This is a genomic window from Streptomyces litchfieldiae (genome assembly GCF_031845365.1).
GTDB lineage: Bacteria > Actinomycetota > Actinomycetes > Streptomycetales > Streptomycetaceae > Streptomyces > Streptomyces litchfieldiae.
Map to the genome: position 1 here is coordinate 55,458 of NZ_JAVREL010000010.1, position 57,503 is coordinate 112,960.

The 57,503-nt window shown below is 73.8% G+C and carries 44 protein-coding genes and 2 pseudogenes (2 of these 46 cut by a window edge); 22 read left to right on the top strand and 24 right to left on the bottom strand.

Annotated features, from left to right (window positions below):
* The 3 genes from RM590_RS18060 to RM590_RS18070 all read right to left on the bottom strand — a co-directional run.
* Positions 1–328: the 5' portion of a response regulator gene (locus tag RM590_RS18060; protein ID WP_311705634.1), read on the bottom strand. Its footprint begins 365 nt before the window's first position; only the first 328 of its 693 coding nucleotides appear in the window; the start codon lies at positions 326–328; its stop codon lies beyond the left edge, outside the window.
* On the bottom strand, positions 325–1,971 hold the full coding sequence (locus RM590_RS18065; protein WP_311705635.1) for a sensor histidine kinase: 1,647 nt from the start codon (positions 1,969–1,971) through the stop codon (positions 325–327). The genes RM590_RS18060 and RM590_RS18065 overlap by 4 nt, the downstream gene beginning before the upstream one ends.
* A gap of 103 nt (positions 1,972–2,074) precedes the next feature.
* Positions 2,075–2,731: a TetR/AcrR family transcriptional regulator gene (locus RM590_RS18070; protein WP_311705636.1), complete on the bottom strand. Its 657-nt coding sequence runs from the start codon at positions 2,729–2,731 to the stop codon at positions 2,075–2,077.
* Positions 2,732–2,907: 176 nt separating this feature from the next.
* Between RM590_RS18070 and RM590_RS18075 the strand changes: the two genes are divergently transcribed.
* Positions 2,908–4,395 carry an MFS transporter gene (locus tag RM590_RS18075; RefSeq protein ID WP_311705637.1) on the top strand — a complete coding sequence of 496 codons (1,488 nt, stop codon included), beginning with the start codon at positions 2,908–2,910 and terminating at the stop codon, positions 4,393–4,395.
* A 255-nt stretch (positions 4,396–4,650) separates the two neighbouring features.
* Here the strand turns inward: RM590_RS18075 and RM590_RS18080 are convergent, their stop codons facing one another.
* From RM590_RS18080 to RM590_RS18090, 3 genes are all read right to left on the bottom strand, one after another.
* Positions 4,651–5,568, bottom strand: a complete 918-nt coding sequence (locus RM590_RS18080; protein ID WP_311705638.1) for a cation diffusion facilitator family transporter — start codon at positions 5,566–5,568, stop codon at positions 4,651–4,653.
* Entirely contained in the window at positions 5,568–5,978 is a 411-nt protein-coding gene (locus tag RM590_RS18085; RefSeq protein ID WP_311705639.1) for an ArsR/SmtB family transcription factor, read from the bottom strand. Before RM590_RS18085 ends, RM590_RS18080 begins: the two co-directional genes overlap by 1 nt.
* Before the next feature lie 110 nt (positions 5,979–6,088).
* The gene (locus RM590_RS18090) at positions 6,089–7,024 is read right to left on the bottom strand and encodes a hypothetical protein (protein WP_311705640.1); all 936 of its coding nucleotides are present in this window, start codon (positions 7,022–7,024) and stop codon (positions 6,089–6,091) included.
* 142 nt (positions 7,025–7,166) lie between these two features.
* Between RM590_RS18090 and RM590_RS18095 the strand changes: the two genes are divergently transcribed.
* Positions 7,167–7,517, top strand: coding sequence for a hypothetical protein (locus RM590_RS18095; protein WP_311705641.1), 351 nt, complete (start codon positions 7,167–7,169; stop codon positions 7,515–7,517).
* Between the two features lie 4 nt (positions 7,518–7,521).
* On the opposite strand, the gene RM590_RS18100 is transcribed toward RM590_RS18095, so the two are convergent.
* Entirely contained in the window at positions 7,522–11,649 is a 4,128-nt protein-coding gene (locus RM590_RS18100; protein WP_311705642.1) for an Ig-like domain-containing protein, read from the bottom strand.
* 363 nt (positions 11,650–12,012) lie between these two features.
* Between RM590_RS18100 and RM590_RS18105 the strand changes: the two genes are divergently transcribed.
* On the top strand, positions 12,013–13,044 hold the full coding sequence (locus RM590_RS18105) for a LacI family DNA-binding transcriptional regulator (RefSeq protein WP_311705643.1): 1,032 nt from the start codon (positions 12,013–12,015) through the stop codon (positions 13,042–13,044).
* A 211-nt stretch (positions 13,045–13,255) separates the two neighbouring features.
* Positions 13,256–15,406: a beta-L-arabinofuranosidase domain-containing protein gene (locus RM590_RS18110; protein WP_311705644.1), complete on the top strand. Its 2,151-nt coding sequence runs from the start codon at positions 13,256–13,258 to the stop codon at positions 15,404–15,406.
* Positions 15,407–15,464: 58 nt separating this feature from the next.
* On the opposite strand, the gene RM590_RS18115 is transcribed toward RM590_RS18110, so the two are convergent.
* Entirely contained in the window at positions 15,465–17,177 is a 1,713-nt protein-coding gene (locus tag RM590_RS18115) for an acyltransferase (RefSeq protein ID WP_311705645.1), read from the bottom strand.
* A 145-nt stretch (positions 17,178–17,322) separates the two neighbouring features.
* Between RM590_RS18115 and RM590_RS18120 the strand changes: the two genes are divergently transcribed.
* The 3 genes from RM590_RS18120 (at position 17,323) to RM590_RS18130 (ending at position 19,572) form a co-directional block, all read left to right on the top strand.
* Positions 17,323–17,538 carry a hypothetical protein gene (locus RM590_RS18120; RefSeq protein ID WP_311705646.1) on the top strand — a complete coding sequence of 72 codons (216 nt, stop codon included), beginning with the start codon at positions 17,323–17,325 and terminating at the stop codon, positions 17,536–17,538.
* Between the two features lie 10 nt (positions 17,539–17,548).
* A complete protein-coding gene (locus RM590_RS18125; RefSeq protein WP_311705647.1) occupies positions 17,549–18,583 on the top strand; it encodes a cyanobactin maturation protease PatG family protein in 1,035 nt (344 codons plus the stop codon).
* A gap of 125 nt (positions 18,584–18,708) precedes the next feature.
* The gene (locus tag RM590_RS18130; protein ID WP_311705648.1) at positions 18,709–19,572 is read left to right on the top strand and encodes a S8 family serine peptidase; all 864 of its coding nucleotides are present in this window, start codon (positions 18,709–18,711) and stop codon (positions 19,570–19,572) included.
* 4 nt (positions 19,573–19,576) lie between these two features.
* Here the strand turns inward: RM590_RS18130 and RM590_RS18135 are convergent, their stop codons facing one another.
* Both RM590_RS18135 and RM590_RS18140 read right to left on the bottom strand, forming a co-directional pair.
* Positions 19,577–23,437, bottom strand: coding sequence for a hypothetical protein (locus RM590_RS18135; RefSeq protein ID WP_311705649.1), 3,861 nt, complete (start codon positions 23,435–23,437; stop codon positions 19,577–19,579).
* Complete coding sequence (locus tag RM590_RS18140) at positions 23,434–26,190, bottom strand: hypothetical protein (RefSeq protein WP_311705650.1); 2,757 nt, start codon at positions 26,188–26,190, stop codon at positions 23,434–23,436. The genes RM590_RS18135 and RM590_RS18140 overlap by 4 nt, the downstream gene beginning before the upstream one ends.
* A gap of 209 nt (positions 26,191–26,399) precedes the next feature.
* Between RM590_RS18140 and RM590_RS18145 the strand changes: the two are divergent.
* Positions 26,400–27,548, top strand: a pseudogene (locus RM590_RS18145) (alkene reductase).
* Here RM590_RS18145 and RM590_RS18150 read toward each other — a convergent pair.
* Positions 27,479–28,414: a YihY/virulence factor BrkB family protein gene (locus tag RM590_RS18150; RefSeq protein ID WP_311705651.1), complete on the bottom strand. Its 936-nt coding sequence runs from the start codon at positions 28,412–28,414 to the stop codon at positions 27,479–27,481. The pseudogene RM590_RS18145 and the gene RM590_RS18150 sit on opposite strands and share 70 nt — an antisense overlap.
* Positions 28,415–28,577: 163 nt before the next feature.
* On the opposite strand from RM590_RS18150, the gene RM590_RS18155 reads away from it, so the two are divergent.
* Positions 28,578–28,847 (top strand): DUF1876 domain-containing protein, encoded by a 270-nt coding sequence (locus RM590_RS18155; protein WP_311705652.1) that lies wholly within the window; start codon positions 28,578–28,580, stop codon positions 28,845–28,847.
* A gap of 28 nt (positions 28,848–28,875) precedes the next feature.
* Here the strand turns inward: RM590_RS18155 and RM590_RS18160 are convergent, their stop codons facing one another.
* Positions 28,876–29,724 (bottom strand): PhzF family phenazine biosynthesis protein, encoded by an 849-nt coding sequence (locus tag RM590_RS18160; RefSeq protein ID WP_311705653.1) that lies wholly within the window; start codon positions 29,722–29,724, stop codon positions 28,876–28,878.
* A gap of 344 nt (positions 29,725–30,068) precedes the next feature.
* Here RM590_RS18160 and RM590_RS18165 point away from each other — a divergent pair.
* The 4 genes and pseudogenes from RM590_RS18165 to RM590_RS18180 form a co-directional block, all read left to right on the top strand.
* Positions 30,069–30,679, top strand: a pseudogene (locus tag RM590_RS18165) (alkaline phosphatase D family protein); the annotation flags it as partial.
* A 35-nt stretch (positions 30,680–30,714) separates the two neighbouring features.
* Entirely contained in the window at positions 30,715–32,064 is a 1,350-nt protein-coding gene (locus RM590_RS18170; RefSeq protein ID WP_311705654.1) for a multidrug effflux MFS transporter, read from the top strand.
* Positions 32,061–33,137, top strand: coding sequence for a small ribosomal subunit Rsm22 family protein (locus RM590_RS18175; protein ID WP_311705655.1), 1,077 nt, complete (start codon positions 32,061–32,063; stop codon positions 33,135–33,137). The genes RM590_RS18170 and RM590_RS18175 overlap by 4 nt, the downstream gene beginning before the upstream one ends.
* Before the next feature lie 58 nt (positions 33,138–33,195).
* The gene (locus RM590_RS18180; RefSeq protein WP_311705656.1) at positions 33,196–33,885 is read left to right on the top strand and encodes a bifunctional DNA primase/polymerase; all 690 of its coding nucleotides are present in this window, start codon (positions 33,196–33,198) and stop codon (positions 33,883–33,885) included.
* Between the two features lie 107 nt (positions 33,886–33,992).
* Here the strand turns inward: RM590_RS18180 and RM590_RS18185 are convergent, their stop codons facing one another.
* Positions 33,993–34,970, bottom strand: a complete 978-nt coding sequence (locus RM590_RS18185; RefSeq protein ID WP_311705657.1) for a hypothetical protein — start codon at positions 34,968–34,970, stop codon at positions 33,993–33,995.
* Positions 34,971–35,057: 87 nt separating this feature from the next.
* Between RM590_RS18185 and RM590_RS18190 the strand changes: the two genes are divergently transcribed.
* Positions 35,058–35,792, top strand: a complete 735-nt coding sequence (locus tag RM590_RS18190; protein WP_311705658.1) for a CDP-alcohol phosphatidyltransferase family protein — start codon at positions 35,058–35,060, stop codon at positions 35,790–35,792.
* On the opposite strand, the gene RM590_RS18195 is transcribed toward RM590_RS18190, so the two are convergent.
* Complete coding sequence (locus tag RM590_RS18195) at positions 35,699–36,178, bottom strand: adenylyltransferase/cytidyltransferase family protein (protein ID WP_311705659.1); 480 nt, start codon at positions 36,176–36,178, stop codon at positions 35,699–35,701. The two genes, RM590_RS18190 and RM590_RS18195, sit on opposite strands and share 94 nt — an antisense overlap.
* Positions 36,179–36,333: 155 nt before the next feature.
* Here RM590_RS18195 and RM590_RS18200 point away from each other — a divergent pair, with 155 nt between their 5' ends.
* From RM590_RS18200 to RM590_RS18210, 3 genes are read left to right on the top strand one after another with little or no spacing between them, the layout of a single operon-like run.
* Positions 36,334–37,587: a glycosyltransferase gene (locus RM590_RS18200; protein ID WP_311705660.1), complete on the top strand. Its 1,254-nt coding sequence runs from the start codon at positions 36,334–36,336 to the stop codon at positions 37,585–37,587.
* A 13-nt stretch (positions 37,588–37,600) separates the two neighbouring features.
* Positions 37,601–39,352: a lipopolysaccharide biosynthesis protein gene (locus RM590_RS18205; RefSeq protein WP_311705661.1), complete on the top strand. Its 1,752-nt coding sequence runs from the start codon at positions 37,601–37,603 to the stop codon at positions 39,350–39,352.
* Positions 39,349–40,596, top strand: coding sequence for an MATE family efflux transporter (locus tag RM590_RS18210; protein ID WP_311705662.1), 1,248 nt, complete (start codon positions 39,349–39,351; stop codon positions 40,594–40,596). The genes RM590_RS18205 and RM590_RS18210 overlap by 4 nt, the downstream gene beginning before the upstream one ends.
* Before the next feature lie 9 nt (positions 40,597–40,605).
* Here RM590_RS18210 and RM590_RS18215 read toward each other — a convergent pair whose 3' ends face one another.
* Positions 40,606–41,280 carry a M23 family metallopeptidase gene (locus RM590_RS18215; RefSeq protein ID WP_311705663.1) on the bottom strand — a complete coding sequence of 225 codons (675 nt, stop codon included), beginning with the start codon at positions 41,278–41,280 and terminating at the stop codon, positions 40,606–40,608.
* A gap of 302 nt (positions 41,281–41,582) precedes the next feature.
* Here RM590_RS18215 and RM590_RS18220 point away from each other — a divergent pair, with 302 nt between their 5' ends.
* Together RM590_RS18220 and RM590_RS18225 are read left to right on the top strand one after the other, a co-directional pair.
* Positions 41,583–42,875 (top strand): hypothetical protein, encoded by a 1,293-nt coding sequence (locus RM590_RS18220; protein ID WP_311705664.1) that lies wholly within the window; start codon positions 41,583–41,585, stop codon positions 42,873–42,875.
* Between the two features lie 8 nt (positions 42,876–42,883).
* The gene (locus tag RM590_RS18225) at positions 42,884–43,453 is read left to right on the top strand and encodes a HEAT repeat domain-containing protein (RefSeq protein WP_311705665.1); all 570 of its coding nucleotides are present in this window, start codon (positions 42,884–42,886) and stop codon (positions 43,451–43,453) included.
* 163 nt (positions 43,454–43,616) lie between these two features.
* Here the strand turns inward: RM590_RS18225 and RM590_RS18230 are convergent, their stop codons facing one another.
* From RM590_RS18230 to RM590_RS18250, 5 genes are all read right to left on the bottom strand, one after another.
* Positions 43,617–45,650, bottom strand: a complete 2,034-nt coding sequence (locus tag RM590_RS18230; RefSeq protein ID WP_311705666.1) for a serine protease — start codon at positions 45,648–45,650, stop codon at positions 43,617–43,619.
* 121 nt (positions 45,651–45,771) lie between these two features.
* The gene (locus tag RM590_RS18235; RefSeq protein ID WP_311705667.1) at positions 45,772–47,214 is read right to left on the bottom strand and encodes a hypothetical protein; all 1,443 of its coding nucleotides are present in this window, start codon (positions 47,212–47,214) and stop codon (positions 45,772–45,774) included.
* Positions 47,215–47,268: 54 nt separating this feature from the next.
* A complete protein-coding gene (locus RM590_RS18240; RefSeq protein ID WP_311705668.1) occupies positions 47,269–48,273 on the bottom strand; it encodes a DUF1259 domain-containing protein in 1,005 nt (334 codons plus the stop codon).
* Between the two features lie 99 nt (positions 48,274–48,372).
* Complete coding sequence (locus tag RM590_RS18245) at positions 48,373–49,629, bottom strand: MFS transporter (protein WP_311705669.1); 1,257 nt, start codon at positions 49,627–49,629, stop codon at positions 48,373–48,375.
* On the bottom strand, positions 49,626–50,726 hold the full coding sequence (locus RM590_RS18250; protein ID WP_311705670.1) for a MerR family transcriptional regulator: 1,101 nt from the start codon (positions 50,724–50,726) through the stop codon (positions 49,626–49,628). Before RM590_RS18250 ends, RM590_RS18245 begins: the two co-directional genes overlap by 4 nt.
* 384 nt (positions 50,727–51,110) lie before the next feature.
* On the opposite strand from RM590_RS18250, the gene RM590_RS18255 reads away from it, so the two are divergent.
* Entirely contained in the window at positions 51,111–51,935 is an 825-nt protein-coding gene (locus RM590_RS18255) for an MOSC domain-containing protein (protein WP_311705671.1), read from the top strand.
* A 25-nt stretch (positions 51,936–51,960) separates the two neighbouring features.
* Here the strand turns inward: RM590_RS18255 and RM590_RS18260 are convergent, their stop codons facing one another.
* From RM590_RS18260 to RM590_RS18270, 3 genes are read right to left on the bottom strand one after another with little or no spacing between them, the layout of a single operon-like run.
* On the bottom strand, positions 51,961–52,713 hold the full coding sequence (locus RM590_RS18260) for an ABC transporter permease (protein WP_311705672.1): 753 nt from the start codon (positions 52,711–52,713) through the stop codon (positions 51,961–51,963).
* A 14-nt stretch (positions 52,714–52,727) separates the two neighbouring features.
* Positions 52,728–54,254 (bottom strand): DUF1349 domain-containing protein, encoded by a 1,527-nt coding sequence (locus RM590_RS18265; protein WP_311705673.1) that lies wholly within the window; start codon positions 54,252–54,254, stop codon positions 52,728–52,730.
* The gene (locus RM590_RS18270) at positions 54,251–55,180 is read right to left on the bottom strand and encodes an ABC transporter ATP-binding protein (protein WP_311705674.1); all 930 of its coding nucleotides are present in this window, start codon (positions 55,178–55,180) and stop codon (positions 54,251–54,253) included. The genes RM590_RS18265 and RM590_RS18270 overlap by 4 nt, the downstream gene beginning before the upstream one ends.
* Positions 55,181–55,281: 101 nt before the next feature.
* On the opposite strand from RM590_RS18270, the gene RM590_RS18275 reads away from it, so the two are divergent.
* Both RM590_RS18275 and RM590_RS18280 read left to right on the top strand, forming a co-directional pair.
* Entirely contained in the window at positions 55,282–56,430 is a 1,149-nt protein-coding gene (locus RM590_RS18275; protein WP_394813894.1) for a sensor histidine kinase, read from the top strand.
* Positions 56,427–57,098, top strand: coding sequence for a response regulator transcription factor (locus tag RM590_RS18280; RefSeq protein WP_311705676.1), 672 nt, complete (start codon positions 56,427–56,429; stop codon positions 57,096–57,098). The genes RM590_RS18275 and RM590_RS18280 overlap by 4 nt, the downstream gene beginning before the upstream one ends.
* Before the next feature lie 40 nt (positions 57,099–57,138).
* Here the strand turns inward: RM590_RS18280 and RM590_RS18285 are convergent, their stop codons facing one another.
* Positions 57,139–57,503, bottom strand: partial view of a golvesin C-terminal-like domain-containing protein gene (locus tag RM590_RS18285; RefSeq protein WP_311705677.1) — the final stretch only. Its footprint extends 3,910 nt past the window's final position; the window shows 365 of its 4,275 coding nt (coding positions 3,911–4,275); the start codon falls outside the window, past its right edge; it ends in the stop codon at positions 57,139–57,141.

Below are 57,503 nucleotides of genomic sequence, written 5' to 3' on the forward strand. Positions count from 1 at the left end.
CGGAGAACTTGAACGGCTTGACCAGGTATTGCAGCACGCCGTACCGCATGGCCGCCCGGACGGTCTCCACGTCGCGGGCCGCGGTCACCATGATCACATCGGCCTGGTGGCCGAGCTGCCGGATCTGCCGCACCAGGCCCAGGCCCGTGCCGTCCGGCAGGTAGTGGTCGAGCAGCACGAGATCGACGCCGCCGCCCGCCAGTTCGGCCAGCGCCTCGTCGGAGCTGTGGGCCAGGGCGGCGACCCGGAAGCCCGGCACCTTGGCCACATAGGCCGCGTTGATCGCGGCGACGCGGGGGTCGTCCTCCACCACCAGTACGTCGATCACCGTGCCTCCCCGGCGGGGGTGAACCGGACCTCGCCGGCCCTGTCCTCGTTGTCCGGCGCCTCGTTCAGCGCCTCGGGCAGCACGACCGTGAACACCGCGCCGCCGCCCGCCCGTTCGGTCACCTCGACGGTGCCGCCGTGGCGCGTGGCGAGCCGCCGGACGAGGGCCAGACCGAGGCCCCGGCTGCGGTGGGCCGGCCGTTGCTTGGTCGACCAGCCCTCGGCGAAGACCTGGTCGCGCAGGCCGGGCGGCAGGCCCGGCCCGGTGTCGGAGACCCGCAGGACGGCGGTGGTCCCCTCGGCCCGCAGCTCCACCTCGGCGAAGGGGTCGGGGCGGCGGTGCGCGGCGGCGGCCTCCAGCGCGTTGTCGATCAGATTGCCCAGAACGGTCACCAGGTCGCGCGGGTCGGCCACCCGGTCGGGCAGCAGCGTCGCGGGGGAGACGCGCAGGGACACGCCGCGCTCCGCCGCGACGGCCGACTTGCCGACGAGCAGTGCCGAGAGCAGCGGGTCGCCCACCCGCTCACCGACCTGCTCGGCCGAGGCGCGCCGCGCGTCGGCCAGCTCGGCGACGTAGGCGACGGCCTCGTCGTGCATGTCCAGTTCGAGCAGCCCGAGCAGGGTGTGCAGGCGGTTGGCGTGCTCGTGGTCCTGGGCGCGCAGCGCGTCGAGCAGCCCCTGGGTGGAGTCCAGCTCGCGGCCGAGCAGCTCCAGTTCGGTGCGGTCGCGCAGCGTGGCCACGGCCCCGCCGTCGCCGGTCGGCATCCGGTTGGCTATCAGCACCCGGCCGCCGCTGACGGTCAGCAGGTCGGTCCCGGCGACCCGACCGGCCAGCAGGTCGGCCGTCCGGCCGGGCGGCAGCACCTCGCCCAGCGGGCGCCCGGTCACGTCGCCGTCCAGGCCCAGCAGCCGCCGCGCCTCGTCGTTGACCAGCCGGATCCGGCCCTGGGCGTCGATCGCCACGACGCCCTCGCGGATGCCGTGCAGCATCGCCTCGCGCTCGTCCAGCAGCGCGGAGATGTCGGCGAACGCGAGCCCGTGCGTGCCGCGCCGCAGCCTGCGCGAGGCGCCGATCGCGGCGAGGGCGCCCACGGCGAGGGCGGCGCCCGCGTACAGCAGCAGGCTCGGGACCACGCCGAGCAGCCGGTCGCGCACGCCGTCGTACGCGATGCCGACCGACACCGCGCCGACGATGTGCCCGTCGTCGCGCAGCGGCACCTTGGCCCGGGCGGAACGGCCCAGCGTGCCGTTGTCGATCTGCATGACCTCTTCGCCGGCGAGGACGCGGCCGGGGTCGGTGGAGACCCGCCCGCCGATCCGTTCGGGGTCGGTGTGCGACCAGCGGGTGCCGTGCGTGTCCATGATCACGATGTACAGCGCCCCGGTGCCCCGCCGGATCCGCTCGGCGGCGGCCTGCACGGGCCCGTCCGCCGCCGGCTCGGTGGCGAGCAGATCCCGGGTGGTGTCCGGGTCGGCGGCGGTGGTCTGGGCGATGGACAGCGCCCGCCGCATGGCCTGGTCGTCGAGCTGGTCACTGAGCGGCGCGAGGAAGAGGCCGGTGGCGAACACGGTGACCCCGGCGGTGATGGCGAGCTGCACCAGCAGCACCTGGGTGGAGACGCTGCGAGGCCACCGGATCCGCATGAATGGCCTCCTTCCGCCAAGTCCCCGTGTTGTTGAACGGCAACAAGCTAAACGGAATAATCCGCCCGCGAAAGGTGCCGGAGCTGTGCACTCCGGAGGCCGTTCATGAGCCCGGGGGGCGGCCGGAAGCGCTCCGGGGCCGTTGGGGGAGGCGAGGAAAAGAGTCCTGGCGTCCGCTGCCCGCCGGGACGCGCGCGGCGCGGATCACGTCCTCGGCGAAGGCGCGGGCGACGCCGGCGGCGCCCCGGGTGCCCAGGACCGCGCCGTTGGTGTTGAGGCCGTCGAGGATCAGCTCGACGCGGTCGGCCAGCTCGTCGGGGTCGGTGACGTCCGCCCGGCGGGCGATCGCGCGCAGATCGGCCTGCCGGGCCGCGTAGTGCTCGACGATGAACTGGTGCGCGGGGTGGTCCTCGTCCGGGAACTCGGCGAACGCGTTGCGCAGGGCGCACCCCCGGAAGGCGGGGTCGGCGGCCTCCTCCGCCAACGCGTCGACCAGCGCGAGCAGTTGGCCCGCCGGGTCGCCGTCGGCCGCCCGGGCGGCCCGGTCCAGGGCCTCCTGCCAGGACCGCGCGCAGCGCTCCAGGAAGGCCATGACCAGCTCGTCCTTGCTGCCGAACTCCCGGTAGAGCAGGTTCTTCCCGCAGTGGCAGTCGTCGATGATCTGCTGAAGGCCCACGGCGTGCACGCCGTGCTGGGCGAACAGCCGGGTCGCGGTCCGGAGCATGCGCTCCCGCGCCTCGGGATCGGGCTTCCGCGCCATCGCACACCTCCGTACCGGTTCTTCGCGACCCAAGGGTAGCGGACTGATCGGTCCGGCTGACGAGAACGCGGTTGACAGGGCGTCCCGCGCCTGCACAAGATACGGACTGATCGGTCCCGGACTGATCGGTCCGTTATTCATCTTCCATTCCGCTGCCTGTAGACGGGAGCCCCCCGGTGGCCACACCCCTGACCGAACAGCTTGCGGACGCGAGCCATTCCCCCGATCCCCATGCCCCGGCGGCCCCGGCCGCCGCGCCCGCGCCCCGCCAAACCCTGAGCGGACGCGCCTGGGGCATGCTCTTCGTCCTGTGCGGCGCGCTGTTCCTCGACGCGCTGGACGCCTCCATGAAGGGCGTGGCCCTCCCGTCCATCGGCGCCGACCTGGCCATGTCCACCAGCTCGCTCCAGTGGGTGGTCAGCGGCTATGTGCTGGGCTTCGGCGGCTTCCTGCTGCTGGGCGGCCGGGCGGCCGATCTGCTCGGGCGGCGGCGCGTCTTCCTCCTGGCACTGGCGACGTTCCTGGTCACCTCCGTGCTGGGCGGGCTGGCGCCCAATGGCGAACTCCTCGTCGCCGCCCGCTTCCTGACCGGCGTCAGCGCCGCGTTCACCGCCCCGGCGGGCCTGTCGATCATCACCACCAGCTTCGCCGAGGGGCCCGCGCGCAACAAGGCGCTGACCATCTACACGGCCACCGGCGCCTCCGGCTTCTCGCTCGGCCTGGTCGCCGGCGGCCTGCTCACCGAGGTGTCCTGGCGGTGGGTGTTCTTCGCCCCGGCGCTGGTCGCCGGCCTCACGCTGCTGGGCGGCCTGTGGCTGATCCCGCGCTCGAGCCGGCCGACCGGTCCCCGGCAGGGCTTCGACCTCGCCGGCGCGGTGAGCGTGACCGCCGCGATGCTGCTGCTGGTGTTCACCCTCATCCAGGCCCCCGAGGTCGGCTGGGGCTCGGCCCGCACCCTCGGCTCGCTGGTCGGGGTCGCCGCGCTGCTGGCGGCGTTCGTCGCGATCGAACGGCGCGCCGCCGCCCCGCTGGTGCGGCTGAGCCTGCTGCGCTCCGGCGCCGTGGTGCAGGCCAACGTCGGCGCGATGGCCCTGCTCGGCGCCTGGCTGGGCGCCCTGTTCATCCTCACCCTCTACATGCAGGACGTGCGCGGCTGGTCCGCGCTGACCACCGGCCTGGCGGTCGCCCCCAGCGGCGCGGTCGTCGTGCTGCTCGCGCCCCGGATCGTGGCACCGCTGGTGGCCCGGTTCGGCGCGCCGCGCGTCATCCTGGCCGGGCTCGTCGCCGCTTCGCTGGCCTATCTGGCGCTGCTGCCGCTGGACGGCGACTCGGCCTACGCGACCGGGATGCTGCCCGCGTTCCTGCTGGCCGGCCTCGCGTTCACCTTCGCCTACGGGCCGTTGAACATCCTGGCGACCAACGGCATCGCGGCGGAGGAGCAGGGCGTGGCCAGCGGCCTGGTGAACACCTCGTTCCAGTTCGGTGCCGCGCTGTCGCTGGCCGTCGTCACGGCCGTCCAGCGGGCCGGGGCCGGCGAGGGCCACTCGCCGGACGCGCTGCTGGAGGGGCTGAGCTCGGCCCTGTGGGTGCCGCTGGTGGTGTCGCTGCTCGGCGTCGCGGTGGTGGCCCCGGGCGTTCTGCGGCGCCGGAGCTCCGTTCGGTGAGTCTCCGGCGCAGACGAGGAACGGCCCCCGCTCCGGCGGGGGCCTGCTCGTTACCGCACGGCGGGGCGCCCCGCCCCGTGCGGGGAACGCGGGCCGCACGGTGCTTCCGTCGGGTTGCCCGCGCCGTGAGCCGGGCGAACGCCCCGGCGGCGGGTTGTTCGGACTGGCTCGGGGAGCGCGCGGCCTCGGTGCACGGCACCCGCCGGCCGCCCGCGCCGCCCGTTGTGGCCCCCGCGCCGCGCCGTCGGCGCCAGCTCACCAGCCGAGTTCGTCGCAGCCGTGGTGGTCGGTCGGCTCCACCTGGAGCGTCGCGTGGGCCACGCCGTGGCGCCGGCGCAGCACCTCCTGGGCGCGGTCCAGAACGGCGTGGTTGTCGGCCCGGTCGCGGGTGACCAGGTGGGCGGTGGCCACGGGCATGCCCGAGGTGAGCGTCCACAGGTGGAGGTCGTGAACGCCGGCGACGCCGTCGATGGCGGCCAGGTCCTCGGCCACGGCGTCCACGTTCATGCCCTCGGGGGCGTGCTGGCCCAGCACCGCGAGGACCTGGCGGCCCAGCGGCACGGCGCGGACGACGACGAAGGCGCCGATCGCCAGCGCGACGGCCGTGTCCCATCCCGGCCGCCCGGTGGCGGCGACCAGCCAGCCGGCCGCGATGACCCCGGCCGAACCGGCCGTGTCCGCGACCACCTCCAGATAGGCGCCCCGGACGTTGAGGCTGTCCTCGGCGCCGGCGCGCAGGAGCAGCAGCGCGACGACGTTGACCAGCAGGCCGAGCACGCCGACGATCAGCATCGGGCCGGTCGCCACCTCGGCGGTGGTGCCTATGCGCCCGATGGCCTGGACGACGATGTAGCCGGCGACGCCCAGCATCAGCAGGACGGCCAGGCCGGAGGCGAAGACCTCGGCGCGGTAGGAGCCGTAGGTGCGGCGGCCGGTCGCGTCGGGGCGGCCCGCGATGCGGGTGGCCACCAGGGCGGCGGCCAGCGTGACGACGTCGGCGGCCATGTGCCCGGCGTCGGAGAGCAGTGCCAGGGAGCCGGAGATCAGGCCGAAGGCCAGCTCGACGACGAAGTACGAGGCGATCAGGACGAACGAGACGGTGAGCCGCCACCGGTGCCGGCCGGTCGCGGAGGCCGTTCCGTGGGTGTGGCCGTGGGCGTGTCCGTGGCCCATCAGTGACCGCCTCCCCGCTCGGGGTGGATGGCCTCGGTGTGCTCGGAGTGGGCGACGGCCAGGTCCAGCAGCATCCGCACATGGGCGTCGGCCAGCCGGTAGTACGCCATCCGCCCGGCGCGACGCGCGGCGACCACGCGGTGGGCCCGCAGCAGCCGCAGGGCGTGCGAGGTCGCCGACTCGCTGAGCCCGGTCACCGCGGCGAGGTCGCACACGCACATCTCGCCCTCCAGCAGGGCGACCAGCAGCCGCAGCCGTCCGGGGTCCGACATCAGCCCGAAGACATCGGCGGTGTCGGCGAGTTCGGTGTCGGCGGGCATGCGGGCGCGCACCGCGTGCACGCGGTCGGCGTCCACGACGCGGACCGCGCAGCCGTCGGCCGACACCAGCCCGTCTGAAGGACTGTTCATACGTGCATGGTGGGGGCGGCCGGGCGCCGCTGTCAAAGGCTGCGGTGATGACCGTTGTCATCTCCATCCGCACCGCGTTGACCTGCGCCGATGCCGGTCGCCCCGGCCGCTCAGGCCGGCGGCTCGGGGGGCCGGCCCACGCGCAACCGGAACCGCTGCTCGCGGAACGCCTCGACGCGCCAGTGGTCCCGGCCCGCCTCCGGCGGGAAGCCGTGCTCATGGGGGTGCAGGAAGGTGTTCCCCTCGCCCTCCGGCTTGTCGGTCTCCGGGGCGCGAGGGCCCTCCGACAGGGAGTACGGGTCCTGGCGGACGCCGGTCACCTGCCAGCACACGGTGACCCCGGGCCGGTCGGTGGCGACGGTGAAACGGTTGTCCCGCACCTCCTCGGCCACCACCGCCTGGGCGAAGCCCCCGATGACGGTGAGCTGATAACGGATGTCCTTGTTCAACGCCTCGAAGTACCCCGGCAGTTCGACCACGGCCGAGCCCTCGGCGTCCGTCACCACCCGGCCGCTGTACACGTTGAGCCACTCCGGGGAGTGGACGAAGGAGTGCCGCAGATAGCGTTGCTGCGGGTCCAGCGGATGATCGATGCGGAACCCGCCGGCCGCCACGGTGAGGTTCTCGGTGACGTTCACCCGCCCGCTGAAGTAGCCGGCGTAGCCCGACTCGCTCTTGCCCCAGACGGCGAACGCGTTCGGCCCGTCGTCGGCCTCCCCGACGACGCCGTTCGCGTTCCCCTTGAGCGCCGCCCCGTACACGGCCGCCGCCGCCTGGTCGTCGTGCTCGGTGAGCCCGCCCACCCCGCAGAACCCCTCCCCGGCCACCCCCAGCTTGGGGGAGGACCCCGTCACTCCGGCCTCGACCCCATGCCCCCGGATGGCGATCCCCCGGCCCCGGGCGGCGACGGCGTACGCGGGCGTCTCCAGGCCCGGGTCACCGGAATTCTCCGCGTACAGCGTCGTCCTGGAATTGCCGGACACGAGCCCGGTCCCGTCCGCACCGGCGTCGTTGCCCGTGCCGAACCGCATCTGCCCCACGGTCATGGTCGCTCCTCACCGGGATATCGGAATAAGGGGTATAGCTCATATCGCCGACATTACGAACGACCTGCCCGAACGGGCCGCGTGTCGCACGAGCGCAGACGGCGCGTGGCCGCGTCCCGCCCCAGCGCCGTCAGGCACCGTCATGCTGCGCGACAGCCTCGACACCGAGCGTGTCCGGGCCGAGTACGACGCGGGGGCGCTGACCCTGCGGATCCCCATCGCGGAACGCGCCAGGCGGTGCTCGCGGTGCTCGCGGTGCTCGGCGAGCACGTCGCCGGCGAGGAACGCCGTGAGCTGGCGCGTCTCCTGCCCGTCGAGGCGGGGGAGATCCTCGCCGCGCGGCGCCCCGGCCGAAGCCCGCTGGGCGGCGGGCACCGTGCTCATCGCGGTGGGCGACCGCGCGGGCGGCGAGGTCAACGGCCGGATCCTCGCCGCCCTGCCGCGCGGTTACGCCCTGCTCTTCGGTCGCGCCGAGCTGACGCCCGCGGCCTGAGCCGTCAGGCCGGTGCGCGCACCGTCACCGTCGCGGTGGGCCGGATGCCGGTGCCCTCCGCCGTGCCGGTGACCGTGAACGTGCCCGGTTCCGCGTACCGGCCGGGGTCGATGTCCGGCCAGGTGACGGCGACGCGGCTGTCCCGGGAGCCGTCGTTGTAGGTCGCGACGACGGTGCCCGGCAGGTCCGGCGGGACGCCCGCCGGGGTGGTCACGCTCTCCTCGGCGATGCTCGTGATCTCCACGGCGTCGGTGACGCGGACCCAGACGGTGGCGGCGACGGGCAGTTGGGGCGACTCCGTGACGCCGGACACCCGCACGCTCGTGCCGCCCTGCCCGACCTGGTCCTCGGTGAGCGGCTCCCACTGAACGGCCGTGGCGGCCGTGGCGCCGTCCGCGTAGACCAGCGTGACCTGGTCCGGCAGTTGGGGAACGGTGCCCCGGGGCGTCGGGACGTGCACCTCGCGCACCCGCTCCGGCGGCTCGGCGTAGACCTTCCACTCCTGCACGCCCACGGCGAGGTTCGGCTGGCCGGTGAGCACCGCGCGCAGCCGGGTGGTGGTCACGGGGGCGAACTCGGTGGTGTTCCACGCGTCCGCGGCGACACCGAACTCGCTTGCGGACGGCACCCGTTGCCAGGCATCGCCGTCCCACCACTCGATGACCCAGGACGCGGGAACGCCCACGCCGTCCGCCGCGCCCGGCTCGGCGTCCCGGAAGAAGTACATGTCGGAGCCGTCGATCCGCACCGGCTCCGGCCAGGTGTACTCCACCCATTGCGTGCCCTTCTCCGGCCAGGAGCCCCAGCGCGGGCTGTCGGCCGAAGAGGCGGGCTCCCGGCCGTCGTTGATGGCCTCGATCGACTCCCAGCCGGAGGTGTGGGAGGCCGTCGGGGTCGCCGCCACCGCCACGTTGACCTGCTCGGCGGAGGTGCCGTCGGTGGTGATCCGGACCTCCTGGGCGGACCGCCGCTCACCGTCGTCCGCCGTCAGCCGCAGCGTGTAGGTGCCGGCCTCGGTGAACCGCACCCGGGTGGTGGGGGAATGGGGATCGTCGAAGAGGGCCGCGCCGTCCGGCGGGCCGGCCACCGTCTCCCAGGCGATGTCCAGTTGGCGTTCGGGCCGCGCGTCGTCCTTGACCACGCCGATCAACTGGGCGGCGCCGGGCAGGCTGACGGCCGGGTCGGGCCAGGCCCGCACATGCGGCGCCACGTTCGCGCCGCCCTCGCCGGTGCGAAACGCCTGTATCTCCTTCAGGCCACTTGAATGGCCCGGTTGATGGGTCAGCAGCACCCGGAGCCGGGTGGTGGTCACTTCCTGGAACCGCACCTCGTTCAGGTTGGCCCGGGGCACCGGGGGCGTTCTGTCCGCGGAGGAGACGTCCGCCCACTCGTCGCCGTCGAGGTACTGAACGGTGTACATGGCCGGTTCGGCGTACCCGCCGCGCCGTTTGTCGCTGGCGAAGTACAGCTTCACCTGGTCCACGGCGGTCGGCTCGTCGAAGTCCAGCTCGAACCAGTCCTCCCCGGATCCGGATCCGGCCGTGCCCCAGAACGGCTCGTTGATGGTGAAGCCGTCCACCGCGCCGGCCACGCCGTGGCCGTCGGCCTGGTGGGAGGCGCCGGGGGTGGCGTCCTCGACGAGGTCGCGGGCCGCGTCCCCGGTGGCGGTGAGGTCGCGCCCGGCCTTGGCGAAGACGTCGACGACCCGGTCGTCCGCGTCGAACGTGACCTCCTCCGGGGCGGCCAGCTCGGCCCGGGCGGTGGTGACGACCTCGCCGCCGCCGTCGGGGAAGGTGATCTCGCCGGTCTCGGGGGAGTAGACGAGGTGGGTGAGGCGGTCGACCGTGAACGCGAGCGTTCCGTCCAGGTAGACCGAGTAGCCCTCCGGCACGCCGGTGCCGTAGGGGCGTTCGCCGTCGCCCGGCTCGTCCCACACCACGGCCAGGTCGGTGCCCCGGTAGTTGATGTCCGTGACCGCGAAGTGCGGCCAGTCGATGTCGATCGGCCACAGCTCCACGCGGTCGTCGGACCGGGGCCGGAAGCCCATGGCGTCCTCGATCACCGTCCAGTTGGTGGTGCCGAGGATGGTGTGGTGGATCCAGGAGCGGTAGCCGATGTTCTGCGGGTCGGCGCTGCCGTCGGACCAGAACTCGTTCTGGTCGGGCCAGTTGTTGTCCCCGCCGATGTAGTGCGCCCACGCGTTCCAGGACAGCAGCTTGGCGTACCAGTCGTTGTCGATGTATTCGTTCGGGTAGTTGCGCAGCACGGACGACAGGAAGCGGAACGTCACGGTGGAGTTGATGACGGAGAAGTTGTTGCTGCCGGGGTGGCCCTGCTCGGCGGCCTCCGCCTTGTCCGCCTGATTGGCCGTGTAGAACGGGAAGACGGGGTACTCACCGGCGTCAGCCCACAGCCGCAGCGCCTCCAGGTACTGCGGGTCCTCCTCCGGGGTGGGCATCAGCCCGACGCTGTAGGGGTAGTAGTTGTTGATCTCCTTCCAGGGCACCAGCTCGCCGGACTCGACGTGGCGGTGCTTGAGCAGGCGATCCTCCGGGTCCCAGAGGTGGTCGAGCACGGCCTGGCGCACCCGGTCGGCGACGGCCCGCATCTCGGCCTCCTTGCCGGTGTCGCCGAGCAGCGCGTAGGCGTCGGCGGCGGCGAGCGCGTTGCTGTAGACGTAGGCGGACTCGGCGCGGTCCAGGTTGCCGGGGCGCCAGTCGAACGACACGGCGTCGGCGTCGTTGCCGGTCATCGCGCCCCAGTCGTACTCGATGAGGCCGTTGCCGTCGGTGTCGTAGGTGTCCAACTGGCCGCGCACATCGGCCTCGGCGTACCGGGCGAGGTTCTGCACGACACCGGCCGGGCCACCGTGCACCTGGTAGGAGTCCCAGGCCGCCTCGGAGAGGTACTGCGTGTAGCTGTTGGACCAGTTCTCCGGGTCGCCGGGGTTGTCGGTGTACCGGGAGTTGCGGGAGACCTCGCCGGCCGAGACCCAGGGGCCGTACGAATAGGCGGGATCCCGCAGGTACTTGAGGTCCTCGACGAACATGCCGGTGGTCAGGACGATGGAGTTGTTGTAGCCGAGGACGCCCTCCATGGACGTCGGGAACTGGTAGTCGCTGCCCGGGATGTCGGCGTCGAGGTAGTTGTAGCGCAGCAGCCACCAGCGGTAGTACAGCGTCTTCTCGATGTTGTCGTCGGGGATGTCGATGAACGGCAGGTTCTCCACCCACCAGCGGTTGTACTCCCGGACGTGGTCCCGGTGGGCGGCGTCCGGCGAGGCGGCGCGCACGGTGTCGTACGCCGGCCGCGAGTCGGTGATCTCGTCGGTGACGAAACCCAGTTGGACCTTGGCGGTGACCGTGCCGCCGGCCGGTACGGTCAGGGTGCCGGTCAGCGCGGTGCCCTCCGGGGCGAGGCCGTCGCCGGAAAGCCTCGGGTACAGCGTGGTGAGGTTGTTGCGGGCGGGGACCGTGCCCGTCAGCTCGTCGCCCTCCGCCGTGGTGGCGTACGGCGAGGCCGCGCGGACGGTCACCTCCCGCTGGCTTGAACCGCCATTTTCCAGCTCCAGCCGGGTCACCGCGACATTGGCGTCGGTGATGAACTTGGTCTGGACGACCCGCAGGCCGTTCGGTCCGGAGTACTCGCTGACCCACTGGCTGAGGGTCTGCACGCGCTCGTCGGTGTCCTCCTCCAGCGCGATCTCCTGACCGTTCACGCTCAGCGTGACGGTGTACGCGTCGCGGTCGTCGATGCTCTCCCAGTAGGCGACGCTGCCGGCGAACCCGAGCGGCGCCGGGTCGTGCTCCTTCATGAACACCGCGCGGCCCCGGGTGAACAGCCAGTCCCCGGCGGGATCGGGGCCGCGCCGGGCCAGCATCCGGTCGAGCCAGAAGTCGGTGCCGTCGCCGGCGGCGAGATCGGCCTCGTACTGGTCACCCAGGGTGTCGTGCACGGCGAAATCGGCCGGGAGTTCGGGGACCGGCTCGTCGGAGCCGTGGAAGACGGGATAGCCGATGGAGCCGTTGTCGGCGGTGGCGGGGGCGGCGCTCACGAGCGGACTCAGGAGCGCCAGGACGAGCGCTGCCGTCAGTGTCGCGGCGCGGCGCCCTCGTCCGGGCTGGGATCGCATGGCGTACCTCCTCGGTGGGGTTCGGCGGCGGGGGGCCGGATCCGCGTGGTGGCGGGCCCCCGGTGCGCCCGGGAGTGGCAGGGAACGAGAACGAGGCGAGTGTCCGCGCCGGTCGGCGCCAACGCAGTGCTGGTCTCAAGCAGTGCCGGCCTCAACGCAATACCGAAAACGCTTTCAGTGGAAAGTAGGGACGCGTCCAGCGAGCGTCAAGCCCTCGTGCCAAGGGGATCGTTGGTGAAGGGGAAACGGCAAAGGCAGGTGGCCTAAAGGCATTTCGGGCTCCGGTTTCGCTCTCCGGATACACTCGGCGACGGGGGAGCGGCGCGATCCCGCGCGCGCCCGGCGACCAGGAGGATGCACGCGATGGCACAGCCCGAGGCCCGTCCGTCCCGACCGCGCGCCGTGACGCTCAGCGATGTCGCGCGGCTGGCGGGCGTCTCCCCGGCCACCGCCTCCAAGGCGCTCAACGGCCGCAGCCAGGTGCGGGCCGAGACCCGGGAGCGCGTCATCGAGGCCGCCGAGCGGCTGGCGTTCCGCCCCAACCCGATGGCGCGCGGCCTGCTGGCTGGCCGGACGGGCACGGTCGGGCTGCTCACCAGCGACCTGGAGGGCCGCTTCAGCATCCCCATCCTGATGGGCGCCGAGGACGCCTTCGGCGTCGGCAAGGTGGCGGTCTTCCTGTGCGACGCCCGCGGCGACGCCATCCGGGAGCAGCACCACGTGCAGGCGCTCCTGGAGCGGCGCGTCGACGGCCTGATCGTGGTGGGCAGCCGCACCGATCCCCGGCCCTCGCTCGGCCGGGACCTGGCCGTGCCCGTCGTCTACGCCTACGCCCCCTCGCAGGACCCGGCGGACATCTCGATCGTGCAGGACAGCGTCGGCGCCGGCCGGCTGGCGGTCCAGCACCTGCTGGCCTGCGGCCGGACCCGGATCGCCCATGTCTCCGGCGACCCCGGCTATCTCGCCGCGCGGGAACGGGCCCAGGGCGCGGGGGAGGCGCTGGCCGGGGCGGGTCTGACGCCGGTCGGCGACACGCTGTTCGGCACCTGGTCCGAGGGCTGGGGGCGGGCCGCCGCCGGCCTGCTGCTCGACCGGCACCCGGAGCTGGACGCCATCCTGTGCGGGAACGACCAGATTGCGCGCGGCGTGGTGGAGACCCTGCGCGAGCGCGGCCGGCGGGTGCCGGAGGACGTCGCCGTCATGGGCTTCGACAACTGGGAGATCCTGACGTCCGGTTCCCGGCCGCCGCTGACCAGCGTCGACCTGAATCTGGAGGAGGTCGGCCGGGCGGCGGCGCGGGCGCTGTTCAGCGCCATCGAGGGCTCGCCCCGGTCCGGTGTGGAGACGCGGCCCTGCCGCGTGGTGATCCGGGGATCCACCGCGCCGCTGTCCTGACCGCCGCCCGTTCCGCCGGCGAGCCGCCCGGCCGTTCCCTGGGAAAAAGCCGCGTCCCGCACGAGGGTTGACCCTTCGCCGAGCGCGAACCTACCCTTTCCGAAAGCCTTTTCAGCCTTTTCGGGCATCCTTCACGCCCCCACTTCTCCTGCGTTTCCTCGCGCTGCCGCTGTTCACCACGCCGTCGGCCCGAAACCGAAGGAGCACCACCGTGCACGAGGATTTCTCCCGCCGGACCCTGCTCGGCCTCACCCTCGCCGCGGCCCCGTCGCTGGCCGTCGCTTCCGCCACCCCCGCCGCGTCCGCCGCCCGCCCGGCGGCCCCCGCAACGCCGGCCGGCGCGCTGCCGGCGCCGCCCAACTGGGCGGCCAGACCCTTCGCCCTGGACCAAGTCCGTCTGGAAAAAGGCGTGTTCAGCAGGAAACGCGACCTGATGCTGGAGTACCTCAGGGACTACCCGGCCGACCGGATCCTGGCGGTCTTCCGAGCGAACGCCGGCCTGGACACGCGCGGCGCCGAGCCGCCCGGCGGCTGGGAGACCGCCGACGGCAACCTGCGCGGCCACTACGCGGGCCACTTCGTGACCTGTGTGGCCCAGGCGTACGCCGGGGGCGCGGGCGACTCCCACCGCGAGAAGCTGGACTACCTGGTCGCGGCCCTCGGCGAGTGCCAGGACGCGCTGGCCGCGCGCGAGGGGCCCGACCGCCCCAGTCACCCCGGCTATCTGGCCGCCTACCCCGAGGACCAGTTCGTCCTGCTGGAGTCCTACACGACCTACCCGACGATCTGGGCGCCCTGGTACACCTGCCACAAGATCATGCGCGGCCTGCTGGACGCCCACACGCTGGCCGGCAACGAGCAGGCGCTGGACATTGTGACGCGGATGGGCGAGTGGGCGCACAGCAGGCTCTCCGTGCTGCCCAGGGAACAGCTCGACCGCATGTGGTCGCTGTACATCGCCGGCGAGTACGGCGGCATGAACGAGGTGATGGCGGATCTGCACGCCCTCACCGGCCGACGTGAATTCCTCGACACCGCCCGCTGTTTCGACAACACCCGCCTGATCGAGGACACCGCCGCCGGCCGGGACACCCTCACCGGCATCCACGCCAACCAGCACATCCCCCAATTCCTCGGCTACACCCGGGTCTTCGACCAGGACCCGGCGCGAGCGCACTACCTGGTCGCGGCCCGGAACTTCTGGTCCATGGTCGTCGACTCCCGCCTCTACAGCATCGGCGGCACCGGCAAGGGCGAGAAGTTCACTGCGCGGGACGCGATCGCCGGCACGCTCGGCGAGGACAACGCGGAGACCTGCGCGACGTACAACATGCTCAAGCTCACCCGGTCGCTGTTCCTCCACGAGCCGGACGCGGCCCACATGGACTACTACGAACGGGGCCTGTTCAACCAGATCCTGGGCTCCCGCGCCGACCGGCGCAGCACCTCGGAGCCGCTGGTCACCTACTTCATCGGCCAAGGACCGGGCGTCAGGCGGCAGTTCGGTAACACCGGGACCTGCTGCGGCGGCACCGGCATGGAGAATCACACCAAGTACCAGGAATCGGTGTACTTCCGGTCCGCCGACGACCGTGCCCTCTACGTGAACCTCTACCTCGCCTCGACGCTGCACTGGGCCGAGCGGGGCCTGGTGATCCGGCAGCGCACCCGGTTCCCGGAGGAGCCGGGCAGCACCCTGACCGTCGAGGGCGGCGGCGAACTCGACATCCGGCTGCGGGTGCCCGCCTGGGCCGCCAACGGGTTCACGGTGGAGATCAACGGCGTCGTTCAAGATGTGCCGGCCGCGCCCGGCACCTACGTCTCGCTCACCAGGCACTGGTCGGACGGCGACGTGATCGGCGTGTCGATGCCGTTCGCGCTGCGCGTCGAGCGGACCCCGGACGACCCTGCCGTGCAGTCCCTCTTCTACGGGCCGGTCCTGCTCGTCGTCCGCGATCCGGCCGACACCTTCCGGGAGTTCTCCTTCTACCGCGACTTCACGATGCGCGGGGATCTCGCGGACGCGGTGCGGCCCGCCGGGGCACCGCTGCACTTCACCACGCACGGCCGGACGCTGGCGCCGTTCCACCTCGGCGACGACGGGCCTTTCCACGCCTATTTCAAGCGGTCGGAGCCGGTGATCGCCTTCCGCGGCGCCGACTCGGGGGTGCCCAACCGGGCGCGCGAGGACGGCGTCACGTTCCTGGACCGGCTGTGGGGCGGGGCCCCGTTCGGTGACCACGCGGAGTTCCGCCGGGCGGTGCGGGCCGCCGGTGACGAGTGGCGCGGCCTGGGACTGCTCTCCGGCGCGGAACTGCGCCGCGTCACGGCCGCGGCGGACCGGGCGCGGCTGTCGGGCTGACCGCCGTCACCCGGCCCCTCCGGCGCGCGGCCCGCACCGTGCGCCGGAGGGAGGCGGTTCAGCGGATGTCGACGGCCGGTTCCGGGCGGTGGACGCCCCGGGGGCGATAGTCCAGGGACTCGGCGACGCCCGCCAGATCCGCGATGTACCAGAGCGTGGCGAGCCACATCTCGGTGCCCTGGAGGCCGGGCCGGTCGGCGGCCCCGGCCGGCCCGCTCAACGCCGGGAAGCGGAACGGGAATCCCTCGCCGTCCACCCACTGCTCGGCCACCAGCGGAAGCTGCGCCAGGGCCCAGTCGGCGACCTCGTCCCGGCGGTGCGCCGTGTGCCGGCCCGCCAGCCACAGCGGGTGGGCCACATCGAGGACGTTGCAGGCCGTGGTGCGGCCCGGGCCGAAGTGCCGCTCGTCGGCGGCGTGCGTGAGCACCGTGTCGACGACCCGCTCCGGGTACGGCAGCGCCACCCCGAACTGGGCGAACGAGCCGCGCGTCGCCCGGTAGTAGCCGTTGACGGGCTGGAGCAGCCCGTCGGCGGGCCGCAGTTCGGACCACATCCCGTTGTCCGGGCGGCACCGGGTGAGCAGCCAGCCCAGGAACGTGTCCAACGCCAGCCGGGTGCCCGGGACTTCGTGGCGCAGGTTCCACAACAGCGCGGTGCCCAGGGTGTCCGCCCCGGCCCCGGCCGCCCAGCCGCCGGTGCGCCAGGGCTGCTCGGCGAGCGTGGCCGCGAGGTCCGCGGGCGTCATCTCGCCGACCACGCGCACCGGGTGCTCGAACCGGGAGCCGAGCAGGTCCAGGGCGTAGCCCAGGCTCAGCACGTGATAGAGCGCGCCGCCCTCCCAGCGCCGGTCCGGGGCCGGGCCGTGCCGCCCGTCCGCGTCCAGCGGCGGCGTCAGCCCGGTGGCCGGGTCCTGGTTCTGCCGCAGCCGCCGCACATGCTCGGCCGGGGTGAGCTGCGGGGGAGCGGCGTCGCCCAGCAGGAACGAGATCTCCACCGCGTCGGCGTGCGCGCGCAGCGTGGGTGCCGCGCCGGGCGCGTCCGTGAACCGGCCGGTGGGCGTGCCGTCCGGCGCCGTCGCGCCGGGTTCCCAGCAGCGGGCGACGACCGCGTCCCGCTGGGCGCGGGCGCGGGCCGCGAGCTCGGCCAGCGGCCCGGCCGCGGCGGCCCGGCGAGAGGCGGCGGCCGGCCGCTTCGGGGCGCGGCGGTCGCGGATCACCCGGGCCGGGTTCCCGGCGACGACGGCCCACGCGGGAACGTCGCGGGTCACCACGGAGCCCGCGCCGACCACCGCGTGGTCGCCGATCGTGACGCCGTCCACCACGACCACGTTCGAGCCGATCCAGACGTCGTCCCCGATCGTGATGCCGCGTTCGGTGGTGGGCTGCTTGAACACCGGACGGTCCGGGTCCATCGAGTGGTTGAACCCGAGCAGTGAGGTGTGCGCGCCGATCCGCACGCCGTCGCCCAGCGTCACCGTGCCACGCACCACGGTGAACGGGTTGACCGTGCAGTCGTCGCCGGCCCGGATGGTGCCGGTCACATAGGCGTGCGCGGCGATGTAGCAGTCGCTGCCCAGCGTGAACTCGGTGGGGCTGACCATTGCCAGCTCCGAGATGAACGTGCGCTTTCCGATGGCGCCGCCGGTCCGGCGTATCAGCGCCTCCTGCCGCGCCTGCTGCGCCGCTATCCGTTCCTCGTCGGCGCCCTCCGGGAAGAGCCAGCCGTTGTAGTCGAGGAGCTTGGGGTCGTCGTCGGCCGGGGTGGTGGTCATGCGGGATTCCTTCTTGACGGTGCGGTCTGCCGGGTGGCTCGGTCGGGCGGTCGTGTGTCGGCGACCAGGAAAGCACGGCCGCCGCGTCATCCGACCGGGGGCGGTCGAGATGCGTGCCACCGGACCCCGGTGGAGACTCAGGGCCATGAAGGACGACGCGGAACCGGCCCCGGCGGCGGCCGGGAGAGAGCCGCGGCGGGTGCGGATTCCCGGATTCGTCTCGGACGAGGACATCGGCCTCGGCGATCTCGTGAAACGCGCGACGCACCGCATGGGAATCAAGCCCTGCGGAGTGTGCGAGGAACGGGCCCGGGCGCTGAACCGGCGCATCGCCTTCACTGGCCGGCGCGGCAGGAAGTAGGGCGTTGCGGATGGGTCTTGAAACGGGCCTCGACACGGCATGCGACACGGAATTCGATACCGAACTCGACACGGGCCTCGACAGGGAACGGGAAACGGACCCCGGTGCAGGGCCAGCGGCGGACCTTGAAACGGTCCGGGAAAGCTGGGAAAGCCGGGAAATCCAGGAGAGCGGACGCCAGGAGGCCCGGGCCCACCCCGCGGGCGAGGAGAGCTCCTGCGGTTGCGGCGGCGGGCACGGCCCCGAGGAACCGGCGGCCCCGCGCCGCCCGGGATATGTGTACGCGCTGGGCCGCGTTCAGGTGCGCTTTCCGAGCCTGGGCGTCGAGAAGGAGTTCGCCCAGAGCGTCGGCCGGGCCGACACGGCGGGCCTGACCGACCGGCAGGCGCTGCACGCCGTGCTGTCCCGTCCCGAAAACCGTTATTTGGTACGGCAGTTGTGCTTCGTGCTCACCATCGAGGGCATGGAGACGTATCTGCTCAAGCCGCGTTACCCCGACGACTACGACCGGCTGGTGGAGGCGATCCGCCCCACCCCGAAGTCCGGCGACCTGGACGTGGTCATCGGGCGGCGTGGCCACATCGCGCCCGCCGACGACTGCAACGGGCTGATGATTCCCGTCGTTCACTTCGAGCAGATCTACTCGTTCGACACGGACGAACTCGTCGGCGCGCTCCAGAAACCGGACGGCATGCCGGAGGAGCAGTTCGAGTCGGCCGCCCGTGAACTGCTCGACAGAATCATGCAGATGGCCGACAACGCCGGCATGGAGGACGGGCACCGCGTGCTCAACTACCTCATCACCCGGTACGCCGACATCTACACCAAGGCGGTCGAGTACTTCGCCCGCGACTACTCGCTGTCCGGCATCGACATCCGCCCGTCCCGCCTCAGCGGCGCGCGGACCATCGTGGACGTCATCTTCTCGTTCACCCACCGCAGGACCGACGTCACCGAGAAGCAGTTCGTGCGGACGGACGCGACGGAGATGCTCCTCTTCATCGTGACCAAGCTGTCCCCCTACTTCGACCGGCCGCACATCTAGGCCGCCCCCGGAGAACGGGTCGCTGTTCTGCCAGGAGGTCTGCCATGAGGACGGCACCGTCGTGTCAACCGGCTCGCGGTACGGCTGCGGGCTGTGCCGACGACGGGCGCCGCCCCCTCGAACTGGTGCGGCTGCCGCCCCTGATGGCGGTGACCGCCGGCCGTTCCGGCATCGCGGTGGCGCTGATCGACGGCCCGGTGGCCGTCGATCATCCACGGCTGGCCGCCCACGCGCTGCGCCCGCTGGGGCCGCCGCGGGCGCAGCGCTGCGGCGGGGGCGCCGACCGGGCCTGCGGGCACGGCACGTTCGTCGCCGGGATCCTCGCCGGTGCGCGGGGCGCCGGAGCGCCCGGCGTGTGCGCCGGGTGCACGCTGCTGGTGCGCCCGGTGTTCGGCGCCGCGCCCGCCGCGCCGGGCGACGTTCCCGGCGTCCGGCCACAGGAGTTGGCCGCCGCGATCACCGAGGTGGTCGATGCCGGAGCGCACGTCATCAACCTCAGCCTGGCACTCACCCCGCACCCCGAGGGCGCGGGCGTGCGCGCGCTTGAGGCGGCGCTCGACGGCGCCGCGCGCCGGGGCGTGATCACCGTGGTGGCGGCGGGGAACGACGGCACGCTCGGCGGCTCGGCGCTGACCCGGCACCCGGCCACCATCCCGGTGGTCGCCTGCGACACGGCCGGACGGCCGCTGGACTCCGCCAATCTGGGCCGGTCGATCGGGGCGCGCGGGCTGTGCGCGCCGGGCGCGGGCGTCACCAGCCTCAGCGCGGGCGGCGGTTGCCGCGCGCTCGCCGGGACCAGCGTCGCGGTGCCGTTCGTCGCGGGTGCGGCGGCGCTGCTGCGGTCGGAGTTCCCCCGGGCGTCCGGCCCCCGGGTGCGGCACGCCCTGGTCGCCGCCGCCGGCCCGGCCGCCCGGCGAGGCGCGGTGACCCCGCCGCTGCTGGACGCCTGGGCCGCCCACCGGATGCTCAAACGATCGCTCGGATCGTGACCGCTCAGATCATGATCGTGTCGAAGTAGGCCGGCCGGTCGGCGAACAGCGTCTCCTTGCCCGCGAACCGGCCCGTCTCGCGCAGCAGAACGCGCATCGCCCGGGTGCCGGGATCCGCGGGCAGCTCCACGGCGCCCGCCCACTGCCCCAGCCCGGGCGCCGGCGGCGGGGCGACGCTGAGCTGCGTCTCCGCGCCGATGGTGTGCCAGGCCAGCGGGTCGGTGGAGTCCGTCTGCCGCACCTGCACGGCGGCGGTGAACCGCGGGTCCAGGCCGTCCCGCACCCGCGGCGCCACATGGCCCAGCAGCGTCACGGTGGCCGTGCGCCCGGCGACCGTCACGGTGGCCCGGCGGTCCGCCACGACCTTGACGGGCTCGGTCTCCACCCGCGACGACAGCGCGAGGTCGGGCTCCAGCGAGTGCGGCTGGAGCCGCGCCACCACCAGCTTGACGAACGGCTCGTACACCCCGTGGGTGCGCAACTCGACGTCCGCGTACCAGAGTCTCCGCGCCGCGTCGTAGTGCACGGGGTGGCCCATGGCGTGCTCCCCGTTGGGCAGCGCGAAGTTCTCCACGGCCCGGCGCACGTCGTTCCACCGCGGGATGATCCCCGGCAGCTCAGGAAGCTGTTCCCGCTCGTGCAGCGGGTCGTGGCCCCAGGTGGTGACGCGCCTGCGGTCCTCCCGGAAGAGGTAGTCGAGGACGTTGTCCCCGACGAGGACGGCCAGCAGTTCGCCCTCGCCCGTGTCGAACCACGGCCGTTCCAGGAAGACGCGCAGCAGCCCGCCCCGGCGGGTGCTGATGACGGAGCCGGCGCCCCGTTCCTCCTGCCAGGCGAAGGCCGGCACGACCGAGTGGACGACCGGCGGGGCGGGCCGGACGGTGGACGGCACATGCAGGCTGATGGCCGCGCCGGCGCGCGTGACCGGGGGCACGACAAACGAGACGCGCGCCTGCGCGCCGTCCGGCACGCCGCCGCCCGCCAGCCGCGCCACGGTGCCCGCGGCCTCGTCGATCAGCACGTCCCGGTCCGGGCGGTAGGGCGTCTCCCCCTGCCCGGCCGGTGGGAGGACCACCACCGTGCCGGGGACGAACGCCGCGGCGACCTGTTCGGCGCGGTCGCCGGTCAGGACCACGGTCCGCCGCTCACTGAAGTAGGAGGCGAACGGCGAGGTGCCGACCGGGGTGTAGGTGATGTGCCGGTGCCGGGTGTCGGGGAGATGGTGCGGGGCGCGGAACGGCACGGTGGCGCCCGGCGTGTGCGCGTCCCACGCCGCGCGCAGGTCCTCCTCGGCCGGCCGCAGCACGGCGCGCGCCTCGGTGGTCCGGGGCTCGTCCTGGGTGAGGTCGTCGACGGTCTCGTTCCAGGCCGCCTCCACATGCACGGACGACGTCGTCGGCCAGTGCGCGGACAGCGCCGGGGCGTCCAGCACGTAGGAGGACGCGTCCCGTTCGCGCAGCACCGCCGGTGTGCCCAGCTCGGGCGGCGTCACCGGGCGGCGCACCGCGTGCACGAAGCGCAGCTCGGTGGACGGGGTGAGCTGGGGAACGGTGCCGGCCACGGCGTCGGCGCGCCGGGCGGCGATCTCCTCCTCCGTGCGCTCCCCGGACTCGGCGAACCAGCGCCAGAGGCCGAGCAGTTCCTCGTCGCCGGGCAGCAGATGGCTGCTGAGCGGCGCCGTCAGCGAGGCGCCCGGCGCCAGCGCCAGCCGCAGCACGCCCGCCGTCTGCGTCGCCGACACCGGCTGAACGGTGTCCAGCGCCGCCGGCTCCACCACCAGCCGCACCGAGGGCCGTTCGAACCAGGCGTTGCCCGGCGGCCAGGGCGCCCGCAGCCCCGGGAGTCCGGACAGGCCGTGCAGCGCGACGCCCCGGGAGAGCGGGTCGGACAGCCAGGGCGACTCCATCCCGTCGGCGTCCACGAACACGCTGTCCGGCACGGCGGGATCCGCGGTGCCGGTCACCTCGCCGTCCGCCCGTGCCGTCAGCACGGCGTGCACCCCCGGATCGAGCCGGTTCTCGCCCGGCACATCGAGGACGCCGTGCCGCTCCAGGAGCAGCACGGCGGCCTTCGGTGCCAGCAGATGGCGTTCGCAGGGCAGGCCCGGCACGGGGGCCGCCGGGTCGGCGTTGTCGGTGCGCACCAGCAGCGCGTGGGCGGACTCGCCCTCGGTGAACGGGCGGCGCGGGACCAGCACGGGCGCCGGCACCGGCTCGTAACGGGAGTAGTGCAGGGGCGCGGTGGCCGGTTCGCCGTCCAGTGGCCGCTCGGTGAACGGCGCGCTGCGCCCGGCGATGTCCACCACGCGCACCCGGAAACGGTAGGCGCGGCCGTAGCGCAGCGACGGCAGCGTGTCCGGGGGCGGGTTCACCTCGCTGGTGAACGCCGGGTTCTCGCCCTGGTCCGGGGTCGGTTCGGCGACCCGCTGCTCCAGGTCGAGCATGCCGCCCGGCGGCCGGGCCACCAGGCTCCAGCCGTTCCACCGGAACAGCGACTGGTGCAGCAGGTCCGCGCCGTCGCCCCGGGCGGTGACATCGCTGACCCGGCCCTCGTCGTCGATCGGCACCGGCTCGGCGAGGTTCCGCACGGTGTAGGCGCCCACCCGGCGGCACAGCGGGTACCAGCGTTCGGAGGCCACGTCGCACACGTCGACCCGGTAACCCTGCTGGACGTCCTCGGAAGTGATCTCGGGGATCTCCGTCGTGGTGGGGTCGGCGAGGACCGTGTTCATGTCCGCGGCGTGATCCAGCACGTCTTTCAGCGCCACTTGACGGTCCGCCTCGGCGACCCAGACGCCGTCGGAGCGCAGCGCGGGCGGGCGCACCTCGGGGGGCGGCCCGTCCCGGGGCTCCCGGGCGAGCGCCTCGGCGTACGCCTGGAGCGCGAGTCCGCCGGCGTCCACGTCGACGTCGGCGGCGCTGTACCGGGAGGTGTCGTCGAGCGGCAGGTGCAGCGCGGCCCGGGCGCCGTCCGCGCCGGCCAGGCGCAGCAGCCCGTTCTCGATGACGCAGACCGTGCGGGGCAGGTAATTGGTCAGCAGGGTCTCGTGCTCCAGCGCCGCCCGCAGGGTCACCCGGCCGTTCAGGCCCGGCGGCAGGGCGAACCGCACCCGGCGCACCAGGCCGAGGCCGGCCAGCAGCGTGTGATGGTCGGCCAGCGCGGCCACCAGCGTGTGGAACTCGTCGCGCGGCAGCTCGTCGCGGCGCCGGTCCCGCAGCCGGTCGGCGTCGCCCCCGGCGGGCGGCGGCCGGTGGAAGGCGGCCAGCCGGGCCCAGCCGGCCGAGTCCTCGTCGGCGGCGTCGGCCAGGGCGCCCCCGTCCGGCGCGGTGAGCGCGCGGTCGGTCAGGCCGACGCGGCGCGGCGCCCGGACGGTGCGCAGCAGCCGGTCCACCCGGCCCCAGGCGTCGGCCACATCCGCGTCGGAGCGCGCGCCGAGCGCGGGCTCCGGCGCGAACAGGTCGGCGTACTCCTGGCGCAGCGACTGCCACACCAGCGCGCTGGGATACGACAGCAACGGCGTGGGCGCCGCCGCGTCGCCCTCGCCGCCGGCTCCGGTGTCGTCGCCGAACGGCCGCACCGGGGTGGACGGCGGGAACACCGCCGTCCACAGGTCGGCGTCGGGCGCGGCGTCCACGGGCTCGGTCTCCACGGTGGCCGAGCCGTCCTCGCCGGTGATCTCCACGCTCAAGTCGTAGGAAACACGCGGCCAGTTGATGAACGCCTCGAACGCGGTGAGCGTCGGCTCGTCCCCGCCGACACCGCCGAGCCGGGGGCTGATCACCACCGAGAGCTGCGCCGTCCGCGCGGGCAGCGCCGGCGCCTCCGGGTCGGGCAGCAGGGTCCAGACGATGGTCTCCTTGCTCATGCCGCCTCCATCGCCGCGAACGCCGCGCACCGTTCGAGCCAGGGATCCGGCGTGGCGAACGCGTCGGTGAACGCCGGGTCGTTGCCGCCGCCGAAGGAGCGCTCGACCTCCAGCGTCACCGCCTGGGAGAAGAACGCCACCCGCACCCGCACGGTCAGCCGGGCGACGCCGTGCACCTTGTCGGTGGCTCCGTCATAGGTGAGCCCGAGGTAGAACTCGGCCGAGATGGTGATGACGCCGAGCACGTCCAGCTCGCCCACCGCCCGGAAGAACCCGTGCACTTTCCAGGCCCCCACATCGGGCCGGAAACTGATGTACACGCCCGCGGTGACGGCCACCGAGCCGCTGGCCACCCCGAGGTTGAGCGCCGCCGCCGCGCCAAATTCAAGTTGCGCCTCCAGCTCGGTGATCTTGTCCGACTGCACGCCGATCGCCAGGAAACCGCCGCCGCCGAACAGCGAGACGGTGACGAGGAACGGATGCTGCCGGGAGGAGACCGCGAACCGGGCGCTGACCGCGGTGCCGTCGAACGGCAGCCGCACCGAGGCCGACAGGGCGAGGTTCTGCAGCATGAACACGCCCATTCCGACGGTCGGGACGGCCAGCGTGTAGCCCGCCTCGATCCCGTTTTGGTCCACGTGCAGCCGCAGCCCGTTGGGCGGCGACGGCAGGAGGCGCTGAATGCTCTCCAGGAACCGCAGATCGCCGCCGAACCGCACCTCGGCGACCTTCACGTCCAGCGCGGGCGCGACGCCGGAGCGCGCGGTGAACACCAGCTTCTCGAAACGGAGAACGAGCAGGTCGTCGACGAACCCCAGCTCGAAGTCGCGCAGTTCGCCCCGCGTCTCGTTGTGCGCGGCGGCGGGGTTGGCCAGATGGGTCAGCGTGGTGCTGCGCAGGTCCAGGCTCGTGTTCGGATTCGTCCGCAGCGGGCCGTGCGGGCCGGTCTTGACCTTGGGCCGCCAGGTGATCGTGGTGCGCACCGACTCCGGCGGCACGGGCGGGTTGCCGGGCGGCGGCAGCACCTCGGTGAGGACGCGGGGAACGGCCTCGCCGTCGCCGAGCCGGGCGTCCTCGACCAGTTCGGCCAGCGGCAGGAACCCGAGCAGCTTGGGCAGCGGCAGATCGGGCGTGGCCCCGGCCAGGAAGTAGCTGGCCGCCTTGAACCCCTCCTGTTTGAACCGGTCGATGTCGCCGCCGACCAGCCCGGCCGCGGTGGACAGCCCCGAGATGGGCATGCTGAGCGCCGCGACGCCGCCCGCGTCGACGGGCGGCGGCGCGAAGCCCACCGCGTTCTCGAGCCGGGCGAAGACGTCGGAGGCGGCGAGTCCGCCGTCCACATAGGTCTGTTCGAGCTCCATGGCCACCGGCCGCGGCAGGCCCGGGACGACGTCCGCCACATCGCCCGCGGATCCGGCCGGGGGGAATGCCGACAGCGCGGGCACCCGGGCCTCGAAGCCGGCCAGACGCGGAAACACCGAGAGCCGTCCGGCCGCCGCCGGGGCGGCGGAGTCGCCCTCGGCCGGCAGGGCGCCGATCCGCAGGCCGGTGACCTCGACCGTCGTGTCGCTCTGCTGGGCCGCGGGCACCAGCGTGATGCGCCCGGCCGCGGGCCGGACCGTGGCCCCGGCCCGGGCGTCGTACGCCCCGGCCGCGTCGCGCAGGTCGCCGAAGGCGAAGTCGCCGTGCACGAACACGGCGGGCGCGCCGAAGGTGACGGTGTGGCCGCGGTGGTCCTCGGCGGTCAGCAGGAACTCCAGCTCCCCGCCGGAGGATCCGTTGATCCAGAAGCCGGCGTTGGGGTTCGGCAGCGGATCGCCCTGCGTCACCAGGCTGGTCAGCGGCCCGCTGAGCAGCACCCGGCGGAAGGGGAAGGCCCGGCCCTCCTTGGGCCGGCCGGGGACGTCGTCGAAGACGATCTCCGGCCGCAGCACGGTGAGATGCTGTTCCCGGAACAGGCCGAACTCAAGCTCGCGCACGGTGTGCGTGGCGAGCTGGACCGGGAAGCCGAACGGCAGCAGATAGCCGAGCTGGACCACATGCACATCGCTGTCGCGGCCGAACAGCGCGCGATGGGTGTAGCCGACCAGGTTGCTGCCCGTGTCCCGCCAGTCCCCGGTCAGGTCGACCGTCGCGCCCAGGGCGCTGAGCGTCAACTCCTTGGCCAGCACCGGCCGGATCGCGGACGCCTGGAGGATGCCCTGCCGCTGGCCGAAGTCCAGCGAGCTCACAAACGGGTCGGCCCCCTGGAACGCCCCCAGGGTGCGCAGCGGCACCGGTCCCGGGGCGCCGGGCTCGGCGAGGGACGTGTGCCACAGCTCGGTCACGCCGTTCACGCTGGTCACCGGCTCGATCTGGTGCCGCCACCGGGTGCCGGGCAGCGCGGGCGCGAACGTCAGGCCCCACACGCACTCCAGCGAGGACTGGTCGGCCGAGGTCTCCAGGCCCGTCCAGGCGAGCAGCGCGGCGGCGGTGAACGGGATGGCCGCGTCGCCCGGCACGAGCAGCACCAGGCGGCTGGGCTCGGCGAGCCGGCTCCGTTTGACGCGGCGGGGATCGGTGTCCTCGGGGCCGGTGGCCTCCTCCTGAATGGCCTGCGGCGGGAAGCCGACCGAGAGGAACGCCGGGGCCGCCTGGTCGGTCACCACGAGCGTTTCCGCGCCGGGGTCGCCGGTCCGGGAGATGTTGGTGAACGAGAAGTCCAGGGCCACCATGTCCTCGCGCCGCAGGAGGGTGACCGGCCTGTCGTCCATGGAAACGGTGGGAGCCATCCGCGCCTGCCCTCGTACGTCGGTGGATCGGGCGTGGCACCCATGCTTCGGCCCGCGCCCCCGCCCCGCCACCGGGGCGAGGCCCGCGACCGCCGTCCGGGTGATGGGCGGAACGAGGCGATTCCGGGCGCGGACGGTGGGCGGAAAGCCGACTTGAATCTGACATCAGTGTCAAGTTCTATCGTTCCGGCATGACGAACGACCTGCTCCTGAGCCTATTCACATGGCCCGCTGGATCTGCCGAACCGCCTGGTCATGGCCCCGATGACCCGGTACCGCGCCGCCGAGGACGGCACGCCGCTGCCGATCGTCGCCGACCACTACGCCCAGCGCGCCGGCGCGGGGCTGATCGTCTCCGAGGGCATCTGGCCCGCGGCGCGCGGACAGAGCGGCTGGCGGCTGCCCGGCCTGACCACCCCGGCCCAGGTGGCCGGCTGGCGCGCGGTCACCGACGCCGTGCACGCGGCCGGCGGACGGATCTGAGCCCAGCTCATGCTCCCCCGCAAGCGGGAGGGACCCCCAGGGGGACGCAACGGCCACCCCCTCGCCAACCCGGCCGGCACCGTCCCGCTCGCCCCCTCGGCCGTGCGCGGCACCGCCCGGGTGCTCATCCGGGACGGCAGCCGGGTCGAGCAGGTCGTGCCGCGCGCGATGACCGGCGCGGAGATCGCCGAGACCGTCGCCGAGCACGCGGCGGCCGCCCGGCTGGCGGTGGAGGCCGGCTTCGACGGCGTCGAACTGCACGGTGCCAACAGCTACTCGATCCACCAGTTCCTCGCCGACGGGACCAATCTGCGCACGGACGGTTACGGCGGCGGCATCGCCGGGCGCATCCGGTTCGCCGTCGAGGTGACCGGCGCGGTCGCCGACGCGGTCGGCGCCCACCGCACCGCGCTGCGGCTCTCCCCGGGCAACCCGCAGTTCGGCATGGCCGAGTCCGACCCCGGCCCGCTCCACCGGGCGCTGCTGGCGGAGCTGGACGGCCTGGGGCTGGCCTATCTGCACCGGACGACAACGACCGCTACCCCGCGCTGGACGATCTGCGCCCGCGCTGGAGTGGCACGCTCATCGCCAACGTCGGGGAGAACGGCCCGCCCACCACCCGGGAGGCCGGTGAGGCGGTGCTCGCCGCCGGGCGGGCGGATCTCGTCTCCTACGGCCGGGCGTTCCTGGCCAACCCCGACCTGCCGACGCGGTTCGCCGCCCGCGCTTTCCTCAACCCGATCGACACCGAGCACCTGTACACGCACGGCGCCGAGGGCTACACCGACTACCCGTCCCTGCGGGCGGCCGAGGCGGCCGGCGTCGCGGGCGCGGCGGGTGTGACGGCCGCCGGCTGAGCCGGGCCGGGATCGAGGGCCGGGGCCGGGTCCGGTCTCGCCAGCTCGGCGTTGAACTGCGCCCCGGCCAGCAGCGTCAGATTGGACACCCACAGCCACACCAGGAAGACGATGATCCCGGCCAGCGACCCGTACAGCCGGTGGTAGGTGGGCACATGGGAGGCGTACAGCGCGAAGCCCGCCGACGCCACCAGCCACAGCAGCACCGCCAGCGCCCCGCCCGGCGCCGACCGCCACGGCGCCCGGGTCCCGGCCGGGCCGGTCCGGAAGAGCACCAGCACCAGCCCGGTGACCAGGACCACCAGCAACGGCCACTTGAGCACGTTCCAGGCCGTGGTGCCCGCCTCGCCCAGGCCCAGCAGCCGCCCTATCGTGCGGACCGCGCCCCCGGTCAGGATCAGCACTGTCGCGCTGCCCACCAGCAGCGCCAGCAGGCCCAGTGAGGTCAGCATGGTGAGCGGCACCGTGCGCCACGGCGGGCGGCGGTCCTCCACGCCGTGCATGCCGTGCAGGACCCGCCGGAAGACGCTCAGATAGTTGTAGGCGGACAGCCACGCGCTGGCCGAGCCGACCGCGACCACCAGCCAGGCCGTGGAGCGCTGGTCGGACAGGTCCCGCAGCGTCGTGCGCACGTCCGACCCGGCGCCGGCCGGCAGCAACGCCGTGACGTGCCCGAGCAGTTCCTGCGCCGCCGCCGGATCCGCCAGACCCGTCACCGACATCGCGACCATCAGGGTCGGGAAGACGGCGAGCACCGAGTAGTAGGTGAGCGCCGCCGCCCAGTGGTCGATGTCGTCACGCCACAGCGACACCGGCGTGCGGCGCAGCGCCACCGCCCACCGGGCCGGCGGTCGTTCGTCGGGCATGGATCACCTATCCGCGTAAGCCTCAGGAGGAGCCGGAGTGCGTCCAGTGTGTGCCGTCCGCGGCCGTTCCCGCACGTCGGGGCAACGGCGCCGCCGGCACATCCGCCCGATGTGCGGGGGAGTGCCGGCCGCGCGACCATGAAAGGGGAAGGGAGGCCGCTTCATGAAGACCGAGACCTGGAACGTGCGGGTGTCCATCGAATCGGACGGCCGCATGACGCGCGCGCAGGCCAGGCTGGAGGACAAGGCGGACACGGTCCTGGTCAGCGAGGGCATGGCCCGCGCCAACCCGTCCGACGAGAACGTCCCCGACATCGGCCACGAACTGGCCGCGGCGCGCGCCCTGTCGGAGCTGTCCCACCAGCTCGCGCACCTGACGGCGCTGGACATCGAGTCCCACACCCACGAGCCGGTGCGTCACCTCAAGACCTAGCTCGAAGGCTCAGCTTGAAGACATAGATTCACGCCGTCGTGATCGCCACCGCCGTGCCCGAGACATGGACACGCGGGTCACCGGCGCGCAGCTCCACGGTCAGCAGCGAGGGGCGGCCCAGGTCGTGCCCCTGGTGCAGGGTCAGCGTGGCCGCCTCGGGAACGGTCCCCAGCGCGCGCAGATAACCGCCCAGCGCGGCCGCCGCCGCCCCGGTCGCCGGGTCCTCCACCACGCCGCCCACGGGGAACGGGTCGCGGACGTGGAACACGGTGGGCGACTCCCGCCACACCAGTTGCAGCGTGGTCAGGTCCAGCCGCCGCATCAGGGCGGCCAGCCGGTCGAAGTCGTAGGACAGGTCGGCCAGCCGGGCGCGGCTGGTCACGGCGACGACCAGGTGGCGGGCGCCCGCGAACGCGATCCGGGGCGGCAGCTCGGGGTCCAGCGCGGCCGGCGGCCAGTTCAGCGCGGCCAGTGCCTCGGCCAGGTCGGCCTCCGCCACCGGCTCCTGGTACGGCTCGACGCTCGACAGCGTCGCCCGCAGCGCGTCGCCGCGCCGTTCCACCACGACCGGCACCTCACCCGCGCGCGTCGTGAAGCGCAGCTCGCCCGGGCCGTTCCGCTCACCCAGCGCGACCGCCGCCGCCACCGTGGCGTGCCCGCAGAACGGCACCTCCGCCAGCGGGCTGAAGTACCGTACGTCATAGGCCCGTTCGGCCGTCCGGCGCAGGAACGCCGACTCGGAGTAGCCGATTTCCGCCGCGATCGACAGCATCGCCGCGTCGTCCAGCCCCGTGGCGTCCAGCACGAGGCCCGCCGGGTTGCCACCGGCCGGGTCGTCGGTGAAGGCCGAGTATCTGAGCACCGGATGAGATTCCATGCCCGGGGCAACCGTCCGCCGCCCCGGGGATATTCCGTCGTCCGTCCGCCGCTGCACTGACGTGTACGCGCCAGCCTGAAGGTCGGCCGCGGCCGGTGCACTGCCACCATGACGCTGCTCCCCTCCCCGACCGACGAACTCCGGGCTGCCGCACGGAAACTGGACCGCCGCCGGTTCCTGACCGTGACCGGCGCCGCCGCGGCCATCGCCTTCGCGGTGAACCTCCCCGACACCGCGCCCGACGCCACCCCGGACGCGCTGCGCTTCGCGCTCGTCTCCTGCCAGCGCTACGACCAGGACCACTACACCGCCTACGGCCACCTCGCCCGCGAGGAGAACCTGGACGCCGCGCCGCCGCCTACCGCGCCTACTACGAGAACATGCCGCTGCGCCGCCCCCAGTTGCCCACCGGCCCCGACCTCACCCTCTACCGCCGGCTCCACTACGGCCGCCTCGCCCAGCTCGACATCCTCGACACCCGCCAGTACCGCGACAACCAGGCGCACGGCGACGGCTGGAAGGTGCCCGGCGAGGAGGCGGCGCTGCCCGAGCGCACCCTGCTCGGCAGCACCCAGGAACGCTGGCTCGCCGACGGCTGGCATGGACATCAAGGAGAACCGGGACGACCCGGCCTCCCGCACCCTCGGCGTGGAGTTGGTCACGTCCTCCATCAGCAGCGGCCGCGTGGGGGTACCGCCCGCTTGCGGGGGCCGCCAACTGGCCCGCCCTCACGGGCGTCAATCCGCACCTGAAGTTCGACGACGGCCGGCGCGGCTATGTGCTGCTCACGCTGGACGAACGCCGGCTGCGCGCCGACTACCGCACCGTTCCCGTCGTCACCACACCCGGCGCGGACATCACCACCGCCGCCTCGTTCGTCTCCGCCGCTGGCGCCCCCGGGCTGACCCGGGCCGAGCAAAACGGAGTGGGGGCGGCCCACCCAGTCATGGGATGATCGGGTGGTTCCCCTGCAAGTCACCGGAGAGGTGCATGAACCAGCACGGCCAACCACCCACGGCCGCCCCCGACTCCACCGATCTACCGATACCCGGCCCCCGCCGCTCGCCGGACACCCGCGAGGCACGGGCCCGCTCCGCCACCCACGGAGCGCCGCTCAGCCCGAAGCAGCGCGCGGGCGTGCTGCTCACCCTCATCCTCGGCGGCCTCTCCGCGGTGCCGCCGCTGTCCATGGACATGTACCTCCCAGCCCTGCCGGAGGTCGGCGACGCGCTGGGCACCGGCGCCGCCACCGTCCAGTTGACCCTGACGGCCTGCCTGCTCGGCCTCGGCCTCGGCCAGCTCGTGGTCGGCCCCATGAGCGACCAGCTCGGCCGCCGCGTGCCGCTGATCGCGGGCATGAGCCTGTACATCGTGGCCTCGGTCGCCTGCGCCTTCGCGCCCAACGTCGAGACCCTGACGTTCGTCCGCTTCCTCCAGGGCCTGGCCGGCTCGGCGGGCGTCGTGATCTCCCGCGCGATCGTCCGCGACCTCTTCGAGGGCGTCGCCATGGCCCGCTTCTTCTCCACCCTGATGCTGATCTCCGGCGCGGCCCCCATCCTGGCCCCGGTCTTCGGCGGTCAGCTCATGCGGTTCACCGACTGGCGCGGCATCTTCCTGGTGCTCGCGGTCGCCGGACTCGCCCTGGTGCTCGTGGTCGCCCGCTGGCTGCCCGAGACGCTGCCGCGGGAACGGCGCGACGCCGGGGGCGTGCCCGCCGCGCTGCGCGCCATGCGCGGGCTGTTCCGGGACCGGGTCTTCACCGGCCACCTGCTGGTCGGCAGCCTCACCTTCGCCGCGCTCTTCGCCTATGTCGCGGCCTCCCCGTTCGTGATCCAGGAAATCCACGGCGCCTCGCCGCAGACGTTCAGCATGCTCTTCATGGCGAACTCGATCGCCCTGGTCGCCATGAGCCAGGTCAACGGCAAGATCCTGGTCGGCCGCGTCTCCACGCACCGCATCATGACCACGGGCCTCGTCGTGATCACGCTGGCCGCCGCCGCGCTGCTCGTGATGACCTCGGGCGTCCTGGGCCGGGCCGGCCTGGTGCCCGTCTCGATCGGCCTGTTCGTCCTCATGGGCGCCATGCCGCTGGTCCTGCCCAACGCCAACTCCGAGGGCCTGGACCGCACTCCGCACGCGGCGGGCTCCGCCTCCGCGCTGCTGGGCGCCTCGGCGTTCTTCGTGGGCGCCATCGCCTCCCCGCTCGTCGGCGTCGCGGGTGAGGACACGGCGGTGCCGATGGCCGTGGTGCAGCTCGCCGTCGTAGCTCTCGCGGGCGTCTGCTACGCCGCGATGTGCCGTCCCCGGCGCCGCCCGGCCCGGCCTATCCTGGCCCGGTGACCAGCACCTCCGACCGGCTGCGCACCGCGCTCGATGACCTCCTCGACGGCCTCCCGTCCACCCGGGCGGCGACGGCCGTCGAGCGGCTGATGGCCGGGTACCGGGACCGCGGCGGGGCCGCTGCCCCGGTCCTCGGCGACCGGGCCGACGCGGTGGCCTACGCCGCCTACCGCATGCCCGCCACCTTCGAGGCGGTCTCCGCGGCGCTGCGCCAGCTCGCCGCCCGGCTGCCCGGCTGGGCGCCCGCCGGCCACCTCGACGTGGGCGGCGGCACCGGCGCGGCGGCCTGGGCGGCGGCCGGCGTCTGGCCGTCGGCCGACCGCCGCACGCTGGTCCTGGACCGGGCCGGGCCCGCGCTGGCCCTCGGCCGCGAGCTGGCCGAGGGGCGGCTGCCCGGCGTCGAATGGCGTCAGGAACGGGTCGCCGCGGACCGCGGTGACCTGCCCGCCGCCGACCTGGTCACCGTGTCCTATGTCCTGGGCGAGCTGCCGGAGGCCGCGCAGCGCGCCGTGGTCGACGCCGCGGCCGGCGCCGGCTCGGCCGTGGTGCTGGTGGAGCCCGGCACCCCGGACGGCTATCTGCGCATCCGCGCCGCCCGGGAACGGCTCCTCGCCGCCGGGCTGCGCGTGCTCGCGCCCTGCCCGCACGGCGACGCGTGCCCGATCGCGGTGGGCGCCGACTGGTGCCACTTCGCGGCGCGCGTCAGCCGTTCGGCGCTGCACCGGCGGGTAAAGGGCGGTGTACTGCCGTACGAGGACGAGAAGTTCGCCTATGTCGCGGCGGTTGGAGGCGCGCTCTCCGCCCGAGCGCTGGCGCCCGCGCCGGCGCGCATCGTGCGCCGGCCGCTGCTGCGCAAGGGGCAGGTGCTGCTCGACCTGTGCGCGGAGGAGGGCGTGCTCCGGCGCGAAACGGTCTCCAAGCGCCGGGGCGAGGACTACCGCGCCGCCCGGTCCAGCGACTGGGGCGCGCCGTGGCCACCACCCGATGCGCCCGTATCCCCCGTTTCTCCCGATTACCCATCCGGACCCTCCACAGGGCAGGATGAGCGCGATACGGGCGTTACAGCGGAATAAAAGACGGTGCCGATACGCTCCCCGGCTTATCGGTTCAGCGTGAGGCGGTAGGAGGCTCATGGAACGCGAGAGCAGATTCCCCCGCTGGCTGCGGCGCGGGGCCCGTGGAGCCGCCGCCGGTGCCGCTGCCGCCCAGGCCCGTGAGGAGCTGCTGCTCGCCGCCGCCGAGGCGGGCTTCCCGCTCGCTCCCGCCGCCCATCCGCAGGGCTACGGCTGTAGCTGTGAGCGCATCGGCTGTCCCACCCCGGCCCGCCATCCCGTCTCGCTGACCTGGGCCACCCAGGCCACCACCGACCGCGAGCAGATCCTGCGCTGGCTGCGCGCCGACCCCGAGGCGAACTTCATCACCGCCACCGGCCGCGCCCACGACGTCCTGGACGTGCCGGCCCCGGCCGGTTACGCCGCCCTGGAGCGGCTGGCCGCCGAGAACACCGAGATCGGCCCGGTGGCGATCGCCGACCCCGACCGCGTCCTGTTCTTCACGGCCACCCGCGGCACGCCCGACGACGAGGATGAGTGGTGGCCCTGCGAGCTGGACTGCCACCCCGAGACCCTGGACGAGCACCCCGGCCTGCGCTGGCACTGCCGCGGCAGCTACGTCCTGGTGCCGCCGTCCCGCGTGCAGTCCGACAGCACCGCCGGCCTGCGCTGGCTGCGCGGCCCCGAGCACCCGCTCCCCGAGCCGCTGACCCTCCTCGGCGCGCTGACCGACGCCTGCGCCGCGACGGCCGAGCCCGCCTCGCACTGAGCACGCCCCGCACCGGGCACCGAGCACTGAGCACGCCTCGTAACGCCGGAGGGCCGGGGGCACCCGCCCCCGGCCCTCACCTGACTGCTTGGCCCGCCCGGCCGGGGCTACTGGCCGGTGGCCCCCACGACGCCTATCGAGCGGTGCAGGATGTCGACCTGCCCGTTCTCGCCCTCGGACACCACCGACGCGTGCATGCCCAGCCACTCCAGCGTCTGCGAGGTCCGCGCCTCGCCCTCCAACAGGACCTCGACCAGCGGATCGACCACGAGCTGCTGGCCCTCGGCCATCGTCTGCTTCTCGAACCTGGTCGTGCTGAAGAACACCAGCGCGCCGCCGTCCTGGGTGCGCATCGCCACCGGCGCGAACTCGGCGCCCTCGGGCACCTGGTCCTGGTAGTCGGTGGCATACCTCGGGTCGCTGTTGGCCTCCTCCCGCGCGGTCAGCTCGCCGGAGGTGTAGTCGCCCCCGACGAACGGGCCCTCGCCGCTCTGCACGTAGTCGACATACGCCTGGCCCACCGCGCCCGGCTCCACGCCCACGCCCGTGTTGGTGTCCTCGCCGACCGGCAGGTCCTCCAGGTAGCCGTCCTCGTCCTCCGCCAGCGCCGGGCCACCCTCGGTGGGCATCACGGACAGATAGGACGCGCGCCAGTCCTCGTCGATGCTGTTGCGGGTGAAGACGATCAGCCACCGGTTGTCCGGCGTCTGGGTGGTCTGGGTGTCCGCGACGAAGAACTTGGGCCAGCCCGCCTGCTGCGGAATGTGGAACTGGGTGTCGCTGACCTCCAGCTCCGGGAACTCGTAGGCGGGGTCCGCCTCGTCGAGCATGGTCAGCGACGCCGCGCGGATGGCGCCCAGCGGCCCGGTCTCCGCGGTGCTGTTGAGCTCCGGGTCCAGGTCGCCCAGCGCCTCGTTGCTGATCTCGACGTAACGCTCAAGCGCTTCCTGTGCCTCTTCCTCCGAAGCCGCCGGGACGACGGCCGTCTCGCCGTGGACCGTCATACAGCCCGACAGGGACGCCACCATCGCCAGGGCCGTGGCCAGCCCCGCCGTGGCCGTCGTCAGTCGTGCTCGCACCCGCATCGTGGGCCCTCCCCGTCGTACTTCTCGCTTCGGCTCCCGCATCGTATCCATGCCGCGGTGGGTTCAACGCATGGGATGATGCCACGCATGGCATATGGGGAGGCGCTGCGGCGGCTGCGGGGGGCCCAGAAGACCGCCAAGGGCGTTTCGTTGTACTCCCGTTACCTCAATCGGCCGCTCGGCCGGGTCTTCGCCGCCGCCGCGTACCAGGTGGGGCTGCGGCCCAACCACGTCACCGTGCTCAGCGCGCTCGTCAGTTATGCCGCCGTGGCCGGGGTCGCGCTCGCGCCGCCGTCCTGGCCGCTGGCCCTGGCCGTCTACGCCGGGCTGGTGCTCGGCTTCGCCCTCGACTCCGCCGACGGCCAACTGGCGCGGCTGCGCGGCGAGTCGAGCCCGGCGGGGGAGTGGCTGGACCACGTCGTGGACTGCGCCAAGATCACCGCGCTGCACGCCGCCGTGCTGATCTCGTTCCACCGCTTCTTCGAGCTGCCCGCCGACGGCTGGCTGCTGGTGCCGCTGGTGTTCCAGCTCGCCGCCGTGCTGATCTTCTTCGGCGGGCTGCTCACCGACAAGCTCAAGCCCCGGGGCGCGGCCGGGCCCGCGCCGGTGCCCTCCCGGCTGCGGGCCGTGGCGCTGCTGCCGGTGGACTACGGCGTGCTGTGCGTGGTGTTCCTGCTGCTCGGCGACGAACGCGCCTTCCGGCTGGGCTACTCGGCGCTGTGCGTGGTCTACGTGCTCTTCTGCGCGGCGTTCTCCGCGAAGTGGTTCCGCGAGCTGTCCGCGCTCGGGCGGCTCAACGCGTCCAGCGCGCCGCGCAGTTGAGTGCTGGACGTGTGCACGGTATACGGGAAGTAGACGATCTCCACGCCCACGGTGGCGAAGTCCCGCTCCAGCTTGTCGCCCTTGGCCGTGCCGCGCCAGTCGTCCCCCTTGAACAGCACGTCGAAGCGGACCTGCTGCCACGTCTCCAGCTTGTCCGGCACCGTCTCCACGAACGCCGCGTCCACATACCGGATGCTGCGGATGATCTCCAGTCGCTCCACCAGCGGTATCACCGGCGGCCGTCCCTTGGCCAGCATCGCCATCTCGTCCGAGACGACGCCCGCGACCAGGTAGTCGCAGCGGCTCCTGGCGTGCCGAAGGATGTTGAGATGACCGACATGGAAGAGGTCGTAGACCCCCGGTGCATACCCCACGGTTTGCGGCATTCGCCCGAACCCCCCACTTGAGTCCCAAGGCTTCACGGAGTCTTCACTTTGGCTGAACTCCCGACCTTAGCGCCACACGGCGTGCATTTCTGCGGATAGGCTGGATACTTACCGCTGTCGGGGGAGGACTCAGCGGAGGGGAAAGGGGTCTCACCGTGGGCGAACGGCTGCTGCTCGTGTCCACCAACTACGCTCCCGAGCAGGCCGGTATCGGCCCGTACGCGACCCAGATCGCCGAGCACCTGGCCGCCGAGCGCCACGCCGAGGTCCATGTGCTGGCCGGCATGCCGCACTATCCCGCCTGGCGCCTCGACCCCGCCTACCGGCACAAGTGGCGGGCGATGGAGCAGCGTTCGGGGGTGCTGGTGCACCGCAGGCGGCACACCGTGCCCGGCCGGCAGACCGCCGCGCGCCGCGCGCTGTACGAGGGGTCCATCCTCGTCCACGGCCTGCTGGCGCCGCCGCGCATGGCCCGCCCGCACGCGGTGCTCGCGCAGGTGCCCAGCCTGGCCGGCGGCGTGCTCGCCGCGCGCCTCGCGCGCCGGCACCACGTGCCCTATCTCCCCATCGTCCAGGACCTGATGGGCGCCGCGGCGGCGCAGAGCGGCATCAGCGGCGGGGGCCGCGCGGCGTCGGCCGCCGCCGCCGTGGAGCGCCGCATGCTGCGCGGCGCCACGCTCGTCGGCGTCATCCACGACAGCTTCCGGGACCGCGTGCGGGCCCTGGGCGTGCCCGGGGACCGCATCCGCCTGGTGCCCAACTGGTCGCATGTGCACGGCCCTTCGGGCGCCCTGCGGGAAGCCGTCCGGGCTCGGCTCGGCTGGCCGCCGAACCGGACCGTGCTGCTCCACTCCGGGAACATGGGGCTCAAGCAGGGACTTGAGGTGCTGATCGAGGCCGCCCGGCACGCCCCCGAACTGTCCGTGGTGCTGATGGGCGACGGCAGCCAGCGCCCGCGGCTGGCCGAGCTGGCCGCCGGTGTTCCGGGCGTCGAGCTGCTGCCGCCCGCCGCCGAGAAGGACTTCCCCGATGTGCTGGCCGCCGCCGACGTGCTGGTCGTCACCCAGCGGGCCGCCGTGCTGGATATGAGCGTGCCCTCCAAGCTCACCTCCTACTTCCGTGCCGGACGCCCCGTCATCGCCTCGGTCGCGGAGGGCGGCGGCACCGCCGCGGAGGTCATCAGGTCCGGCGGCGGGCGCCTCGTGGCGCCCGAGGACCCGGCCGCGCTGGCCGCCGCCGCCCGCGCGCTGGCCGCCGACCCGGCCACCGCCGACGCGCTGGGCGCGGCGGGCGCCGAGTACGCTCGCGTCCACCTGTCCCGCGACGCCGGGCTGGGCCGCGTCACCGCACTGCTGGACGAGGCGCTGGCGCTGGCCGGTCCGGCCGCCGGGAAGAGGAGAGGCGCATGAAGGGGAGGGGCGCATGAGCGCGGCTCGCGAGGACGTCCGCGGCGGGGGCCACCCCTACGACGAACCGGACCTGCTGCGCGACCAGTTCCGCCAGTTGCTGCGCTACCGGCTGCTGATCGTCTGCGGCATCGTGCTCGGCCTGGCGGGCGGCGGCTGGCTGGGCCTGACGGGCGGCGAGACGTACATCGCCACCAGCGAGGTCACCGTGCGCATGCCGACGGCCGACCCGTTCACCGCCACCCCCGTGGACCGCGTGGCCATGGGGTCCGAACGCCGCACCGCCGCCAGCGACCTCATCGCCGAACGGGCCGCCACCGAGCTGGGCATGCCCGGCCAGGCGCGCGCCCTCAAGAGCGGACTGACCGTCACCAACCCGCCGAACACCGAGGTGTTGCGCTTCGCCTACTCGGCCTCCGACCCGAACACCGCCGCCCTGCGCGCCAACGCGTTCGTCGACGCCTATCTGGCGAACCGGCGGGCGGACGCCGAGGAGACCATCGAGCACAACGTGGCCTCCCTCGAAGGGCAGCGAGGGCCGCTGCTGGAGCGCCGCGCGGAGCTGGAGGCCGAGCTGGACGCGCTGATCGAGGGCACCGCCGCCCACGAGAGCGCGGTGGCCGACCTGTCCACCGTCACCGGCCAGATCTCCGAGCTCAACGCGTCCATCTCCCGGTTCCTCGCGCTCGACACCACCGGCGGCCGGGTCATCACCGAGGCCCGGCCGCCCGGCAGCCCCGCCGGCCCCGGGCTACCGCTGCTGCTCGGCCTCGGCTATGTCGTCGGCATCGGGCTCGGGCTGCTCGCGGCCTGGGTGCGGCTGGTGTTCGACCCGACCGTGCGCTCCCCGGGCGACGTCACGCGCGCGTTGCGCGCGCCGGTGCTCGGCGTGCTGCCGCGCACCGGCCGGGACCACCCCGACCAGTTGCTGGCCGAGGGGCGGCTGGCCGAGGAGTACCGGTCCGTCGCGTTCCGGCTGGCCTACGACGAGACGTTCGCCCAGCGCCGCCGGCTGCTGGTGGTCGCCCCGCGCGGCAGCATAGAGACGCCGTTGGCCGCCTCGGTCAACCTGACCGCCGCGTTCGCCGAGATGGGGATGGACGCCCTGCTCGTCGAGGCCGACCTGCGCACGCCCAGCCTCGCCGAGCAGTTGCGGCAGGCCGACGGCGTGCGCCCCGGCTGGGCCCAGGCGCCCGATCGCTCGGGCGGCGGCTGGCCGGCCGGGCTGCGGGTGCCCATCGACGCGGGCGAGTCCGGCATCTTCGACCTGGTGCCCGGTCGCCGCGTGCGGAACGTGCCCCGGGCCCTCACCTCCCCGGCCACCACCCAGCTCATCGGCCACGCCGACGCCAAGGGCGCGGTCGTCGTCGTCCTGGCCCCGCCCGTCCTGTCCTACGCCGACGCCATCGCGCTGACCGACCGGGTGGACGGCGTGCTCGTCGTCTGCGACCCCGGCCAGGTCCGGCGCGACGACCTCGCCCGGGTACGGGAGTTGGTGGTCGGCGCGGGCGGCGTGCTGCTGGGCGCGGTGCTGCACTCCTGGGGCACCGGCCACGAGCCGGACCGGGGCGGCGAGCCGCACGATGGGTACGACGGCGACGAGGCGCCCGCGCGCCCGCGCATAGCGTCGGAGGGCACGCGGGAGCGCGAACGGGAACGGCGCGCCGCCCGCGCGGCGCAGGCCGACTACCGCGATGTCGGCTCCGAGACCCTGGGCCTGCGCGTGCTGGACCCGGCCGAGCTGGAAGACGGGTCCTCCCGGCAGTGAGCAGAAGCACCTCCGAGACACGCACCTCCGCGATACGCCCCACGGCGGCCGTCGCCTCCGTCGCCGACCAGGGCGTCGCCGCGTTCACGAACATAGCCGTCGTGGTCTGCGCCGCCCGCCAGTCCACCGCCGGGGACTTCGCCTCGTTCGCCGTCGTCTACACCGTCTTCACGCTGCTGCTCGGCCTCGCCGGCGCCTATGTGGGCCAGGCCCTGACGCTGCGTTCCGGCCCGGACGCCGAACTGCGCGGTCACTGCCGGGACTCGGCGCTGTTCACGCTGTCCGCCTCGGCCCTGGCCGGTGCCGCGCTGGCGCTGGCCACCTTCGCCCTCCCCGGCCCAACGGCCGCCGGGCTGGCGGCACTTGGGCTGGTACTGCCCGTGGTCCTCACTCAGGACGTGTTGCGCTACACGTTCGCGCTGCTGGGCCGCCCGCACCACGCGCTCGCCGCCGACCTGCTGCGCTGCGCCGTCACGCTGCCCGTGCTGGCCGCCCAGCCCTACGGCACCGGGCCCGGCCGTATGGTGCTGGTCTGGGGCCTGTCCGCGCTGCCCGCGCTGGCGCTGGCCGCGCTGCTGCTCGCCGCGCCGCTGCGGCGCGGGCCCGTCACCGCCCGGGGCCCGCGGTCCCTGCTGCGCCCGGGCCACCTCGGGCGCCGGTTCGCCGTCGAGTTCGGGGTGGGCAACGCGGCGTCCGGGGCCGCGATCGTCGGCCTCGGCCTGTTCGCCAACGCGCTGGCCGTGGGCGCCCTGCGCGGCGCCGCCACGCTCTTCGGCCCCATGAACGTGCTGTTCAACGCGGCCACCGGCTTCGGCCCGCCGCTGCTGCGCCGCCACTCCGGCCCGCACCGCCAGGCGCGCGCCGCCGCCGGGGTGGGCGGCGCGCTGGCCGTGCTCGCCGTCACGCTGGGCGTCGGGCTGTCCCTGCTGCCGGACGGCGCCGGGCGGGCGCTGCTGGGCGACACCTGGGAGGCGGCGATCGAGCTGCTGCCGGCCACCGGCAGCCAGTACGCCGCGATGGCGCTGGGCACCTGCGGCCTGCTGGTCCTGCGCGTCCTCAGCCCGCGCGCCACGCTGCCCATTCAAGTCGCGTTCTCCGCGCTGTCCGTGTGCTGCCTGCTGGGCGGCTACGCGGCGGGCGGCATCCTGGGCGCGGCCTGGGGCCTGTGCGCCGGCTCGGCGGCCAAGGCGACGGCGGTCTGGCTGCGCGTCGGCCTGGAACTGCGCACCGTGGTCCGGGTTTGAACTCCCGAGTCACCAGGTCGGCTTGGCGACGTTCCCGTAGAACCAGGAGCCGGTCTTGGACATCTCGAAGTGCAGATGAGGCCCGCTGGACTGCCCCGTGGAGCCGACCAGGCCGATCTGCTGCCCGGCGCGCACCGACTGGCCCGCCCGTACCTGGAGTTGGTTCAGATGGCAGTAGAGATAGATCCGGCCGTTGTCCGCCTTGAGGCCGATCCACTTGCCATAGGCGCCGCCATTTTTGTTCGCCCAGGCGATTTTCCCTTTCCGCACCGCGACCACCGGTGTGTTCGCGTCGGCCGCGTAATCGTCGCCGGTGTGCCGGGGCTTTCCGTCCGGCCGCCAGCGGTACCAGGGGCGTATGGAGTAGAAGGGAAACGACACCCCGCGCCCGGGCACCGGGGACGGCACCCGGCCGGTGACGGCGGGGGCCCGCGGGGTGACGCAGGTCACCGGAAATCCCTGGCTCCGCCCCAGCGCCGTCAGCGAGGCGCAGCCGGGATTCCCGTCGGCGTCCCGCCCGGTGAATCCCTGGGCGCGCTGCTCGGCGGCGTACGCCGCCTTCGTCTGCGGGCCGAAGTGGCCGGTGATCTCGTCAACGCGGTGGCCCCGGGCGACCAGGGCCCGCTGGACCGTGCGTATGTCGTTGTTCGTCCTGCCGAACTGCACGTTGGAAAGCGCGACCATATTCTTTCCTCGCGTCAGGCTTCATAGCGGAATCTTTTCCCCAGCATGACAGCGCCTCGTTCGGCCCACAATTCGAGTTGCGGATTCGGCCGGTCCGGCGCATGATGCGCCGCGTTTGTGCTCCGTCCGGGGGAGCGGCCGGGAAATCTCGCGCACCTGCCCATTCCCGGTGCGCTGCCGGGTCATCATCGGACGAGTAGCGTAATCATCTGTCCCGCATGGGGCCGCGTGCAGGGAAAGGAAGCACCGTGACGTGGCTTGGCTGGGAAAGTCGTGGGGGATTGCTGACGGAGGGGCCGGCCGTGACGTCCTGGACGCCCGGCCGGCTGGACGTTTTCGCGCGCGGCGCGGATTCGGGGCTGTGGCATCAATGGCATGACAACGGCTGGTCGGGGTGGCAGCCCCTGGGCGGTGTGCTCAGCTCGGCGCCGGCGGCGGCGACTTCGGGGCCCGGGCGGCTGCACGTGTTCGCCCGGGGCGCGGACTCCGGGTTGTGGCATCAGGGTTTTGACGGTACGGCGTGGTCGGGCTGGGAGAGCCTGGGCGGGGCGCTGACCTCCGCCCCGGCGGCGGCCAGTTCGGGATCCGGGCGGCTGCACGTGTTCGCCCGGGGCCTGGATTCCGCGTTGTGGCATCGGTCGTTCGACGGTACGGCGTGGTCGGGCTGGGAGAGCCTGGGCGGGGCGCTGACTTCGGCGCCGGCAGTGGCCAGTTGGGGGCCGGGGCGGTTGGACGTCTTCGCCGCCGGGCTGGATTCGGCGTTGTGGCATCGGTCGTTCGACGGCGCGTCGTGGTCGGGCTGGGAGGGGCTGGGCGGGGCGTTGACTTCGGCGCCGGCGGTGGCGAGTTGGGGCCTGGGCCGTTTGGATGTCTTCGCCGCCGGGCTGGACTCGGCGCTGTGGCACCGGACGTTCGAGGGCGGCTGGGGCGGCTGGGAGAGCCTCGGCGGGCTGCTCACCAGCGGCCCGGCGGCGGCCTCCTGGGGCCGGGACCGGATCGACGTCTTCGCCACCGGCACCGACTCCGCGCTGTGGCACCGCTGGTGGGTGGCCGCCCCCGCGCCCGAGCCGACGCCGCCCGCGGCGATGCCCACCGTGCGCGTGCACGCCAAGATCCTCACCGCGCCGGACGTCGCCGTCACCGACGCCATCGCCCGGATGCGGGAGGTGTACGCCACCGTCGGCATCGCCGTCGAACTGGCCTCCACCGAACGCCTCGACCTGCCCACCCTCAACGACGTGGACGTCGGCGACTGCATTCGCGGGCAAACGACCGCCGAGCAGGGCGAGTTGTTCGCCCACCGCTCGGGGGCGGGCCCGAACGACGTGGTCGTCTACTTCGTCCGTTCCACGGTCCCGCCGTACAACGGCTGCGCCACCTTCCCGGCCGGCCGGCCCGGCGCGGTCGTCGCCCGGGGGGCCACCCAGTGGACGCTGGGCCACGAGGTGGGCCACGTCCTGGGCCTCGGGCACGTCGGCAGCCGGGACAGCCTGATGACCGGCGGCGGCACGTCGAACATCACCAACCCGCCGCCCGACCTCTCGCCGGGTGAGGGACAGACCATGCTCAGCAGTCCATTCAGCCAGGAGGTGTAGGAGCCGCCATGAGCGAAGTAACAATGCAGGACGTGCGCCGCGTGCTCGAACCGGAGGAGCCCGACTACGCGGCCATGGCGCGGCTCGGTTCCGGCAGCCTGCCGCACCTGCGGGATCTCGTCCAGGGGCCCGACCCGATGCTCGCGTCCAAGGCCGCCTATGCCGCGGGCCTGTTGGAGGGCGACCAGGGGCACGATGTCATCACCATCGCCGCGCTCAGCGAGGACCCGATCGTCCGGGTCGCGGCGGCCGGCGCGGCGATCAACCTGCCGGTCGAGACGGCGGCCGACATCCTCAGCGGGCTGGCCGCCGACACGGACCCGGGCGTGCGCAAGGTGGCGCTCACCTCGCTGCCGCCGGACGCTCCCGAGGACGTGGTGGACCGGCTGTCGGAAACGGCCGCCGAGGCGGCGGAGGAGATGCCGCCCGGCGTCCCGCCGCCACCCCCGCCGCCGGTCTCCGACGGGACCGGCTACGGCACCATGCCCGGCGAGTCGGCCGACACCGGGGCCGCCGGACGCATGCCGGGCGAGGGCCGCTCGGCGGCGCCGGGCCGGATGCCCGGCGAGAGCGGCTGACGCCGGGCGGCGCCGAGGGGCCGCCCGCGGCCCGGGAGGTGTCCCTGCTGGATCGGGCGAGTGCGTCTCCCGGACGTCGTCCGGGAGGCACCCGCAGGGGCCCCACGCGCGCAGGAGGGCCCAGCGATCGGGACGGCCGGATGCCCTCGGAAGACAGGCCGGCTCAGTGGTCCGGGCGGCGGCCGATCACCTCGGCGGCCTGCCGGTGTGACAGGTACTCGCGGATGCTGTGCGCGCGCTCCCGTGCGTTGCTCACCGCGAGGTCGGTCAGCTCGCCGTGCCAGTCGTCGGCCAGCGGGCACCCGATGGTGACCGCGTCGGCCGGGCACCAGACGTTGACCCACTGGCCGACGCGTTCCGGGCGCCGGGGGCCGCCGCTGAAGAGCCGGTCGTGGACGCTGTCCATGCCCAGCGGGCTGCCGGCCGTGACCAGCAGGGACACCTCGAGCCCTGGCGGCAGCCGGGAGATCACGTCCATCGCCACCACCGTGCCCAGGCTGTGGGCCACCAGCACGACCTCGCCGGAGTCCGGCATGTCGCGCAGGACCGCTTCGACGACCGCCTCCCGCACCCGCCGTTCGTCGAGGTAGGCGGCGACATCCCGGAAGATCGCCGCGATGAGCCACTGGTCCAGGTCCGTCCGGGCGGCCAGCCAGCTCAACTGCCGCTGGAGCCGGCCGACCACGCCCGACCAGAGGGCCCCCTCGACGGCCACCGTCTCGGCGGGCGGCATCCCCGTCCGGCGCGCCGCCTCGTCGATCAGTTCCTCGTAGATCCGCCGCGTGGACGGGCTCTCCGGCTCGAAGATCCGGGCCGGTTCGCCGGTCAGCCGCTCGCCCGGGCGGGGCAGGCGCTCCTGCGGCTTCATCGCGTCGATCAGGGTTTTCGCGTAGAACGGCATCCACACGTCCGCCGGGTCGACCGGGCGCAGACCGGCCTCGGTCAGGCCGTAGTTGAGCGCTGCGGCCCACTTGCGCCGCAGCGGTTCCGGCTCTTCCTCCTGCTGGTCACGGCCGTGCAGGAAGACCAGGTGCCGCCCCCCGCCGAGCGCGGCGCGGCGCGCCCGGGCCTCGGTGACCCCGAGGAGTACCGCGTGGTCCGCGGCTGGCGGGGCCGGTGGTGCCGGTGGTGCCGTTCCCGCCGGGCGCGGCCCCGCGCCCGGCGCCAGCCCGGACTCCGGGCCCAGCTCCGCCAGGAACGCCCCGCGTCCGCCGTCCAGAGATACGGTCGCCAGGTGCCCGAGGATCGTGCTGACGCGCACGCCCTCGTTGGAGGCCCAGTCGATGGCGTTCTCGCCGTCCCCCGGCTCCCACGGCGCGCCGTCGCGGCGCAGGACGCGGCCCTCCGGGTCGGTGCGCGGCACCCCGCTGTGGTGGAGGGCGACGACCTCCCACTGATCGTTGAACACGGGCGACCCGGAACTGCCCGGTTCCGTGTCGGTGCTGTAGTGCAGGAAGTCGTCCAGCCGGACCTGGAGGGCGTTGTGCCGGACGGCGATCTCCTTGAGGCGGCCCATGGGGTGCCCGACGATGTTGACCGGCTCGTCGATGACGAGCTTGCCGAGCTGGGCGCTGAGCCGGTTCCAGCCGAACGTCTCGCCCGGCGGCCGGCCGTCGTCGCCGGGGCGGACCGGCACCAGGGCGTAATCCAGCGGTTCATGGGACGTGAAGAACGCGTCGGGGTCCAGTTCAAGCCGGGTGGCGACGCCGGGCGTGTTGTCGATGGTGACCTGCGCGTCGAACTCCACGAAGCACTGGCGCGCGGCCTCCTCGTCCGGCAGCACGTGGTGGTTGGTGAGCAGCAGGCTCGGGGAGACCAGGAAGCCGGTTCCCACCGGCAGTTCACGCCCCCGCTCGCGCATCGAGAGGCGACCGACGGTCCGGGCCGCCCGCGCCCCGCGCGGCAGGAAGCTCCACGCCTGCAACTGCCGCGAGACCCCGATGATGCGTTCGAACGCGGCCCGCTCCACCAGCGGCTCCCGGTGGATGCTGGCCACCGCCGCGGCGGCCGGCACGCCGTGCCGTTCGATGAGGCGGGTGGCCCGGGCCGCGATCGCCTCGCCGCTGTCGGGGAACGCGGCGCCGTCCCGCCGCCGCCGCTCGATCGTCGCGCGCTCGGGGTCGCTGTCGCGGTAGCGCCGTCCCGCCGCCACGAGGTGGCGCTCGTGCTCCGTCCGTATCCGCTCGCCGGTGATCATCTTCGGCCGCCCTTCCTCCGCGCCTCATTCCCATGGAAGGACAGCGGGCGCCCGCTGTCGTGCGGGGTGGCGCGATGGAGTGCCGCCCCCCCGGCACGCCCGGGAACGGACCGGGCCCGGCTCAGCGAAGCTGCGCCCGCGGATTGTCGCGCAGAGTGGTCACCAGCAGGAGGCACAGCACCGCGATGCCGATGCGGCCCGACGCCTGGAGCAGCGAGCCGCGCAGCAGGATGAAGCTGTAGCCGGCCAGAACCGGAACGACCACCGCCAGCACGTTCCCGGGGGAGGGGTCGTCCACCGTGCGCTGCACATATCTCCGGTCGGTGCGCCCGGCGGCGTAGCCCACGCCCACAAACGCCACGGTCATGCCCAACGCGCCGAAGTCCAGCCACAGTTCGGCCCACAGGGGCGAGGAGAGGTTGGCGCTGCTGGTGCCCATCCAGCCGCCCACCAGGAAGCCGGTGTCCTGCGGCTTGCCCTCCCACATGCTGCGCGGCACGAAGAACAGCGCGGCGCCCGCGATCTGTTGGCCGTAGGTGTGGTTGTTGCCGTCCGCCTCGAACGTGATCGTGTTGGCGAACATGTTGACCTGGTCGTAGTCCTTGACCACCAGTGGTTCAAGCAGCGAGTCGGTCTCCACCGGCCGCCGCCCGTCCTCGTCGTACCGGAAGCGGTCGGTGAACGGGAAGACCAGCAGCGCTATCACCACGCCCAGCGCCAGCGCGGCCCGGTACATCACCGGGCTGCGCGGGAAGACGGTGAACAGCAGCGCGAACAGCACCGTGAGGAACCAGTAACGTGGGTTGGAGATCGGGTTGTTGACGATGGTGTTGACCACCAGCAGCCCGGCCCACGGCAGCAGCACCGCCGACCGGCGGCGGGCCGAGCGCGAGGTCACCAGCCAGCGGGTCAGGAACAGCAGCGCCAGCATGGCCGGCACCGTGCCGAAGCCGCGCAGCAGCGCGTTGCCCGCCTCGCCGCCGGACTCGCTCGCGCCCGCGCCGGTGGCCTCGTCCAGGGTGGTGCTGATCTCCTGGCGGCTGGTGAAGAACACGGCGGGGCCGCCGAGTTGGACGATGAGCAGCGCGCTGGCCGCGTAGGCGAGGGCGACCAGCAGATACAGCCGTTGCCGGTGCACGGTGGCCGCCGGGCGGCGCCGGGTGCGAAGCGACGGCCGGTGCCGGGCCAGCAGCGCGCCCAGGTCGAACGCGGCCATCCCGCACAGCACCAGGGCCGTCGCCAGCTCGGTGTCCCCGCGCGGCCCGAGCACGGGCGTCGGATCGCGGCCCAGGACGCTCTGCGCCAGCGGCGCGATGCCCATGGCCAGATAGCTGAACAGCCAGAACGCGCCCTGCACCAGCCGCCGCCGCCCCGACAGCACCATGGCGCACAGCCGGACGCCCGCGTAGCAGGCGACGACCAGTTGCAGCCAGTAGGTGGTGTCCCGCAGCCCCTCGCCGGGCTGCGCGGCGACGGCCAGCGGCAGTATCCCGACGACACCGCCGATGAGCGGCACGGACAACGGCCGGGACAGCACCGCCCTGCTGGGCACCTGCAACGCCATCCCGCGCCCCCTGCCCTTACCGCCCACCCACGGATTGGATGCGTCAGTCTACGGTCACCCGGGCGGCACGACGTTGGTGACGTCCACGGCCGGGCGCAGTGCCCGGGCCAGTTCCACGCCGTCGCCCACCGCCCACAAGTGCACGAAGAACAGCCGGGGTTCCTCGCGCAGCATGTGGTTGTGCAGCGTGACCACGCCGATCCGGTTGCGGCTCAGGAGCGTCAGCACGTCCTGCACCTCGCCGGCCGTCATCGCGAAGTCGCCGTTGAGCGCGGCCCGGCCGCCGCCCAGCGGCTGGAAGTTGAACGCGGTGGTGGCGCCCAGGCCGCGCGGCAGCTCCAGTCCGGCCTCGACGACGGTCTCCCGCCGGAGGAAGACGATCTTGAAGACGCCGCCGTCGATGGTGCCCGGGGAGCCCAGCGCCTCCTCCATTCCGGCCGTGTCCAGGTCGATGCCCCTGGCCGGCGGCGGCTCCGGCGGGGGCGGCGTGCCCGTGCGGTCGATCGCCGCCCGGATCCCGGTGGCCAGCGCCACCGGGTCGGCCCCGTGCCCGTGGATGTGGGTCCACCACAGGGCGGGGCGCTGCGAGAGCAGGTGCTTGTGGATGGCGGTCTGCCCGATGTGGTGCTCCTGGAGGGCGGCGGTGACCGCCTGCAACTCGTTCTCGGTGACGGTCAGATCGCCCATCGCCATCGTGCTGCCGTCGGCGTAGCGCACGAACGCCACATACGACCCGACGGCCAGCGCGGGCGAGATGGCGATGCCCTCGGAGACCACTCGCAGATCGTGGCGGAGGAACGGCGTGCGGTAGATCAGCCCGCGCAGCATGCTGCCGGGCCGGCCCAGCGCGGCCCCGACGTCCGCCCAGTCGCTCGGGTCGGTGATCACGGGCCGGACCGGCTCACCGCCGCCCGCCCGGGGCGCGGCGGCGTGCGCGGCCCCCGCCCCCGCGACCGTTCCCGCGCCCGCCAGCGCCGGCGCGAGAACGGCCGCCGCCAGGAGATTCCGCCGCGCCGGGGCCGTGGGCGCCCGGAGCGCGCTCTCATGCTTCTCATTCATGCTTTTCATAGCACCACCCCGACCCGGCCCCGCCCGGTCGTCGCCCGCTCTCGGCGAGCCGTTCGCCTCACAAGCACCTGTGCGGAACGGGGCGTTGGGTTAGGCCCTGTACCGCCGCAGCTCGGGCGCGGCCCAAGCGATGGCCGCCACGGTCACGGCGGTGAGCAGCCCTCCGGCGCAGATCACCGCGCGCGGCCCGAGGAGCGGCGCGGCGGCGCCGTGCAGCAGGTTCCCGATCTGGGGCCCGCCCAGCAGCACGACGGTGAGCGATCCCTGGATCCGGCCGCGCATCCGGTCGTCGGTATGCGCCTGCGCGATGGCGTTGCGGAAAGTGCTCAGCAGAAAGTTGGCCGCGCCGCCCAGGACCAGCGCCGCCAGCGCGAGCCAGAGCTGTGCGGCCAGTCCGAGGACCACGACGGTGAGACCCCACGCGCCGGCCGCCGCCGCCATCAGGGCGCCGTGGCGGCGGGCCCGGGTGAACGCGCCCGACAGCAGCCCGGCCGCGACGACCCCGGCCGGGTAGGCGGCGTACAGCAGCCCCAACTCCCGCCCGCCGACCGCCGGTCCGCCGTACGTGTGGTGGGCCAGCTCCGGGAACAGCGCCACCGGCATGCCGAACACCATCGCCGCGAGGTCCACCGCCAGCACCGCCACCAGCAGCCGACGGCCCGCCAGATACCGGAACCCCGCCAGCAGTTGGCCGACCGTCGAGGAACGGGCCGGGTGCGCGCCGGCCCGGGGCGGCAGCGGCGGCAGCCTCGCGACCGCCCAGACGACGGCCAGCAGCGCGACCGTGTCGCACAGATACAGCGTGCCGAACCCGACGAACGGGATCAGGACACCGGCCAGCACCGGCCCCAGGATGGCCCCGGCGTAACGGACCAGGTGGCTCAGGCTGTTGGCCGCCGGAAGGAGCTCGGCCGGGACGAGCCGGGGCACCACGGCGCCCAGCGTGGTCATGATCGCCCCGAAGGTGAGCCCCTGGCAGGCCACCAGCAGCATCAGCACGGGTATGGACCGCCCGCCCAGCGACGCGTGGACCCACAGCGCCGCGTACGTCAGCGCGAGGCCGCAGTGGGCGGCCAGCAACACCCCACGCCGGTCCCGGACATCGGCCAGCGCACCGGTCCACAGCGCCGCCACCACCAGGGCGGCGAACGACACCACCGCCGAGGCGCCCACGGCCGACGACGACCCGGTCACCGCGAACAACTGCGTCGGCACGGCGACCACGCTGAACGAACCGCCCAGCGCGCAGACCGCCGAGGCCGTCCACAGCCGCCGGAACGTCGCGATGCCCAGCGGGCGCCGGTCGATCCCGCGAACCCCCCGGGACCGAACCCCCGACGCGCTCACCGCCCCGCGGCGGCCGGCGCGTCCAGCCCCACCACGTCGGCCACCACACAGGCGATGTTGTCGGGAGCGCCGGCGGCGTACGCCCGCGCGACCAGTTCGTCGAGCACCTCCCGCGGGCCGCCCGGGCCGGTCAGCACCTCGCACAGCGCCCCGGCCGGTACGACGGCGGACAGCCCGTCGGAGCACAGGACATAACGGTCGCCGGCCTCGGCGCGGTGCAGCGACAGGTCCGGCGTGGCCCCGCCCGTCCCGGTCAACGCGCTGACCAGCAGCGACCGTTGCGGATGCGAGGCGGCCTCCTCCGGGGTCAGCCGGCCCTCGTCCACCAGCGACTGCACATAGGTGTGGTCATGGGTGATCTGGCACGGCTCACCGTCCCGCATGAGGTAGGCCCGGGTGTCCCCGATGTGCGCCAGCGCCAGTTGGGAGCCCGACCGCAGCAGCGCCGTCAGCGTGGTGCCGGGACCGCCTCGCCCGCTGGACGCGGCGATCTCCCCGATCGCCCGGTCGGCCGCCGCCACCGCGTCGGCCAGCGCGCCGAGCAGATCGTCGGCGGGCACGGCCAGCGCCTCCAGCGGCTTGAGCGCGTCGATGGCCGCCGCGCTGGCGAGATCCCCGCCGGGGCCGCGTATCCCGTCGGCCACGGCGAGCAGCCGGGGGCCGGCGTACGCGCTGTCCTCGTTGCTCGTGCGCACCAGCCCCAGTTCGGACCGGGCGGCGTAACGGATGCCCAGCGTGGACGGTGGCTCTTCCACGGAACTGCCCCTTCCCGTCAGGTAGTCGACGAGAAAGGTGGCCAACTGGCCACGGGCGGCGGTCTCGGCCAGCACCTGCTCCCAGTAGCCGGCGACCGCCTCGGCCGCCGCCGGCGGCGGCAGATCGCACACCTGCCGAACGCGCGCCAGCGGCATGCCGAGCCGCCGCAGCCAGGCGATCAGCCGGGCCCGCTCCAACTGCGCCGGATCATAGAACCGGTAGCCCGACTCATCGTCCACCGCGGCGGGCCGCAGCAGTCCGAGTTGGTCGTAGAGCCGCAGCGCCTTGGAGGACAGCCGTGCGGCCCGGGCGAACGCCCCGATCGTCAGCAACCGCCGCATCGCACCCCTCTCGTCCCGGCCTCCCCGGCCGGCACCGCCGATGCTGCGGCTTCCCCCAGGGGAAAGGTCAATGGGCCGCCGTGCACCCCACCCGGGCCCAGGTCGCGCGCCCGGGCCCGGAGAGTGGAAGGCGGTTCGGCACGGCGTACCGCCGGCCGGCGATGTTCAACATCACCCTGCGAATCAGCCACCGCTGACTGGCACGGCGCATCGCTAGTCCCGCCTCCCGGGCACGCGCGGTCACAGCCTTTACCGCCGGATTCGTGGTTGGCATGTGGACCTCCCGTTGTCCCTTCCATTGTCCCCGCGTCCTCGCCCCGCGGACGCTCTGTGACGGTTCCGTAGCGGAACCGGGGCGGAACGCGGGCGGTTACCGTGGACGGCATGGCGAAGATCAAGGAGTTGTACTCCTACCCTGTGAAGGGCTGTGCCGGCATGGCGCTCGGCACGGCGCTCATGACGGCGGCCGGGCTCGCGTACGACCGCGCGTTCATGGTCGTCGACGCCGAGGGCACCTTCCGCAGTCAACGCCGCGACCCCCGGCTGGCGTTGATCCGCCCCGAGATCGACGCGGGCGGCGAGCTGCTGACCCTGCGCGGGCCGGACGCGGCCGGGGCCGTGGACGTGCCGGTGGTGGTGGACGACGAGCGGCGGGACCTCCGGCTGTTCGGGAAGCCGTTCACCGGCATCGACCAGGGGGAGGACGCCGCCGCCTGGCTCACCGCGCTGCTCGGTGCGCCCAGCCGCCTGGTCGGGGTGCCGCCGGACCACGCCCGGGTCACCGACGGCGAGACGCCCGGCACCTGCGGGTACGCCGACAGCGGCGCCCTGCACCTCACCACCACGGCCAGCCTTGACCACTTGAACGAGCGCATTACAGCGGCTGGCCGGGCGCCCGTGCCGATGGCCCGTTTCCGTCCCAACGTCGTGGCGGCCGGCCCCGGGCTGGAGGAGCCGCACGCCGAGGACCGGCTGCGCCGTCTCACCGTCGGCGCCGCCGAACTCGCCTACGCCAAGCCCGCGATTCGCTGCGCCGTGACCCTGGTCGATCAGGAGAGCGGCGACCGGGCGGGCCCCGAGCCGCTGCGCACCCTCGCCACCTACCGCCGCCACCCCGGCGGCGGGGTCGCGTTCGGCGTGAAGTTCTCCGTGCCGCGCGGCGGAAAGCTGTCGGTCGGGGACGAGTTGACGGTCACGGCCCGGGCCTGAGGCGCCTGGGCTTGAAGGGGCGCGTTCAGGCGTCCCGCAGCCTCAGCATCGTGCCGCCCGCCAGCAGCGCCCCCGCCGCCCAGACGCCGACCACGCCCAGCCCCGCCCAGGGCCCGATCGGCAGCCGGTCCAGCTCGATCGTCGACTGGATGGCGAAGCCGGCCGTCGCGGGCGCCACGCGCTGCGCGGTCTCCTGCCAGTCCGGGTCGGCCAGCAGCCCGGCCAGCAGCGGGAACGCGTAGAACAGCACCAGCACCGCCGTCGTTGCCGTCGCCGTGTCGCGCAGCGCGGCGGCGGCGCCCAGCCCGATCAGCGCGGCCAGCGCGAGATACAGCACCGTGCCGCCCGCCGCCCGCAGCAGGGACTCGTCGCCGAGCGCCGGTACCGGGAACCCCTCGGCGGTCAGCAGCGCCCGGCCGGCCAGCAGCGAACCGGCCACGCCCGCCGCCCCGGTCGCCACCGTCAGCCCGCACACCACCAGCGCCTTGGCGGCCAGCACCCGCGTCCGGCCCGGCTCCGCCCGCAGCGTCGTGCCGATGGTGCCCGCGCCGTACTCGCCGCTCATCGACAGCACCGCCAGCACGAGGACGGCGCCCTGCCCGGCCCACACCCCGGTGAGGCTGAGCTTCACGGTGTCCTCGTCGCAGTGGGCGGGCGCGGGGCAGTCCCCGGCGGACAGGGACGCGGCCGTGGCCACGCCCACCGCGACCGTCGTGCCCACCAGGGCCAGCAGCAGCCACCACGTGCTCGGCAGTGTGCGGAGTTTGGTCCACTCCATGCGCACCGCGCCCCTCACGCGTCCCGCCTCCGCACCCGCCACACGGCGATCGCCAGGACGGCGGCGGCATACGCGGCCAGCGTCAGCAGGCCGGTCGCGGGCCCCTGCGGGTAGCAGCCCTCCTCCGGCAGGCACAGGCCGGCCACGTGGCCGTAGCGCGGCACCGTCTGCTGAACGGCGAACCCGGCGATAGGTGTGGCCTGTTGCAGCCACCGCGACAGGTCCAGCGGCAGCGAGCCGATCAGGATCAGCGGCAGCACCAGCACCACCACGACCGTGGTGATCGCCGCCGCCGTGCCGCGCATCAGCGCGCCCAGGCCCAGCGCGAGCACGGCGATCAGCGCGAGGACGGCGGCGGTGCCGATCACGGCCCGCAGCACGGGCCCGTCGCTCAGCGAGATCTCGGGGAAGACGGGCGGCCGGTGCCCGTTGTCCCGCAGCACGGGCAGGGTGAGCAGGAACGAGCCGAAGGACGCGACGAGTCCGGCGCCGAACGCGACCGTGCCGATCACCAGTGCCTTGGCGGCCAGCACCCGGCCCCGGCGCGGGCTGACCGCGAACGTGGTGCGGATTATGCCGCGCCGGTACTCCGCGGTGATGAACAGCACGCCGAGCGCGGCGATCAGCACCAGGCCGAGCTGGCTGCCGGTGAGCGCCATCGACGCCAGGTCGTTGATTCCGGAGGCGGGTCCGATGTCGCCCGAGCCGGTGAGCGTGAACGTGCCCCCGGACTCCTCGGCCTCGCCCGCCTCGGCCGGTGGCGCGCCGGGCCCCGCGTCCGGTCGCGCGCCGATGTCGGTCCTCACCCAGTCTCCTTGCGCGGCCCCGTCGAGGGCCACCTCGTCGAAGACACCGGTGGAGCGGGACGAGCTGATGGACACCGACACGTTGCCGAACTCCCGCTCCATGGAGTGGATCTCGGGCGAGGCGACGAACATCCCGACCGCGACGGGGCCCTCCTCGGTGAGGCCCACCGTGCCGACTTGCTGCCAGTCCTGTCCGTCGGCCGACTCCTCGGCGGTGATGGTGCCGCCCTCGCGCGTCAGCCGCAGCCAGCGCGGGGTGCCGGCGGGCGTGTCGCTCCCGGCCATGTCCCGCGCGTACTCGCTCTGGAGCCGCACCCCGTGCTCGGCGGTGAGCATCAACGCCGCGTAGGGCGCACCCTGTTCGGTGCTCTCCCGCATGAGCAGCCCCGCCTTGGCCCACTCGGGCGCCTGCTCGGGCCCGGCACCGAAGGGCCCGGTCACCCGGGCCGTGACGCTGCCGTCCCCGGCCAGCTCGCGGTGCACGAAGAGGGCGCTGTCGTGGATCTGCTGGCCCTCCGGCCCAGTCGGCGCGGGCGGCCCGCCCCCTCTCGTCTGCACGCTCGAACTCGACGCGGAGAACAGGGAGATCAGCACGGTCACCGCGACGGCGGCGGCCAGCGTCAGCCACCAGCGGCGCACGGTGCGCAGCTTGGTCCACTCCGCGTGCACCAGCGGCAGGAACCCGTCCCGCCCTCCGGTGACCGTGGCCGCCCGGGGCGGCGTGAGCGTGGTCACTGCTCCCCCTCCCCGGCGGACTCGGCGGCGAACTCCACGGCGTCCCGGGTCAGTTCCATGTACGCCTCCTCCAGCGTCGCCCGGTGCGCCGCCACCCCCGAGAACGCCACCCCCGCGCCGCCCAGCAGCGCGGTGACGCGTTCCGCCGCCAGCTTCGACACGGTCAGCGTGTCGCGTCCGGTGGCGGCCACGGTCGCCCCGGCGTCCGCGAGGACCGTCATCGCCCGGGTGCGGTCGCTGGTGCGCACCTCCACCCGGTCCCCGGACGCGGCGGCCAGCAGCTCGGCGACGCCCGTGTCGGCGATCACCCGGCCTCGCCCGATCACGATCAAGTGATCGGCGGTGTCCTCCAGTTCGCTCATCAGATGGCTGGAGACGAGCACCGCCCGGCCCTCGGCGGCCAGCCTTTTCAGGAAGCCCCGGATCCAGCGGATGCCCTCCGGGTCGAGGCCGTTGACCGGCTCGTCGAAGAGCAGTACCGGCGGGTCCCCGAGCAACGCGGCGGCGATGCCCAGCCGTTGGCGCATGCCCAGCGAGTAGCCGCCCGCCCGGCGCCGGGCCGCCTGGCTCAGCCCGACCTGTTCCAGCACCTCGTCCACGCGCCGCGCGGGCAGCCGGTGGGAGTGCGCCATCCACAACAGATGGTCGCGCCCGCGCCGGCTGGGGTGCACGGCCGCCACGTCCAGCAGCGCCCCCACCTCGCACAGCGGGGCGCGCAGCGCCCGGTACGGCCGCCCGCCGATCAGCGCGGTGCCCTCGTCCGCCGCGTCCAGGCCCAGCACGATGCGCATGGTCGTGGACTTGCCCGCGCCGTTGGGGCCCACGAAGCCGGTGACCTGCCCCGGCGGCACCGTGAAGGACAGCCCGTCCACGGCCGTGACCGCGCCGAACCGCTTGCGCAGTCCGCGCACTTCGATGTCATTCATGGCAGCGAGGCTAGGGACGGCCCCCGGCCGGGTCGTCACGCCGGGGAGCGCTCTTCGTATCCCTCGCGTGAGGGACTTCACCGGGACCGCCGCAGGTCAGAATGGCCCGTGTGAGGGTGAGGACGACCTGGCGCCGGCCGGAGACACCGGTGGTGGCCGCCGCGCTGCTGGCGCTGCTCGCGGCGGGCGAGGTGCTGCTGCGCGCGGACGGCGATGTGCGCCTGCCGCTGGCGCTGTCGCTCGCCCTCGGCTCGACGGCGCCTGTCGCGCTGGGCGGGCCGCCCGCCCTGTCCGCGCTGATCGCCACCGCCGCGGGCATGCTCGCGCTCGCCCCGTTCCACGTGCTGACCGCGGCCGGGCTGGCCGGCGTCGTCGGCTGCCTCTACCGGGCCGGCCGCCACGGCCCCCGGGTGCCTGCCGCCCTGCTGCCGCTGCCCTTCGTGGCCTACGCGATCAGCGCCCCGGGCGGCTCCGACGCCCCGGCCCGTTTCCACGCCGTCCTGGTCGCCGCCTGCGCCGCCGCCGCGGCCGGCACCGGCCTCGCCCGCCGGGCCCGGGAGACCGCGCTCGCGCACAGCGCCACCGAGCGGGCCATCGCCGACACCCTGCTGGAGCACGCGGCGCGCGGCGAACGGGCGCGGATCGCACGGGAGTTGCACGACGTCGTCGCCCACCACATCTCGATGATCGCCGTCCAGGCCGAGACCGCCCGGCTGACCACGCCCGGCCTGCCCGACGCCGGAGCGCAACGGCTCCTGGCGATCGGCGACACCGCCCGCGCCGCGCTCACCGAGATGCGCCGCCTGCTCGGCGTGCTCCGCGAGGACGCGGGCGGGGCGGCCAGGCCCGAACGCCGCCCGCAACCCGGCCTGGAACAGCTCGGCGAGCTCGTCGACGAGGCCCGCGACGCCTCCTCCGCCACCACCCGTCTCATCGTCGAGGGCCGGGTCCGTCCGCTGGGCCCGGGCGTCGAACTCACCGCCTACCGCATCGTCCAGGAAGCCCTCACCAACGCCCGCCGGCACGCCCCCGGCGCGGCGGTCGACGTCGAACTCCACTACGCCGACGACGCGTTGCGCCTGCGCGTCCGGGACAACGGCCCCAGTGGCGGCGACATGAACGGCGCCGGTCATGGGCTGCTGGGCATGCGCGAGCGGGCCGCGATGGTCGGCGGCTCGCTCCGCGCGGGCCCGGCCCGGCGCGGGGGGTTCCTCATCGAGGCCACGCTCCCGGCGGGGGAGGACCCGTGACGACACCCCTGCGCCTGGTCATCGCCGACGATCACGAGGTGGTTCGCGCCGGATACGCCGGACTCCTCGCCACCCAGGCCGACTTCACGGTCGTCGGCACGGCTGCCGACGGCGCCGAGGCCGTCCGCGTCTGCCGCCAACTGCGCCCCGATCTGGTGCTGATGGACATCCGCATGCCGGTCATGGACGGCATCGAGGCGACGGCGCGGCTGGCGGGGACGGGCATCCGCGTCCTCGTGCTCACGACCTTCGACCTGGACGAGCACGTCTACGACGCGCTGGGCGCGGGCGCCGCGGGGTTCCTCCTCAAGGACGTCACGGCGGAACGCCTCTTCGACGCCGTCCGCGTCGTGGCCGCTGGTGAGGGGCTGTTGGCGCCGACCGTGACCCGGCGGCTGATCGCGGAGTTCGCCCGGATCCGGCCCGGAAAGCGGTCCTCCCGGCCCGCCGTCCGCCTGGACGCGCTGACCCCCCGCGAGACCGAGGTGCTGCGGCTCATCGCGGAGGGCCTGTCCAACCCGGAGATCGCCGGGCGTCTGCACGTCAGCGAGGAGACGGTGAAGACCCATGTAAGCCGGATTCTCGCCAAGTTGGGGCTGCGCGACCGCACCCAGGCCGTCGTCGCCGCCTATGAGTCGGGACTGGTGGTGCCCGGGGCGGGGGCCTGACCCCCGCCCCGGGCACCGGGGGGTGACGCGCCGGGACGCGTCAGTGGAGATACGGGGCGTTGGTGCAGTGCTGCCCCTCGGGATTGACCCCCGCGGCGTCGAACATGTCGATGCCCCACGGGTTGCCGCCGTGCCCCGAGGTGTTGGTGCACCGCTCGTACGGGGTGTCCGACGGATCCCCGATCGGTGAGATGGCGGGCACGGGGTTGGAGAAGGAGTGGAAGTCACCGGACCACACGTGGGCGCTGCCGGTCTGGTTGCCGTCCAGGTTCATGGCCACGCCGTCGTGGTAGAGGTACTGGTCCGGCATGAAACTGGAACGCAGCAGGGAATATCCGCTGGGCTTTCTGATGCCGCCGTCCGCGCAGGACCAGAAGTGCAGTTCCTGCCAGATGGGCGGCGCGT

Bases quoted from the DNA above. Each gene is read 5' to 3' on its own strand.
- RM590_RS18275 (WP_394813894.1), top strand. From the start codon at position 55,282: ATGGCCCGTGTGAGGGTGAGGACGACCTGGCGCCGGCCGGAGACACCG.
- RM590_RS18185 (WP_311705657.1), bottom strand. From the start codon at position 34,970: ATGCGGGTGCGAGCACGACTGACGACGGCCACGGCGGGGCTGGCCACG.
- RM590_RS18135 (WP_311705649.1), bottom strand. From the start codon at position 23,437: ATGAGCAAGGAGACCATCGTCTGGACCCTGCTGCCCGACCCGGAGGCG.
- RM590_RS18125 (WP_311705647.1), top strand. From the start codon at position 17,549: ATGGGTCTTGAAACGGGCCTCGACACGGCATGCGACACGGAATTCGAT.
- RM590_RS18150 (WP_311705651.1), bottom strand. From the start codon at position 28,414: ATGCCCGACGAACGACCGCCGGCCCGGTGGGCGGTGGCGCTGCGCCGC.
- RM590_RS18120 (WP_311705646.1), top strand. From the start codon at position 17,323: ATGAAGGACGACGCGGAACCGGCCCCGGCGGCGGCCGGGAGAGAGCCG.
- RM590_RS18100 (WP_311705642.1), bottom strand. From the start codon at position 11,649: ATGCGATCCCAGCCCGGACGAGGGCGCCGCGCCGCGACACTGACGGCA.
- RM590_RS18155 (WP_311705652.1), top strand. From the start codon at position 28,578: ATGAAGACCGAGACCTGGAACGTGCGGGTGTCCATCGAATCGGACGGC.
- RM590_RS18270 (WP_311705674.1), bottom strand. From the start codon at position 55,180: ATGAATGACATCGAAGTGCGCGGACTGCGCAAGCGGTTCGGCGCGGTC.
- RM590_RS18260 (WP_311705672.1), bottom strand. From the start codon at position 52,713: ATGGAGTGGACCAAACTCCGCACACTGCCGAGCACGTGGTGGCTGCTG.
- RM590_RS18225 (WP_311705665.1), top strand. From the start codon at position 42,884: ATGAGCGAAGTAACAATGCAGGACGTGCGCCGCGTGCTCGAACCGGAG.
- RM590_RS18255 (WP_311705671.1), top strand. From the start codon at position 51,111: ATGGCGAAGATCAAGGAGTTGTACTCCTACCCTGTGAAGGGCTGTGCC.
- RM590_RS18140 (WP_311705650.1), bottom strand. From the start codon at position 26,190: ATGGACGACAGGCCGGTCACCCTCCTGCGGCGCGAGGACATGGTGGCC.
- RM590_RS18065 (WP_311705635.1), bottom strand. From the start codon at position 1,971: ATGCGGATCCGGTGGCCTCGCAGCGTCTCCACCCAGGTGCTGCTGGTG.
- RM590_RS18105 (WP_311705643.1), top strand. From the start codon at position 12,013: ATGGCACAGCCCGAGGCCCGTCCGTCCCGACCGCGCGCCGTGACGCTC.
- RM590_RS18160 (WP_311705653.1), bottom strand. From the start codon at position 29,724: ATGGAATCTCATCCGGTGCTCAGATACTCGGCCTTCACCGACGACCCG.
- RM590_RS18115 (WP_311705645.1), bottom strand. From the start codon at position 17,177: ATGACCACCACCCCGGCCGACGACGACCCCAAGCTCCTCGACTACAAC.
- RM590_RS18095 (WP_311705641.1), top strand. From the start codon at position 7,167: ATGCTGCGCGACAGCCTCGACACCGAGCGTGTCCGGGCCGAGTACGAC.
- RM590_RS18205 (WP_311705661.1), top strand. From the start codon at position 37,601: ATGAGCGCGGCTCGCGAGGACGTCCGCGGCGGGGGCCACCCCTACGAC.
- RM590_RS18085 (WP_311705639.1), bottom strand. From the start codon at position 5,978: ATGAACAGTCCTTCAGACGGGCTGGTGTCGGCCGACGGCTGCGCGGTC.
- RM590_RS18170 (WP_311705654.1), top strand. From the start codon at position 30,715: ATGAACCAGCACGGCCAACCACCCACGGCCGCCCCCGACTCCACCGAT.
- RM590_RS18090 (WP_311705640.1), bottom strand. From the start codon at position 7,024: ATGACCGTGGGGCAGATGCGGTTCGGCACGGGCAACGACGCCGGTGCG.
- RM590_RS18080 (WP_311705638.1), bottom strand. From the start codon at position 5,568: ATGGGCCACGGACACGCCCACGGCCACACCCACGGAACGGCCTCCGCG.
- RM590_RS18250 (WP_311705670.1), bottom strand. From the start codon at position 50,726: ATGCGGCGGTTGCTGACGATCGGGGCGTTCGCCCGGGCCGCACGGCTG.
- RM590_RS18190 (WP_311705658.1), top strand. From the start codon at position 35,058: ATGGCATATGGGGAGGCGCTGCGGCGGCTGCGGGGGGCCCAGAAGACC.
- RM590_RS18070 (WP_311705636.1), bottom strand. From the start codon at position 2,731: ATGGCGCGGAAGCCCGATCCCGAGGCGCGGGAGCGCATGCTCCGGACC.
- RM590_RS18230 (WP_311705666.1), bottom strand. From the start codon at position 45,650: ATGATCACCGGCGAGCGGATACGGACGGAGCACGAGCGCCACCTCGTG.
- RM590_RS18235 (WP_311705667.1), bottom strand. From the start codon at position 47,214: ATGGCGTTGCAGGTGCCCAGCAGGGCGGTGCTGTCCCGGCCGTTGTCC.
- RM590_RS18195 (WP_311705659.1), bottom strand. From the start codon at position 36,178: ATGCCGCAAACCGTGGGGTATGCACCGGGGGTCTACGACCTCTTCCAT.
- RM590_RS18215 (WP_311705663.1), bottom strand. From the start codon at position 41,280: ATGGTCGCGCTTTCCAACGTGCAGTTCGGCAGGACGAACAACGACATA.
- RM590_RS18240 (WP_311705668.1), bottom strand. From the start codon at position 48,273: ATGAATGAGAAGCATGAGAGCGCGCTCCGGGCGCCCACGGCCCCGGCG.
- RM590_RS18180 (WP_311705656.1), top strand. From the start codon at position 33,196: ATGGAACGCGAGAGCAGATTCCCCCGCTGGCTGCGGCGCGGGGCCCGT.